Below are 55,059 nucleotides of genomic sequence, written 5' to 3' on the forward strand. Positions count from 1 at the left end.
ACCGGATGGCGGCCGATGCACGCTGGCGGAAGCCAACTAGCTGCAAATGGCTCGCAGTCGGACCGGACAGGCGGCCGGGGCGCCTCCTCGTGCGAGGACGCATCTGACCAGACCGGAAGATGAAGATCGCCAGGGCCGTGAATGCCATCATCGGCCTACCTGCCTGTGACGTCTGTGGCGCCGTCGTCCGGATCCGATCTCCGCTCTGCTCGGTTGCTTGCCGGACCGCCGCTGGTTCTTGGCCGACTTGTCTCGGTGCTGTGCGTGATCGGAATCGGGTTGGTCCAGGTTGATGAATGTGGTGTCGCGTCTGCCGTAGATGTCGCTGACCGCGCTCGATCCGAGCGTGAAGGCGACTGGCTCAGCCTCCGGGTCGTTGACGGATCGGCGGAGCTGAGCCGGGCGCAGCCTGCTGCAATCCTTGCGCGGATTCAGTTCTGGATCGGTCCTGTCGGCGGCCACCTCATGTCGGCTCGGATCTGACGGGAGCCCGCGCATCGGCCTGTCCGGATCAGCATCGGCTACCGGATCCTCCGGTGATGGCTCGATGATATTGAGCACCGAATCCGTCACAAGCTCGGTGACCTTCTGCCGGGCTAACGACTTCCCACACGCGATGCTCAGTGCCGGATGTCCAGTAACGATCCCGCCAACCACGCCGACGACGCGGATTGACAGAGTCAACTTGCTGGTTTGCTTGTCCAGTGGAAGGGGCAGTTCTGACGCCAGGCTGCCGATGACAGGCTGGAGTCCGAGGACATTTGCCGCGGCATCGGCCGGTTCGCCTAATAACAGCTGATGAAGGAATGCGTTGAGATCGGCGATTCTGTCCGCGGTTGCGTCGAGGCGACCAGGATCGGTCACCTTCCACTGCTCGGTGATGCTTGGCCAGGTTGTATCGACGATGTTGCTGGCACCTTTCTCTAACAGGAACTCCGCAACGCTCCGATGTTGAGCGACGGCCTGGTCCAGCTCGGTGCCGGTGATCGTGCATGTGCGGCGCTCGAGCGCGCTGACGACGATCTTGCCGTCAGGGAGTTGCTCGCGGAGCACATCGACCTCCACCACTCTGACCTTCTTCTGGGTGCCCAACGGCTCAGTTCGGGATCCATCGAGGATCATCAGATCGAAGATGTTGTCGTTCGTCGACGAGTCGCCGTCCGGCGGGGCGCAGTCGGGCGTCAGCCGGGCAAGGTGATGACGGAGTACGGCGATGACTTCGGCGACAACGATGCCGGCTTCGTCTGGCACCTGTCCCACCTGCGCCTCCGATGACTCCGACGTTAGCTTTGGCGCGGCGAGACCTAGACCTTGCGCGTCCGAGGTTGTCGTGACCTGTCCATTGCCAGTTGCGCCGCGGCCGCGACGGGCGACCAGAAATCCCGTGGCGACGCCTATGACAACCAGCAGCAAGTCAAACCCGATCCGCATGGCGATCACCTCACTCTCGATGGTCCGGATCTCGCCCAGACTTCGCAAGGGCACCGCGCCGGGCCGCGCGTTCGGCGTGTTCAGTCGACCTGTGGCGCTGACGGATGAATCAGAACTTCCAGGCCATCCAGTTGCTGAGGAGCAGGCCGAGCCGGTCGGCGCCCAAAGGTGGAAGCACAAGGGACCCGATCAGAAGGCATACGGCCATCAGCGCGATGAGCGCAGTTGATGGACCGTGGTGGAAGGATCCGATGCCATCCCAAACAAGTAGGTCGATGCCGAAATAGATGAGCTGCGCTGCGATCAGCACGACGCCCACGCTGGCGAGAGTTGCCAGCGAATTGAGTAGTCCCGTAGTGGGTGTCGCCGGGTGCTGTGAGAGCCCGAGTCCGAGTAGCAGGGCGGCCACGGAGTACACAGTCCAGCGGACAAGGGTTGGCCCGGGCCACCAACCTGTTCTTGTCTGTCGAGCGCGCGACGTCTGCGCCCTGAGCAGCGGACGCCAGATGTCCGCGCCAAGTGATGTCCGTCTCAGAGCCGCCGTGAGTGTACGCCGATGCTCGGCATTGCGCGGATGCGGCGGGGTACCGCCCAGGATCGTCAAGATGTCCGAAGATTGATTCTGAGCATCTGAGGCAGCAATCAACTCCACCAAGACGGCCACCGGGCGGCCGCCGGCTCGTTCGAGGACAACGTCTGCATCGGCGCCGCGGCCTACGCGCCGCAGAGCTTCGACCAGGTCGATGATCTGGTCTGGCGTCCTCTGCCATCCCGCACATTGCAGCAGGTAATGCACATCGTCTCGATCCGCCCGGGACTCAATCAGTGCGGTAAGCAACTCGACGACCTCGTCAGCGGGACGCAGCGCGGCCGGAGCAAGCACGGCATGCGACAGCGGCTCCCATTCGGTGACGAAACGGTCGAAGTCCCCGTACCTCCGCAGGTGCTTGGTGCTCGTGTCGGGTCCGGCCGGATCCTGCTCCCCGGCAGTTGCCGAGGAACGCGACATTCTTAGGGGCCGCATCGCGATCGGCGTCGCTCGGAGCCGACGGACGAGGTCGGCGATCTCGGCACCTGTCCGCTGCGCGGCGAGCCGCAGTACGGTCCGGGCATCCGCGTCGCGGTCCGCATTTTTCAGGCCGATGGCCAGCGCTGCCAGTTCGGGCACCGGCCGCAGACCGCATGACAACAGGATTCGCTGCACGGCTCGATCCTCGGCGGCGGTGTCGGGCATGTCCACATCGCCCGGCTTGACGATCTGCGGTTCGGCGAGCTTCGTAATCCGCCCGAGGACCTCGGCGACCGGCAGCGTGCTAGCGGCCAGTTCGATGTCGTCCCACTCTCGACCGGTCCCGACCGATATCGTGCGTCGCTCGGGAGCAACCTCGACAAGCGCGTGCCGCACCCGCTCCCGGTCGTCGACGGCGCGTGCGGTCTCCGATGCGGTGTCGTTGAGAGATTGGGCGAGCAGATCGAGCCGGTCTTCGATGTCTTGTTTCGCTTCGATGGTCAGGTCGTCCTGACGAATGCGGAGCAACCGCTCGATCTGACGCTGGGATTCCAAATCTCGGTCAGCCAGCGCTTCCGCCCGCGCCTGCGCCGCCTCAAGCGCCGCAGTCAACCGTACGATCTCAGCCTGGTCGTCGACCGGACGTACGACAGGGCTAACGTTGCGGGCGAAGGCGAGCCGACCGGCCTCGTGCCGCACAGAGCTCGTCGGTCTCGGCTTGCCGTCGCGGACCAGTTGGTCGGCTGTGGTGGCAAAGATGAGATCCAGGGGCAGTATTGTCTGGGCGTGTGGGACGCCGGCCTCCACGACGTCGACGAAGTACTTCGTGAAGAACGTCTGCGGACGCGAGAGTGTCTCGTCGTTCTCGAACCAGGCCGGACTGTAGGCGCCACTCGCAGCCATCGTGTAGGCGCCGGTGCCGCGGACCATATCGAGAAAACCTTCGCCGGACAGCTTGTTCGCCGCAGCGAGTCCAGCGAAGCAGCAGTCGAGGATGACTACCTTCGTTTCAGCGTTCGATTGCCTTAGGGCATCTCGAACGTTGTCGAACAGCAGGCTTGTCGATGTCCGTCGGGCGGCCTCTGTCCGGGAGCCGGCCAGTCCGAGGCACAACCGGTCGTCGCTATCTGGCTGGCCGTGGCCGACGAAGTAGAAAAGTGCAACACCGTCGGAGTTCGTCTGCGCGTACATCTCGACGAGCTCATCGAAGAGGTCTCCGGGTCTGGTTCGGTTGGCCACGGTCGTGATGCGATCGGCTGGCCAGCCGCAGACCGGACTTGTCAGTAGCTCAGTCATTCGCGTCAGGCTGTTCTGGGCCGCCGGGACGGGCGGCAGGTGCTGGTAGTCCCAGGTACCGATTAGAACCGCGCGAGATCCCGAGTGGTCGCGTAGCGCATGCTCAGTCGGCATCGACGAGCCGCTCGAGTACTGGCATTACGTCGGTCACGTTCTCTGCGGTGATGGAGAAGTCCTGTCCCTTCATCTTCACCCTCAGCGTGATCGTGCTCCGCCGCGACCTGAGATACTCGGGCAGCACTCGGATTGCCGCGACCAGACCCGCACTGCCCGCAAGTACGGACAAGTAGTCCAGTGCTCCTTGCTGACCAGCCTCCGGCACGCTGGCCTGCTGCACGACCTGGACTCCCGGCCCAGCAGCCTGCAACCACTCCCGCAGCGCTCGCAACTCCGCCTGGTCGGAGACCTCTACATCAAATCTGCGACTCACCGTTCCCCCTCGCCGAACACCGCTAGGTCAACCACAATCGGCCACCACGATGCACCCGGCATGCTACTCACGGCAACATCCAGGACCTGCGCAGACAGTGCATCGCGTCGGAACTGATCGTGCGTGTGGACAAGCGGTTAGCCGCAGACGCACTACGCACGGTGACTGTAAAGCCAGGGGACGCCGACCGGTCAACTAGGCCGGCTCGGTCGAAAATACGCCGTTTCGCGCGCGAAGTGCCCCGTCGCGCGTTGTGTCTGCTGATAGCAGTCGGAGGTTCCCATTTCGCGCACCGTCTCCGCCGGCGGCAGTTAGCGAAGGGCGGTCATTTCGTCGAGGGCTCGATGGCCGCGCTTGATAACCCCTGGGACCAGTTCGTGGCGGCCGTGGCGGATGGGGAACTCGAGTCTCACGAGGATTTGTGTGGCTGCGAGTACCGCCGCGGCCTCCCAGCCGACCAGGTCGAGGACCCTCGTTGAGAGCCGCCGTCGGGCATCGTCCAGCGGATCTTGGAAGGTGTGCCACTTGAGGGTGGTGAGATCAGTTGCCCGCGTGCCGCTGCCTGCGTTTCCGATATCGACGACCGCCACTACCGCTCCGTCGCGGACCAGGACGTTGTCGGGTTTGAAGTCGGCGTGGACCATGTCGGGTGGCTCTGGTGGTGATGCGGCGTTGGCACACAGGAGCCGCAGGCGGTCAACCAAGGCTGATACCGCGGAGGAGTACCCGGAAAGCTCGGCGACGGCCCTCGACAGACTCGGTGCTAGGTCCTGCCCGAAGTCCTGACCGGTGGCGAGCCGCCAGGCGTACGACCAGTGGTCGTAGGGCTCGGAGGCTTGGCCGGCCTGGAGTTCGTTGATCTCCATCAGCTTCTCAACGAGGGAGGGGGTCAGCTCTGGCGCGGGAGCCGCGTCAACGAAGTCGATCAGGTGCCATACATGAGTGGCTGTGGCCCCCACTCCGAGCCAGGCCGGGGTGGGATAGCCGCGGCTACGCATGTGCTCGACGATTCTCTGGGTTCGCAACGACTCGTCCAGCTGGTTGGGGCGTGCCCTCGGCCACGCTTTGAGCACTCCATTTGCCCTTCCGGCCACCTCAACGCGGATGGCACCCACATCGAAGCCTCCGGGTAGGCGACCGAGAAGAGTGACCTCTGCCCCGACGACGCTGGCCACGTCGGCCAGGACCTCGGTCGGCAGCGCTTCGGGATGGGTTCCCTGGCTCATCGGCTCGAAGGGCCGATCAACCGTTCGTACGGCTCCGGCAGAACTTCAAACGCACGCGCAACCATGCCGGCATCCTGGCACCCTTCCACGCCCCACCGCATGCCATTTCCTTGCCGAAGAGCGAACCCCTGGAACCTCGAGTGCCTGGTGGTTGGGGTGACCGGGCCGCTCTCAGGACCAACTGATCCGCGGAAGGTTCAGTCGAGGAGGGTGCGGCCTAGCCAGTCGTTGGCATGTTGTACGCCGGGGAGGGCGAAGAAGTAGCCGCCGCCGAAGGGGGTGATGTAGTCGACAAGGGGTTCGTCGATGAGGAGGGTTTGGGTGGTGACGAACTGGCGGTCCAGGTCGGCGTTGAAGCAGATGAAGATCATGCCCATGTCGAGCTGGCCGTTGGGCTCGATTCCGGCGCTGTAGTTGAAGCCTCGGCGCAGCATCCGGCGGTCGTCGGCGGTGCCGTCGTGGGGGTTGGCGAGGCGGGTGTGGGCTGTCAGCGGGACGGTGTTGCCGTGCGCGTCCCGGTAGTAGCTGGGGAGCTGGAGCTCTTCCCGGCCGGCTACTCGTTCGCCCGGGCGGCCGGATAGTGGTGCACCGGTGTCGCGGTCGCGGCCGAAGATCCGTTGCTGCTCGTTGATCGAGATCCGGTCCCAGAACTCCACGAACATCCGGATCAGCCGGACCACGTGGTACGTACCGCCGGTCACCCAGTCCGGTTCGTCGCCGCCGGCCTTCGTCCACACCAGCTGATCGAGCAGCTCGGGACGGTCGAGGAACTCGTGGTTGGCCGTGCCGTCCTTGAAACCGAACAGATTGCGGGGCGTCCCGCTCGGTCGCGGCGGGCTGGTGAAGCCTTCCATCTGCCACAGCACCTGCAGGTCGGCCCGGGTCGCGCGCATCAGGATGCGCAGCGCATGCAGCACGGTGTCACGGTGATTGGCGCAGATCTGCAGCAGCAGGTCACCGTCGCAGCGTTCGGGGTCGAGCGTGTCGTTCGGGAACTCGTCCATCGCGCGCAGCCGGGCCGGTTTGACGTCGGCGAGGCCGAACCTGTCGTCGAACAGGCCGGCACCGACGCTGACCGTGACGGTGAGACCGTCGGGCACCGTGCCCGGGCCGAGTACGCCGTTCTCGTACGGGGTCGACACAAGACCGTCGTCGCTGCCGCGTCCGGGCGGTGCGTCGCCGCCGGAGACCAGGTAGCGGATGGTCGCCGTCAGCGTCTGGAACATCCGCCGCAGCGCCGGCCGGTCGGCCGCGGTCACGAGGAACGCGACGACGATCGCCGCCTGCTGCGCAGGGTCGAGGATGCCGGCCTGGTGGGCACCTTCGAACGGCCGCCCCGCTGGTACAGCGGCGTCCGGTGCGGCGGTGTCCGGTACGGCCACGTGCGGTACGGCGACGTCCGGTCGAGCGATGCGCGGTACGGCGGTGTGGTGGTCAGTCATGGGTGATGGGGCCTCGGTCGCGGGTGGCGTTGCGGGGGTCGATGATGGCCGCGGTGTGGGAGAGCAGTTCGACGCTGTGTTGCACGGCCGCGTTGACCGCGGCCCGCTGCCGGGCGGACAAAGCCGCCAATCCGACCCAGCCGTCGGCGTGGTGGTGGCTGCGGATGATCTGCTGGGTGAGCCGGAGCTGCTCGTCGGTCTCGTGCAGGTACGGGTTCTGCTTGCGCAGGATCGGCCGGAGCGGGTCGAGCGCCTGCCAGACCCCGGTGATGTTCGCGTCTACGGTCGCCAGTTCGGTCTGGCTGCCGGCGTCACCGATCCCGTTCAGGTCCCACTGCAAGGCGTCCTCGAGGATCTCGTGCGCCCGCCGGGCCATGTCGATCGGCATGATCGCGTTCGGCAGCGCCAGTTCGTCGGCGAGCCGCCCGATCGCCTCGAGCAGCGCGTCGACGTGCGGCACGATCGTCGCCGTCGGCCGGTCCGACCACAGCATCGCCTCGATCTTGCGGAAGCCCGCGAAGTCCGCGTCCGCGAGACGGTCGGGGGCGATGCCGCGCGGCGGGTCGGCGTTGATGTCGTCACCGGTTTCGTCGTACGCGCGGTAGGCGCCGCCCAGCGTCTCGTAGGTGAGGTGGGCGATCAGCCAGTCGCGTCGGGCGGCGGCTACGTCGCCAACCTCGACCGCGCGCCGCAGCTGTTCAACCTCTTCAGTCAGCCTGGGCAGCTGTCCGGTGATCCAGCCGACGTACGAGTTGATCGGGATCCGAAGGTCGAGCCCGGTCACGGGGATGATCCCGTGTACGTCGTACGGCAGCGGATCACCGGTGACGATGACCGGCCGGCTGTACTTGATCGTGTAGTCGGTGATGCAGACCCAGCGGTACGTCCCGGGCGGCACCGATGCCGTGACCGCACGGCTGACACCGCGGCCGAAGTGCTCGACCTCGAGGTAGATCCGCTCGGTCGCGGGATCTTCCAGGTAGACCTCCGCGCCGGCGCCCTCGTTGTTCACGAAGACGAAGTCGTAGCGGCCGGCCGGTCCGCCGAGCCAGTCGTCGATGGCGTAGGGCGAGCCAACGACCAGGACCAGGGGCTGCGGCCGGCTCGACGGCAGTGCTGGTGCGGCCGCCGAGGCCGTCGTACTGCTCACCGGGCCCACGCTGGGCGGCGGTTGTGAACGGATCCGATGCTGACCACAACGCGCCGGTGAACAGCGGGTGACCGGCCGGGCAGGTCGAGATCACGGAGTCCCTGAGTCTTCAGGGATTGTTCATGACGCGATGCTCGCGCGGTCCGGACCTTTGGCAGTTGACTCTTGGAGGAATCCCCGCCACGAGAGATTAGGTAGCAAACCTATGTCTGACAACGATTCGGCATCCGCGGACGTCACCAAGGCGTCCACGGAGCGCAACCGGATCAGCCGACGCCGGCTGATCCAGGCCGCGGGCGCCGCGGGCGCTGTTGCCGCCGCCGGAGGGCTGTCGACCGCCCCGGCCGACGCCGCACCGGACGCGACCGCGACGGTCGGAACGGCCGACAGCACGACCGGCTCGAAGCCGGCGCAGCACTCGCACCGCACCGGCACGATCAAGGACCTGAAGCACGTCGTGATCCTGATGCAGGAGAACCGGTCGTTCGACCACTACTTCGGCACTCTGGACCTGGCCGGCGCGCGCGGCTTCGCCGACAAGCAGGTGCTGACCTGGCAGAACGGCCAGACGATCTACTACGACCCCAACAGCCGCGCCGAGGGTTACCTGCTGCCGTACCACGCTGACAGCCTGAAGTACAACGCGCAGAACACCAGCGCGCGCAACAGGTACTTCATGGAAGCCGATGTGCCGTGGCACCACGCGATCGCCAAGGCCTACACCATCGGTGACCACTACTTCTGCTCGCTGGACACCAGCACCAGCCCGAACCGCATCATGATGTGGGCCGGCACCAACGACGCCGCCGGCACGCAGGGCGGCCCGGTCGTCAACAACAACGGCGACTACGGCTACGCCTACAAGTTCAAGACGTACCCGGAGACGCTGCAGGATGCCGGTGTCAGCTGGCAGATCTACGTCAACAACGACACCGACGACGACTTCCTCGGCGACTACACCGACAACACCGTCCGGTCGTTCGCGGCGTTCAACCCGGCGAACGCGAACCCGCAGAACACGCTGCCCCGCGAGGGCCTGCTTGCCCGCGGCAACGTTGTGTACGCCCACACCACGCAGCCCGCCGGGATCAAGAACGACACCTCGAACGTCGACTACGTACTGCGGGACTTCATCGCCGACTGCGCGTCGGGCGACATCCCCGAGGTGTCCTGGGTCGTCGCGCCCGCGGCGTGGACCGAGCACCCGACGTACGCCCCGAACAACGGCGCGGTCTACACCGACCGGGTGATCCAGGCGGTGCACGACAACCCCGAACTGTGGGAGTCGACGCTGATCATCCTGAACTACGACGAGCCCGACCACGCGAACCGCATCGGTGAAGGCGGCTTCTTCGACCACGTCGTACCGCCGATCCCGGAGGCCGGTACCGTCGGCGAGCGGGCGCCCGGAATCAAGCCCGGTATGGGCGGCCGGGTGCCGTTCGTGCTGGTCTCGCCGTGGACCCGTGGCGGCTTCGTCAACTCCGAGGTCTTCGACCACACCTCGACGATCCAGCTGATCGAGGAGTGGACCAAGAGCCTCGGCAGGCCTGCCATCTGCGCGAACATCAACGACTGGCGGCGCGGCGTCTCCGGCAATCTGCTCTCGGCGATCGACTTCGGCAACTTCGACACGTCGTTCCCGAACCTCCCGAAGCCGGCTGACCTGCTCAAGTCGGTCGTCACCGACGCCGGCCTGCCGCCCGTGCCCCAGCCGGCCGTCGGTGCGCAGGTCATGCCGACCCAGACGATCACCGGCAAGGCGAAGCGCAGCCCGCTGTCGTTCCAGCCCAACGGCGTACTCGTCGAGAACCCCGCGAACGGGACCGCGACCGCGACTTTCACGGTCGAAGGCGGCCCCAACGGCAAGGCGGTCAACCTGGTCGGGCTGGCCGACAAGTACGTGCCCGCCCTGACCGGCGCCGAGCCGCTCGGCATCGGCCAGGACGCGCTGCCCCTCACGGCCGGCAACCACCGGCCGAACTCGTACACCTGGGACACCAAGGCGACGGGCGGCAAGTACGCCTTCACCTTCTACGGCCCCGACCACTTCATCCGGTCCTTCGCCGGTACCGTCGTTCCGGCCAACGACAAGACCTCGGCCCAACCGCGGGTCGACGTCCGGCTGTCCAAGGCGCACGGGCGGTCGGCCGCGACTGTCGAGTTCACCCTGGCCGCCACCGGCCGGGCGGTGACCTACACGCTGACCGCGAACGACTTCGCCGGGAAGAAGACGACCATCGTGGTGCCGGCCGGCAAGCACAGCGTCATCACCTGGCCGACCGAGGACGGCTACTACGACGTGATCATCACCGCGACCGAGTCTGCGGACTTCAAGCAGCGGTACGCCGGACGCGCTGCGCAGAAATGATCCTTCGCGCAGTGTGTTGAGCTGATCGCGATGTGCCCGCGTTCCCACCGGATCGCGGGCGCATCTGCGTCGCGGGGTGTCAGTCCGCGGTGTCAGTCTCGGTGTCAGTCGTCGGTGTCGTCGGTGGGGAAGGCCGGCGGTGCTTGCAGGTCGTGGGCGCGGAAGAGGACGGCGTGCTCGACGCCCATGGTCTTGCCGTTCATCGTGGCGAACATCGGGATGAACTCGGCGGGGGCCGGGTGCCAGGGGAGCGCGGCCAGGTACGCCGCGTGTGCCTCGAGTGAGGCGACGCCCTTGCGGAGCGGTTCCCCGGTGACGTCGACGCCGTGGGTCGCGTTGCCGCCCAGGCCGGGGACGAGGTACCAGCGCGGCGAGTGCGGCTCGAGCTGCTCGTCGTCGATCTGTTCGGGGAAGACCCAGCGGTTGCCCGCGTCGCGGATCGCGTCGAGGGTCGCGAGCCCGGCGGCGCGGTGGTCGGCCTGGTCGAAGCCGAACGGCGTCTCGACGTCGTACCCGACACCGAGTACGACGTCAGGCTTGAACCGGCGGATCTCCCGGCAGATGTCGCGACGCAGGTCGAGGCCGTAGACGAGTACCCCGTCCGGATGCTCGAGGACAGTCAGGTGCGTGACTCCCACGACGTCGCACGCGGCCTGCTGCTCGGCAAGCCGCAGTTCAGCCGTCTCCGCGGGAGGATTCGGCATCCCGGCCTCGCCCCGGGTGAGCAGCAGGTACCCGACCTCGATACCCCGCGCGGTCCACCGGGCAACGGCCGCAGAGCTCCCGTATTCCATGTCGTCAGGGTGCGCCACAACACACAACACCCGCTGAAAAGTCTCCTCAGGCAGAGCCGGCAACGTCATACCGGCATCTTTGCATCCCACTGGGTGTCCGCGCTGCAGTTGCTGGTCTGCGCGGCTGATGGAATGGGTTCATGACGACGACAGACTCTCGTCCGGTACTGCGGTTCGACGATGCGGCGAGCCAGGCGCTGTACGGGGCGATCTACGGGACCGCGCTCGAGAACCTGCTGGGGACCAATACCGTTCCGTTCGGCGAGGTGTACGCCAGGAGTGGGCTGATGGACCCGGCGGTCGGCATGGTCCGGGCCGGTGGTGGCTACGAGCAGCCGTGGACGCGGGATGCGACGATCAACAGCTGGAACGCAACGAGCTTGCTGGCGCCGGCGCTCGCCGCCAACACGCTGTGGGCGGTGGTCGAAAAGGATGCCGCTGGCAAGCTCATGGTGCAGCAGGACAGCCAGCAGTGGGATCAGGTGATCTGGACTATCGGCGCCTGGCACCACTATCTGGTGACCGGCGACCGGGACTTCCTGCAGCGTGCGTACGACGTTGTCACGAACACCGTCGCCCTCCGCGAGCAGGCTGCTGTCTTCGGCCGCGACGCCAGGTACGGCCTCTTCACCGGTCCGTCGTTCTTCAACGACGGCGTCTCCGGATTCTCGGCGCCGACGGCGGACGGGGACGAGTCGCGCGGCAGCGAGAGTACGTCGTACCCGGATGTCGTCTCTTCCATGTACTTGAGCACCAACGCGCTGTACTACGCGGCCTACATGCGCGCGGCCGAGATGGCGGAGGCACTCGACCGGCCGGCTGATGGCCATCGAGCCGAGGCAGCAGCGATCAAGCAGGCGATCAATCAACACTTCTGGAACCCACGAACCGGAAGCTACAACTACGAGCTGACCGCCGACGGGAAGCAGGGCGCGTACCAGGAAGGTGCGGGGCTGGCGTTCACCCTGCTCTTCGGAATCGCCGACGACGCGCAGGCCAGTTCCGTCATCGCGAATGCGCAGCGGATGACCCGGGGAATGCCCGACACCTATCCGCACTGGGACAGGTACTCCGGCGCCGAACCCGGACGGCACAACGCGATCGTCTGGCCACTCGTGCAAGGGCTCTGGGCAAAGGGCCTGGCTGAGCACGGCGATGTGGAGGGGTTCGCGACCGAGACCAGACTGCTCGCGGAGCTGGTCAGGGACAGCGGCGGTTTCTGGGAGATCTACGACGGGAACACCGGTGCCGTCGAGGGCGGCTACCAGGGCGCAACCGGCGTACTGAAACGTCGCTGGGATTCGCAGCCCGACCAGACCTGGTCGGCCACGGCCTTCATCGACATGATGCACACCGGCCTGTTCGGAATGACCTTCGACGCCCGCGGCCTGACCTTCGCACCGACACTCCCGCACGGCTGGGGAGACGTCACACTCAGCGGCCTGCGCTACCGAGACGCCGTCCTGACAGTGACACTTCGCGGCACAGGCAACGTCATCCGCTCCTTCAACCTCGACGGCCGCCCGTCCAGGGAGTACGGCGTACCGGCCTCCCTGCACGGGCACCACACAATCGACATCACCCTGGACTCGTCACAGACGTAGCACTCGTGTTCAGTTGTGCGAGTGCCACGGCCGGTAGGTCGATGGTTGCTGCGTCGACGTTCTCTCGTAGGTGGGCCACCGACGAGGTGCCCGGGATCAGCAGGGTCGTGGGGGAGCGGTGCAGGAGCCAGGCAAGCGCCACCTGCCTGGCTGTGTGGCCAAGCTCGTCGGCGACGGTTCGGAGTACGTCGGACTGCAGCGGCTGGAACCCGCCCAACGGAAAGAACGGGACGAAGGCGATGCGTTCCCGCGCGCAGAGGTCGAGCAGGGCGTCGTCGTTGCGTACGGCAACGTTGTAGAAGTTCTGGACTGTCCGGACGGGCGCGATGCGCCGCGCCGCCTCGAGTTGCTCGGCGTTGACGTTGCTCACGCCGAGGTGCCGGATCAGGCCTTCCTGTTGCAGTTCGGCCAGCACAGTGAACGGCTCGGCGATGTCGGTCGCTGTGCCGGTCATGCGGAGGTTCACTACATCCAGGGCCGGCAGGTCGAGGTGGTCGAGGTTGTCGTGCACCGCCGAGATGAGCTCGGTGCGTGACAGTGCAGCGGGCCAGGACTTGTCGGGGGCGCGGCGGGCGCCGACTTTGGTGACGATGTGCAGGTCGTCCGGGTAGGGGTGAAGGGCTTCGCGGATGAGGTTGTTGACGGTGTGCGGGCCGTAGTAGTCGCTGGTGTCGATGTGGGTCAGGCCGAGCGCGACGACTTCGCGGAGTACGGCGATCGCGGCGTCGCGGTCCTTCGGCGGACCCCATGCCATCGGGCCGGCCAGTTGCATGGCGCCGAAGCCCATCCGGGTGAGGATGAGGTCGTCGGTGACGCGGAAGGTGCTGTGCTTCAAGGTAGTTCCGTTCAGCTCGTTCTGGATGACTGTGCCAGCGTCGCCTGTCCGGCGGACCGCCATCCACTCACGGATCTGATCTGGAGCAGAACCTCCAACCAAATCTGTGGACCCGAGGTAATCTGCCAGCGTGGAGCTGATTGATCGACGGATCGTGCAATGCCTCGTGCAGAACGGTCGCGCGCCGTTCCGGCGGATCGCTGATGTCCTGGGGGTGTCGGAGCAGACGGTCGCTCGGCGGTACCGCGCGTTGTACGGGCGCGGAGTACTGCGTGTCCGCGTGGCACCGGGCGCGCACGCCGCCGGGCAACAGCGATGGTTCGTGCGGGTGCAGTGCCGGCCCGATGCGGCCGACGCCCTGGCGGACGCGATCGCTGCTCGCGACGACGTCGCGTGGGTCAGTACGACGTCCGGCGGGTCGGAAATCGTGTGTATGACGTTCACCGATCGCGAGCCTTCGACGGGATCGGTCCTGGCCCGGTTGCCGCGGACCAGTCAGGTGCTGAGCTTCACGGCCTGTGCGGTCATGCACATGCACACCACCAGCGACACCAAGTGGCTGGCCTTCGTCGACCCGTTGCCCGAAGCCGAACTTGCCCTTCTCCGCGGAGACAAGCCCACCGGCATGCAGTCATCGGCGTCGATCGGCAGTGCGGATGCGGCGCTGCTGGCCGAGCTTGGTCGTGATGGCCGGCTCGGCGTGGTGGCGCTGGCCAAGGCGACCGGCTGGCCGCAGTCGAGGGCGTCCACCAGGCTCGACGAACTGCTGTCGTCGGGAGCGTTGCACGTCGCGGTCGATCTCTCGCCGGCCGAGTTCGGATTCCACACGACTGCCTACCTCTGGCTGACCGTGACCCCGGGCGAACTTGATGCCACCGGCAACGCTCTGTCCAAGCTCGTCGAGACCACGTTCACCGCGGCTGTCACCGGGGCGGCCAACCTCCTGGTCACAGTCACCTGCCGAGACATCGAAGCCCTCTACACCTTCGTCACCACCAAGGTCGGCGTCCTCCCCGCGGTACGTCAGGTCGAGGTCGTTCCGGTCGTACGCCGTCTCAAACAGTCAGGCACCAGAGTCCACAACAACCGCCTCGTCCTCGACTAGCGCTCAGGGTTTCCAGAGCCAAGGCGGGCGGCTGCCGGACATGGAGCTACCTGTCGGGGGTTGGGCGGTCGGCGAGCTTTAGCCAGATGACGCCGGTGATGATGACGGCCAGCCAGGCGGCTTTTGCGGCGGTGAGGGTTTCGTTGAAGAAGACCGGGCCGAGGACGGCGGCACCGACGGCGCCGAGGCCGGCCCAGACGGCGTACCCGGTGCTGACGTCGATTGTGCGGAGGGCGCGGCTGAGGGCCCACAGCGTGAGCAGGAAGAAGACGACGGCCACGGCGGACCAGGTCCGGATCGTGAAGCCCTGGCTGCCGCCGACGGAGAGGGCGTAGCCGATCTCGAAGACGCCGGCCATCAGCAACGTGAGCCAAGCGGTGCGCGTAGACATGGGGGTGCTCCTCGGGTTCAGGCGGTGAGTTGGAGGCCGACGACACCGCCGACGACCAGGGCGATGCCGATGGCCTTGCGCCAGGTGAGTCGTTGGCCGAAGAGCAGGGCGCCCAACAGCGTGATGCCGACGCCGGCCAGGGACGTCCAGAGGGCGTAGCCGACGCCGACGTCGAAGGTGAGGAGGGCTCGGCTGAGGAAGTAGGTGCCCAGGGCGCCGGTGATGAGGGTGGAGGCGGTCCAGCCGCGGTGGGTGAAGCCTTGGGCTTTGCCTGCGGAGAGGGCTACGGCGATTTCGAAGATGACGGCGATTACCAGGTAGAGCCAGTGCATGAGGTTCCTTTCAGGGGGTCACCTCATCAGGGTCAGACTTCACACTGGTGTGAAGTGCAAGACTGAGTTCATGCGCATCGGAGAACTCGCGGACGCCACCGGTGTCAGTACGCGCTCCCTGCGGTACTACGAAGAGCAGGGCCTGATCCGCTCAGATCGGACCGCGGGCGGCTGGCGCGAGTTCGACACGTCGATGGTCGAGCGCGTGGTGATGATCCAGCACCTGTTAGCAGCCGGGCTGGGCAGCGCGACCATCGGCGAGCTGCTGCCCTGCCTCGAGGCTCCACCGGCCGAGCGCACCGGCGTACTCGAAGTCCTCCTAGCAGAAGGCGTCGAACGCCTCGAAGCCAAGCGCCGCGAAATCAACCGAGAACTCGAAGTACTCCAAGCCCTCCGCCAAGACGTCAGCATCCCAGCGGCGAACTGAGTCAACGGCCGTCAGTTAGCCGAGGAGTAGTTTTCGGGTCGCGCGGTGGGATAGGACTTCGGCGCGGTTGGTGGTGGAGTGGTTGAGGGTGGTTGTTTGGGCGCGGGGGGATAGGTGGTCGACGTAGACGGTGCCGGATAGGTGTTGGGTTTCGTGGATCAGGCAGCGGGCGAGGTAGCCGGTTGAGGTGAGGGTGAAGGGGCGGCCTTCGACGTCTTGGGCGTGGAGGGTGGCTCGGGTTGGGCGGGGGAGTGGGGCGTTGGCGCCGGGGACGGACAGGCAGCCTTCGGTGCCGGGTTGGGTGCCGAAGAGGGCGGTCATGGTTTCGATGCGCGGGTTGAACGCGTGGCCGAGGTGGCGGTCGCCGTACTCGTCGGTGAGGTCGTAGACGAACAGCGCCGCGTCGACGTCGACCTGGTTCGCGGCGAGGCCGCAGCCCTCGGCGATCCACATCGTGGTGAACATGTCGTCGATCAGCGCACCCCAGCGCGCCGCGCCGAACTCGGTCACCGGCTGGCAGGGGCGATGCAGGATCTCCTCGCCGTACTCCGTGATCCGCCGGGGCGAGCCGCGTCGTACCTCGTCGGTCAGCTCGGGCAGGCGGTGGCTCAGTCGCCCCTGGATGTACGTCGGCATGCAAAGATCGTAATCTGCAAAGTCAGAGCTTTGCAAAGCAATCGGTTTAGGATGCTGACCATGGCCGACCACCGCAATACGCCGAACCGGCGCGACGTCGTCCGCGCGCATCCGCTGCGGGAGGCGCTCCTGGAGCTGATCGACCGCGACGGTACGACGACGTCGACCATCGCGGCGCGGGAGCTGGAGGAGAGCACGGGCTCGTGCTCGTTCCACCTGCGCCGGCTCGAGGCGCTCGGCGTGATCGAGGCGGTCCCTGGCGCGGTCGGGCGGGTGAAGCCGTGGCGGCGGATGCGGGTCGAGCAGGCGACGCTCAACCGCGAGCTCGAGGACACGGCGTACGCGAGCTGGCTGGCCGCGAAGACGTCCGACGACGAGGACTTCGCGTTCAGCGAGGTGGTGACACTGGCCGACGGCGAGCTAGCCGAACTGCGAGCCCGCCTGCATCGGGTACTCCGCGACTTCGTCGGCTCCGAGCCGAGAGCGGACGCCGCAACGCCGACCGCGGTGATCATCCGCGCCTTCCCGCTCCGCGAAGAGCAGTAGGTCGAGGGAACCGACCGGGAACGCACAGCGTCAGCGCTGGGGAAGGCATCCTGTCGACTACGGAGTTCTCATGACCTACGGCCAGCCGGATCGCGACGCCAGCCCGCAGCAAGGTGGGTATCCGCAGCACCTTTGGCCCGACTACTCGCAGGCGCCGAGCGATCCTGCCTGGCAGCCTCAGGCGCCGGTCGCGGGTCAGCCGAAGGGTACGGCGGTGCTGGGCGTGCTCGCCTTCGTCCTCGGGCTCGCGGCCCTGGTGGCGCCGTTCCTGCCCGTCGACATGACGGGATTCCGCCAGTACGCCGCGTTCCCGCTCGCGCTGCCGGGTGTCGGCCTCGCGATCGCGGGGCTGATCGGCGCCCGGCGCGGAAAGCCGCTCGCCGTGGTCGGCGCGGTCCTGTGCGTGTTGGCGCTCGGGGTCGGTTGGATCATGGTGCTCAACTACCGCTGACCGGACCCGAGATCGTCAGCCGGTGCCCCTCCGGCAACACCAGCGTGAACGTACGCCGATACCACGACATGTCCTCGGGCGCGGTCGACTCGACAAGGCCCGCCGCGAGTGCGGCGTCGTACAGAGGATCGACCAGCACGCCGACCTCGAACGTGATCGCCGCGGGCGAGATCGCGCCGGTTGCGCGTCGCACCTCAAGGCCGCTCTGACCGTTCCACTCGGTGAGGCCGAGGTGGACAACGTCCTCGAGCTCGAAGCGGATCTGGAGACCGAGCAGCTCGCACAGGAGCCGTGCGGTGCCGGCGACGTCGCGGGCCTCCAGCACCGGCATGATCGCGAACGTGGTCGGATCGGCCGGCTTCGCGGCGCGTCCCATCACGACGGACTGCGCGATCTCGCCGTCGAGCGTCCGCGGCAGGCGGCCGACCAGGTCGAGACCTGCGTGCCGTGCGACGGCGATCGAGCGGACGTTGCGTGAGTCGATCCATGCCTCGACGCCGGCGATCGAAGGCTGCACGAGCAGATGATCGACAACCGCACGCGCCGCCTCGCTCATCAGCCCGGCGCCCCAACGATCGCGTTGCAGGTACCAGCTCAGCCCGCGGATCGAGCTGCCTTGATCCGAGAAGACGGCGATGACGCCGACGGCGGTCTGCTCCGGCCGAACCCGCAGTACCCACGTCCAGCCGCCGTTGTCGCCGAACTCCCGCTCCAACCGCTCCCGCGACTCGCTCTCGGACGTCGCCGGCGTCATGTAGCCGCCGCGCGCCCACTCCGGATCCGAGAACATCGCATGCAGCGGCGGCAGATCGCGCTCCATCTCGAACTCCACCAGATCGAGCCGAGCGGTCTCGAGCATCTGCATCAATCCCTCACATGCGGTAAGGATGGGTAGACACCTCTCAGCCACGAAGGGTACGACGATGTCCGAGCGCACGCGGCAACCGACGAGCCATGAACGGATGTCAGGGCGTCCGTGGGATGCGTCGTACCAGGACGGTCCCGCGCCGTGGGAGTTCGGCGGGCCGCAGCCGGCGGTTGTGCAGCTCGTCTCCGAGGGTGCGTTCACGGGAGCAGTGCTCGACGCGGGCTGTGGGAGCGGCGACAACGCGCTGCTCATCGCCTCGAGCGGCGTGCCGGTGGTTGGGTTCGATGTCGCCGAGACCGCGTTGGCGCGTGCTCGGGAGAAGGCGGTTGAGCACGGTGTCGACGCGGAGTTTGTTGCCGCGGACGCGCTGCAGCTCGACGAGTTGGGGCGTAGCTTCGACACGATTCTGGACAGCGGTCTCTTGCACACCTTCGATGCGGGCGAGCGTTCGCAGTACGTCGTGAGTCTGGCTTCGGTCGCCAATTCCGGCGCGACTCTCTTTGTGGTGTGTTTCAGCGACGAAGAACCCGATGCCGTTCCGCATCCGATCTCGCAAAACGATCTGCACACGGCGTTCACTGCGGATTCCGGATGGACGGTCGTCAGTATCGAGCCGCGCAGGATCGAGACGCGGATGCACGAGAACGGAGCGCCGGGCTGGCTCGCGACGGTCCGTCGAAACTAAGCCAAGCGGTGGCGTCTTTTTCCCGTACGGTCCCAACCATGATCTCGCGGGAGCAGGCCGTCGCCTATCGGTTGCACGTCAACCACCTGGTCGATCGGCTGCCGGCGGGATCGCATGAGGAGGCGGCGTATGTCGGTCTGCAGGACACCGCGCCGCGGGACGCGTTGCTCGGGCTCCATGCTCGGATGGCGGGATGCGTGCCGTCGGACTGGGAGCATCCGACGTTGATCCAGACGTACAGCCCGCGCGCGGCGGTGTATGTGCTGCCGGCGCGCGACTTCGGCGTGTTCACGCTGGGGCGCTTGCCACTCGATGCGGACGCCGTACGGCGGATCGACGTACTCGCGGACCGGCTGTGCGCGGCGTTGGACGGGTGCGAGCGGCGTGGCGGGATGGGGAGTGACCTGCGCGAGGCGTGTGCGAGTGGGCGGCTCGCGCTGCGATGGGACACGACGTCGCTGTGGGTGCGGGAGGTGCCGCGGCCGTCGATCGACGGTGCCGAGGCGCGGGTGGAGTTGTGCCGGCGACACGTTCGTTGCTTCGGGCCCACAACCCCGAAGGCGTTCTCATGGTGGTCGGGGTTGTCGCCTGCGGACGCTCGGGCGGTGTGGGATTCGGTGGCGGACGAGTTGGTCGAGGTTGACTTCGACGGTGTTGCCGGATGGATTCTTCAGGCCGATGAGGAATGGTTGCGGTCGGCAACGCTGCCGCGTGGGGTTCGGTTGCTCGTCGCGTCGGATCTGCGGTTGTTCGGTCGGGATCACGGCGGCCGGTTCGTAGGGCCCGGTCTGCGGGCGTTGACGCCGGCCGCGGATTCCTTTCATCCGAACGGTTTGCTGGTCGACGGTCGCATCGTCGGCGCGTGGGGACGGAAGGGCGGGCGCGTCAGCGTGGTGCTGTCCGACAAGCTCGACGCGACGCAGTACGGCGCTTTGGAGGAAGAGGTCGCGACGATGCCGGTGCGCGATCCGCAGCTGTCAGTCTGCTGAGGGGAGTGCGTCGAGCGGCTTGCGGTTGCTGCGGAAGTTGGCGCGGAGGAGGTCGACGTTCACCTCGGGGAGCTGGACTTCGATCAGGTCGTAGGTTTCTTCGACGAGGTCGTGCAGTAGTTGGGCGCCTTCGGGAGCGGGACGGGTGAAGACGGCTCGGATGCGGGCGGCCAATGATGGTGGCGCCAACGATAGGTCGAGGTTGTCGAGGCGTTTGAATGCGGACGAATGACCGCAGTACTTGCCGTTGAGGGCGTGGAGGAGGGTCAGCAACTGGCTCGCGATGCGCATGAACTCGCGGGCGAGGAGGAGCGGGTTGTCACGGTCGACGAGCATCTGCCAGCGCCAGAACTGCTCGACGTTCCCGTTCTGTCGTACGACGGCGAGTGCGAGCTCGGGTGGGTACGTATGCACGCGTTCCTGCCAGCCGGCGACCAGCTCGGCACGCGGGCCGCGGACGTCCCGACCGTCCACGATGCCCTTGATCGCGTCCAGGCTCGGTCCATCGGGGCGGTGGGAGGTGAGTACGTCGTCCAGCATGGTCTCGACGCTGGACGTCAACGTGTGCACGACCTCGACCATCAGCCCGTCGGGTCGCGGGGCGCCGAGGTAGATGTGGTCGTACCAAGGCGGCGTACCCTCGTTCACCGTCCGAATCTCAGCCGCCCGCGCAACGTCAGCCACCGCTTTCCGTTCAGCGAGCGTCGGCTGCCGCTCCCAGAACACGCCGACCTCAACGTCCGACCACCGATCCGCGTCGCCGCGCGCGGTCGATCCGCTCACCATCACGGCGTCAACCCCGCTGGCTGCCGCATACGCGGCCAGCACCGGCTCCACAGCCTCACGCCGCCACCGAGCCGCCTCCGTCACCGCCATCACGGCAGTAGATCACGCAGGCAGCCGACCGATCGGCGACAATCACTCCATGCCAGCCCTCTGCCCCTGCGGTCAGGACCTGCCGTACGCCGCCTGCTGCGGCCCGCTCCACCGCGGCGCGGCGACCGCCTCGACCGCGGAGCAGCTGATGCGCTCCCGGTACACCGCGTTCGTGATGCACGACGCGCCGTACCTCCAGCAAACCTGGTCCCTGACAACCCGACCGGTAAGCATCGACTTCCCACCCGGCCGGGAGTGGACCGGCCTGGAGATCGTCGGCACAACCGGTGGCAGCCCCTTCCACTCCGAAGGCACAGTCGAGTTCCGTGCCCACTACACCGAATCCGGCAACCCCGGCGTCCAACAAGAAAACAGCACCTTCACCCGCGAAGCCGGCCACTGGGTCTACGTCACCGCCCTATGACCGAACCAGCCACCCGCCGGCGGGGCACGCAGACAGCCCGGCTTACCAAATCACCCGCTGGGCTAGGGGCTCTCATCCGGATGGGGTGAGGTGGTCGGGCGGGCGCCGGGACACCATCCAGGGGTGATCCGTCGCCGGCTCGGTGGCGGCCCGGCGCACGAGAGGAGACAGCAGGATGGCTGCGAAGAAGGCCGGGCGGCGATGACCGGCGTCGTCGTGTTCGCCGGCGCGCTGCTCATGATGACCGGTCTGGTGAACGTCTTCGAGGGGTTCATCGCGCTGTTCTCGGACGAGCGCCTGGTGATCACCCGGGAGAACCTGATCATCGTCGACGTGACCGTCTGGGGATGGATAATCCTGATCTTCGGCCTGCTCCTGATGGGAGTCGGCGCCTGTCTGCTGATGGCACAGACGTGGGCCAGGATCGCGGCGATCGTGCTCGTCTGCCTGCACGCTGTCACGCAGGTCGCCTGGCTCGGCGCCTATCCGGTCTGGGGGGTGCTGATGATCGCGCTGGACGTCCTCGTCCTCTTCGCGCTCACCGCCCGGTGGACCGGCGTACGCGACGATCTCGGCGTTGCGAGCGGAACGAAGTGGGACGGTCAGGAGTCGGCCGATCTCACAGCTGCCGAGCGACGCAGACCCCCGCTCAGCTGACCGTGGGAGCCGTCTCGAACGAGGCGGCTCCCGTCAGTTCACTCCGCGGTCTGGTACGTCGGGGTGATGATGGCGCGCGCCAGCGTGTGGAAGGCCAGGTTGAAGCCGACGACGGCCGGCGAGGCATCCGAGTCGACGTCGAGGGCTTCCACGTCGATGGCGTGGACGACGAAGTAGTAGCGGTGAACCTGGTCGCCCGCCGGCGGGGCCGCGCCGCCGAAGTTCTTGGCGCTGAAGTCGTTGCGGACGTGGAACGCGCCGTTGTCGAGGCGCTCGGCCGTGCCGGCGCCGGCCGGGAGGTCCGTGACCGTCGCCGGGAGGTTGACCAGCACCCAGTGCCAGAAGCCGGAGACGACCGGCGCGTCGGGGTCGTAGCAAGTGACGACGAAGGCCTTGGTCTCCGCGGGGAACCCGGACCAGCTGAGCTGCGGCGACGTGTTCCCGCCCGCGAACGCGTGGTCGTCCGACAGCGGCTCGCCGTCGGCGACATCGGTGCTGGTGACGGTGAACGAACCCGCCTTCGGGAGCAGTTCGTACGGGTCCGGGGCGACGGGACGATCGAGCGACATCTGTGATCCTCCGGGATCTGGAAGGCGTCTGCGACGTGTGGTGATTCCGACATTACTGTCCACATCGCGCCGACCCACCCCGGGGCACCCGATCGGAGATGCGAAGATCGAGCCGGTACGGCGGACAGCCTGGCCTGGACCGGGAACGGATGGAGGACTCGATGGACGGCGTGGTGGACGAGTACAGGGAGCGGATCGCTCCCGCGGACTCGGCGGCGATGCAGGCAGCCGAGGCGCGGCACGCGCAGCTGACGAAGCCGGCCGGGTCGCTCGGCGTACTCGAGGAGCTGTCCGTGCGGGTGGCCGGGATGACCGGGACGTGCCCGCCGCAGGTGCCGCAGCCCGCCGTCGTGACGGTGTTCGCGGCGGATCACGGCGTACACGCGCAGAACGTCTCCCCGTGGCCCCAGGAAGTGACCGCCGCGATGCTGGCGAACTTCGCGGCCGGCGGTGCCGCGGTGAACGCGTTCGCGGCCAACAACCGGGTCGACGTACGGGTCGTGGACGTCGGCGTCGCGACGCCGGTGGAGCAGTTGGACATCGTCCACGCGAAGGTCCGCCCGGGCACCCGCGACCTGTCGCAGACCGACGCCCTCACCGAGGACGAGGCGCGCGCGGCGATCGCGGTCGGGTTCGAGCTCGTGGACAAGCTGGTCGAGGACGGCTACCGCTGCCTGCTGACCGGCGACATGGGCATCGCCAACACAACCGCCTCGGCCGCGCTGATCGCGACCTTCACCGGCGCGACCGCAGACGCGGTCACCGGCCGCGGGACCGGCATCGACGACGCGGCGCTCGCGCACAAGACATCCGTCGTACGGGATGCTCTCGCGCTCCACGACGTACCGGCAACCGACCCGCTCAAGGCGCTCCAGGCGTACGGCGGTCTCGAGCACGCCGCGCTGGCCGGATACATCCTCGGCGCGGCGGCCAACCGCACGCCGGTGATCCTCGACGGCGTGATCGCCGGAGCGGCCGCGCTCGTGGCGCAGGCGTTCCACCCGGCCGTCGTCGACTACTGCGTCGCCGGGCACCGCTCGGCCGAGCCCGGTCACGCGGTCGCGTTGAAGAAGCTCGGCCTGCAGCCGCTCGTCGACCTCGACCTGCGGCTCGGTGAGGGGACGGGCGCGGTGCTTGCGTACCCGATCCTGACCTGCGCGGTGCGTGCGCTCGCCGAGATGGCCACGTTCGAGGACGCGGGGATCGGTCAGTGACGCATCAGTACCTGTCCGGTCTCGTCCTCGACGGGCGGCGCGTGGTCGTCGTCGGCGGTGGCGGGGTCGCCCAGCGCCGGCTCCCGCGGCTGCTCGAGTCGGGCGCACGGATCGACCTGATTTCGCCGTCGATCACGCCGACGATCGAGGGCCTGCTCGGCAACCCGTCGTTGAGCTGGATCGAGCGCGGGTTCCAGGACGGCGATCTCGACGGCGCTTGGTACGTCGTCGTGGCGACGGATGATGCCGCGGTCAACGATCGGGTCTCGGCGGAGGCGGAGGAGCGGCGGATCTTCTGTGTGCGCTCCGACGACCGTTCGCGGGCGACCGCGTGGACGCCGGCGTCCGGCCAGCACGACAACGTGACGATCGGCATACTCGGCGGGGGCGATCACCGGAAGTCGGCGGCCGTCCGGGATGCGATTCTGGAAGGGCTGCGGACCGGTGAGCTGGCTGCGCGGGACGTGGAGCGGCGACCGGGGGTGTACCTGGTCGGCGGGGGACCGGGCGATCCGGACCTGATCACGGTGCGCGGGCGGCGGTTGCTGGCCGAGGCAGATGTGGTGGTGGCGGACCGATTGGCGCCGCAGCCGTTGCTGGACGAGTTGCACCCGGACGTTGAACTGTTCGACGCGGCGAAGTTGCCGCGCGGGCGGGCGGCGCAGCAGGAGGAGATCAACCGGATCCTGGTGGAGCGCGGGCGGGCCGGGAAGGTCGTCGTACGGCTCAAGGGCGGGGATCCGTACGTGTTCGGCCGCGGGTTCGAGGAGGCGCTGGCGTGCGCTGAGGCCGGGGTGCCGTGGACGGTGGTGCCGGGGATCACGAGCTCGATCTCGGTGCCCGCGGTGTCGGGGATCCCGGTGACGCATCGCGGGGTGACGCATGAGTTCACGGTGGTATCGGGGCACATCCCGCCGTCGCACCCGGACTCGCTGGTCAACTGGGACGCGCTCGCCCAGCTGCACGGGACGTTGGTGCTGCTGATGGCGGTCGAGAACCTCCCGGCGATCGCCGAACGATTGGTTGCCGCGGGCAAGCCGGCCGACACGCCGGCGGCCGCGATCGCGGACGGGACACTGCCGGGCCAACGGATGGTGACGTCGGACCTGGCGGGTATCGCCCAGGCGATGAAGGACGAGGGCGTGGGTGCGCCCGCGATCGTTGTCATCGGCAACGTGGTGGACGTCGGCGGTCTGGCGCGCGCCGCGGTGGGGGAGCGCGGTGGTGGTGCGGGGGCGGGGTCGGCGTGACGCTGGTGCCGGTTGAGGATGCTGCGGACGTGCGGCTGGCTGACTACGTGCAGTTGCGGGAAGTCAGTCTTCGGCGGTTGCTCGAGGAAGAGCACGGGCTGTTTATTGCCGAGGGCGACAAAGTGATCCGGCGGGCCGCGGAGACCGGGTACGAGCCGCGGTCGTTCCTGCTCGCCCCGCGGTGGCTGGACTCGTTGCAGGACGTGCTCGACAAGTGGCCGGACAAGCCCGTGTACGTCGTGTCGGAGGAGCTGGCCGAGCAGGTCACCGGATTCCACGTGCACCGCGGGGCGCTCGCGTCGTACAAGCGCCGCGCCGCCGTACCGCTCAGCGACCTCTTGACCGACGACGTACGACGGATCGCGATCTTCGACGATATCGTTGACCACACCAACGTTGGAGCGGGATTTCGCGCAGCGGCCGCGCTGGGCGTCGGCCTCGTGCTGGTGACGCCGACCTGTGCCGACCCGCTGTACCGGCGTTCGATCAAGGTCTCGATGGGAACCGTCTTCCAGGTCCCGTGGACGCGCCTCGAGAACTGGCCCGGCGACCTCCGACTCCTCCAGGAGCGCGGGTACGTCGCCGCCGCGATGGCGCTCGCCGACGACTCGATCACGCTCGACGAACTCGCCGACCGCAAGGACGACAAGCTCGCCCTGATCTTCGGCACCGAAGGCCACGGCCTCAAGCCGCACGTGCTCGAACAGGCCGACCTGACCGTACGCATCCCGATGGCAGGCGGCGTCGACTCCCTCAACGTGGCATCCTCAGCAGCAGTAGCGTTCTACGCCACTCGATGCTGAGGGGGGAGCCATGCGTACGACGGAACGCCTCGTACTGCGCCCGTTCCGCGACAGCGACCTGGAACCCTGGGCGGCACTGAACGCGGACCCGCAGGTCACGCAGTTCCTCGGAGGGCCGTTGAGCCGGGAGGAGTGCGACCGGGACGCAGCCGGGATCAACGAGGTCTACGCCTCGCGCGGATACGGGTTCCTGGCCGTCGAGCGTCGTACGGACGGGGTCTTCCTCGGCGCTTGCGGTCTGTCGAAGGAGCAGTGGTACCCGGACGACCTCGAGATCGGCTGGCGACTGGCCCGCGAGCACTGGGGCCACGGCTACGCCTCCGAGGCCGCGGCCTCCTGGATCGAGCACGGGTTCACGACGCTCGGCCTGCCGCGCGTTATTGCGGTGACCGATACGACGAACGTCCGTAGCATCGCGGTCATGCGCCGGCTCGGGATGAGCTTCGACCACGAGGCGGTGCTGGAGGAGGACGGCGTACCGTTCGACGCCACCATCTACTCGCTGACGGCGGAGGCATGGAGAGCAATCCAAAAGTAGTCCTCGTCACCGGCATGCAGGCCGCGGGGAAATCCACGATCGCACCGTTGCTCGCGGCAAGGATGGGCCCGCCGGCGGCAACCCTCGACGGCGACGTGTTCTACCGCGGCGTCGTCGCCGGCGCGGAGATCATGACACCCGAGCCGACCCCGGAGGCACTCCGCCAGCTAGAACTGCGGTACGACGCGAGCGCGCTGGTGGCGCAGCACTACGCGGACGCCGGATTCGACTTCGTGTGCAGCGACATCGTGCTGGGCGAGCATGTCGAGCGATGGTTCTCGCGGCTGCGGGGCGTCGACCCGTACCTCGTCGTACTCGTACCTTCGGTCGAATCGATCGTCGAGCGGGAGATCGGGCGCGGCGGCAACAATGCGTACCGGGATTGGGGACCTTCCGTCGAGGAGGGTGTCCGTGCGCTGATGACGAGCCTGGACGAGACTCCACGCCGGGGCCTGTGGCTCGACACCACCGGCCAGACCCCGGCCCAGACGGTCGACGAGATCGACCTGGAGAAGGCCCGCTGGTAGCTCAGGTGGCGGGGGTGTCCTCGTGGTCGCCCTCGTGGTCGTCCTCGTGCTCGATCATCGGGGAGACCGGCCAGTCCGACGGGTAGTCGGGGGCGAACTCCTCGGCCTCGGCGAACAGGCGCTTCTTGTACTTGCGGGACAGCCGGTCGCCGAACACCATGCCCTGGGTGTGGTCGGTCTCGTGCTGCAGGCAGCGGGCCAGCAGGCCGTCGCCCTCGAAGCTGACCGGCTCCCCGTGCTGGTCGACGCCGGTGACCTTCGCGAAGTCGGGGCGGGCGCACTTGGTGAACGCGCCGGGCAGCGACAGGCAGCCCTCGTCGCCCTCGTCCAGGTTGCGGTCCTTGCCCTCCGGCACCTCGACCGTCGGGTTGCAGACCACGCCCTGCACCCGGTTGCCCTCCTTGTCGGGGCAGTCGAACACGAAGACCTGCAGGTCGACGCCGACCTGGTTCGCGGCCAGGCCGACGCCCTCGGCCGCGTTCATCGTCGCGACCATGTCGGCGATCAGCGTCTGCAGCTCGTCGCCGAAGTCGGTGACAGGCTTGTTGACTCGATGCATGACGTCCTCACCCCAGCGGGTGATCGCTCGCACCGAACCGTTCCCAGGCAACGTAGACATGCCGGAAATCCTAACGTGCCCCGACCTTGAGCACCCACCAACCGCTTTCGGCCGGTGCGGATGGTTGGTGGGTGCTCAAAGACGGCTACTTGGCGTTGACCTCGTCGCGCCAGGTGACCCACTCGCGGAGCAGGCCGAGGTCGTAGTCCGGACCGGACGACGAGACCGTGAACAGGCGGGTGCCGACGTCCAGCAGACCCTTGCCGATGTCTTCGGGCGCCTTGTCGCCGACGCCGGCCGAGCGCTCGATCTCACCCGGGTCGCGGCCGAGCGTCTTGCAGTGCTCGTCGAGTACGGCGTGCTTGTGCGCGAGCGTCTCCGCGTCGCCGAACCCGTGCCAGATGTTCGCGTGCTTGGCGACGAGCTTCAGCGTCTTCTTCTCACCGCCGCCGCCGATCAGCACCGGGATGTCGCGGGTCGGCAGCGGCTTCAGCTTGGTCCAGCGCTGCTCGATCCGCGGCAGGGCCTCGCCGAGGGCGTCCAGCCGGCCGCCCGCCGTACCGAAGTCGTAGCCGTACTCGTCGTAGTCCTTCTCGAACCAGCCGGAGCCGATGCCGAAGATCAGCCGGCCGTCGCTGATGTGGTCGACCGTGCGCGCCATGTCGGCGAGCAGATCGGGGTTGCGGTAGGAGTTGCAGGTGACCAGGGCGCCGATCTCGACACGCTCGGTCGCCTCGGCCCAGGCGGCAAGCATGGTCCAGCACTCGAAGTGCAGGCCCTCGGGCTCACCGCTGAGCGGGTAGAAGTGGTCCCAGTTGAACACCACGTCGACGCCGATCTCTTCGGCCGCGGCGACGGTACGCCGGATGTCGGCGTACTGGGCGTGCTGGGGCTGGACCTGCAGACCGATCCGTACCGGGAAGGCGCCGTACGGACGGTCGGTGGACTCGGAAGCTGTCATGGTGAAGATCCTATCCGCCGTTGCGGAGGACCCTCCGGATAGGTCCGGAACGAGGACGAGGAGAGACGGCCAGATGTCTGACGCTGTGTCTGATGACGGGGTAGAGGTCGACGAGTTCGCGCGGCTGTTCACGCGGTTCCTGGAGCGGATGCAGGTGAGCGGGCAGCGGAGCAGCCGGGAGAGCCTGCGGGACCGGCTCCGGGAGCATCTCGGTGTCGACCCCGAGCAGGTGCCGGTGGTGTCGTCCAGCTTCCCGCCGTACGACCTGCCGAACGTGCAGCGGGCGATCGAGGCGTGGTTCGACTCGTTCGAGGTGGTCGGGCTGGCCGGGTCGAACCGCGGGCATCACTCGCTCGGTGAGCTGCTGGAGCTGGCGGAGTACGACCGGTTCGGGATCGGGGCGGTCGACTACCAGCGTCTGCAGATCGATGTCGACGAGGAGATGGACTGCGTCGCGTTCGGGTTCTACCTCGGGGTGCGGGGCGAGGATCGGTACGTCGCGTTGCTGCGGGCGGCGAACCCGCAGTACGGGCGATCGAGCGTGGATCTCGAGATCCTGGCGGTGGAGAAGGCGGCCGGCGATCGGTTCCTCGGGGCGCTGCCTGAGCTGATCCGGGAGCACAACGTGTTCCGCGGGAAGGTGGTGTCGTTCGAGGGGCACGAGTTCGGGCAGGGCGTCGGGCCGTTCCGGTTGCATCCGCGGCCGGGGATCACGCGTGCGGACGTCGTCCTGCCGGACGGGGTGCTCGAGCGGATCGAGCGGGAGGTCGTCGGGATCGCGGCGCATCGGGAGACGCTGCTCGCGGCGGGGCAGCACCTGCGCCGGGGAGTCCTGCTGTACGGGCCGCCCGGCACCGGGAAGACCCATACCATACGGTATGTCCTGTCGCAGTTGCCGGAGTTCACGGTGGTGCTGCTGGCGGGGACGAGCATTCACTTCATCTCGCAGGCGTGCGCGTTGGCGCGGATGCTGCAGCCGGCGCTCGTCGTACTCGAGGACTGCGATCTCGTCGCCGAGGCGCGGGACTACTCACACGGTTCCGAGAATCCGCTGCTGTTCCAGGTGCTGAATGAGATGGACGGGTTGGCGCAGGACTCGGATGTGGCGTTCCTGCTGACCACGAACCGGGCGGACCTGCTGGAGCCCGCGCTGATGCAGCGGCCGGGGCGAGTGGACATGGCAGTCGAGGTGCCACTGCCGGACGCCGACGGGCGGGCTCGGCTGCTGCGGCTGTATGGGCCCGGGCTGGAGCTGCCGGGCGAGCTGGTCGACGAGATCGTCGAGCAGACGGCGGGTACGACGGCGTCGTTCGTCAAGGAGCTGGTACGACGGACCGTGCTGCTCGCCGCGGAGGCGGGGGAGCCACCGGGGGCCGATCACCTTCGGGCCGCGGTCGCCGAGCTGCTGTCGTCGCGCGACACGCTGACCCGACGACTGCTCGGCGCGACCGGCAGCGACTCGGGCGAGGGAACGGGCGAGGCGCAGGGACCGGAAGCAGGCCCCGGCGGGGGAGACGACGCCGGACCGGCTGGGCCGGGGCTGGCCGGGCCAGGAGCGGCTGGCGTGCTGCCGCGGCGGGGGCCGATGCCCGGGGTCTACAAGGGGTTCATCGGCTGAGCGAGCGGCCCGGGCGAGCCCGCTGGCGTCCGTTCCGGCCGGGGCTCGGCCTGGTCGCGACCGGCTCGGCCGCGTCCGGGAACCAGTATGCGGGGGCGAGGTTCGGCCGGCTCGTTGGTCAGGCCGCGGACGTGGAGCACTCACTAAGCAGGGCGCTCGACTTGCTCGCAGGCTCAGTCGCGCGTGCCGGCCGCCCGATAGCACTGGTTGATGAGTGGCACAGGTCCGCCCCGGCGTCAGCCGAAGTAGGCGGCGAGGTGGTTGAGCATGGTCGCGACGCCGGGCTTGATCGGGGTTTGCTGTTCGTCGGTGAGGCCGATGCTGCGGTAGTCGAGCTGGGTCTTGCCGTCAGGCAAGCCTGACAAGTCGACGGTGATCTCCTCGGCGGGGTCGTCGAAGTACAGGACCAGGTGGTGCGGGAGGTCGAGCTCGCCGTACCGGAGGGTGAACGGGACCTCGACGTCGCCCTCACCGACGAAGACGGCCGAGATCAGGCCGCCCGGCCGGACGTCGAGCGTGACGCGGTCGGAGGGCGTGATGAAACCTTCGGCGAGGAACCAGGCCGCGAACGGCTCGGCCTCGGTGAATGCGCGGACGACCTCGGCGGGCGGGGCGTCGACGACTTGCTGCAACGTGAACATGATCAGAACCTCCAGGTTGGATGACTCGGTCACTGTGCCTGGAGGCGTTTACGGTTTGCTTTCGGTCGGCAGCTGGTCGGCGTAAACCTCGGCCCAGTCGCCCAGCGCGCGGATCGGCACCAGCAGGTCCTTGCCCGCGGTCGTCAGCGAGTACTCGACCCGCGGCGGCGCTTCGGCGTACCGGCGGCGTTCGACCAGGCCGTTGTGCTCGAGGCGGCGCAGTGTCTCGGTGAGGACCTTCTGGCTGATGCCGCCGATCTGCCGGCGGAGGTCACCGGGACGGGCGGCGCCGTGCGACAGCGAGTACAGCACGACCATCGGCCAGCGTCCGCTGATCAGGTCGGCGGCGACCCGCGCCTGACAGTCGGAGAAGAATCTCGGCTCCACCCGTCCATTGTGCGTCGGCCGTTAGGCACCGACTGGTACCCATCGGTCAGTCGAGACAGAACTCGTTGCCCTCGATGTCCTGCATGTTCTGGCACGACTCGTTGACGCCGTCGTAACGCAGCAGCAGCCCCCGCGTCGCGCCGAGCGCTTCCAGTCGCACACATTCGGCCTCGAGCACCGCCAGCCGCTCCTCACGCACGAGCCCGGTGCCGACCCGTACGTCGAGATGCACGCGGTTCTTCACGACCTTGCCCTCGGGGACCCGCTGGAAGAACAACCGCGGGCCGACACCCGTGGGGTCGACGCACGCGAACGCTGCGCCCTGACTCTCCGCCGGCAACGACTGATCGAACTCGGTCCAGCTGTCGAAGCCGTTCGGCGGCGGCGGTACGACGTACCCCAGCACCTCGCACCAGAAGCGAGCGACGCGCTCCGGATCCGCGCAATCGAAGGTGACCTGGAACTGCTTCACGGACGACATCGGCCCAGCATAGACACCGGTAGGTGCGCATCGAACTGTCTACGGTCGGAGCATGCGTATAGGAACACTGGGCAACGGACTGATGGCCGAGGCGCTGGCCGGGCAATGGGTCAAGGCCGGGCACGACGTGATGGTCGGCGGCCGCGATCCGGTGCGGGCCGCCGAGGTGGCGAAGCGGATCGGCGCTGCGAGCGGATCGTTGTCGGAGGCAGCGGAGTACGGCGACGGGGTGCTGCTCGCCGTACCGGCTGACGTGGCGGTGGACGTGGCGGCGATGGTGCCGGCCGGGCGGACGGTGATCGACTGCACGAATGCCTTGGATCACAGGGATTTCACGCTGGCGCACCCCGGAACCGCTGAGGCGATCAGCCGGGCGGTCCCGGAGGTGCAGGTGGTGAAGGCGTTCAACCTCGCCGCGGAAACGGTCTGGCGCAACCCACCGGTCGGGTTGGGTGTGCCGATCTGTGGTGATGGCGGGATGGAACTGGTCCAGGAGCTCGTGCGGGATCTCGGGTGTGTGCCGGTCGAAGCCGGAGGCCTCCGGCGCGCGAAGTTGCTGGAGGCAACGGCCGCGCTGGCGATCGGGATTTGGGTCGGTGGGGGAGATGTGCGCGGGATGTTCCCGCGGCTAGCCGACGCCTTCGGGGCGGTCCTGCCGGGCCAGCCGTAGGCTCCAGGCGGGGAAGAGCAGATACGTGCCGGCCCAACTCGCGCCGGCCACGAAGGTCCACACCGGGGCGGTGTCCATGTCGTCGATACCCATGAAGATCCCTGGTACGCCGACGAGCCCGAGCAGCATCACCACACCGGCAACCAGCCCCGCCCGGCGCAGGCCCGGAGCGGTCTGACGGCTGATCCCCACCAACCAGACCCCGATCAGCCCGAACCCGAAGCTCGACCACAAACCGGCGAGGTAGAACCCGGTCGTGTCGGTCACCACAAGCACCGTCCCCACGACTGTGATCACCGCGCCGACCGCTGCAACACCGACGAGCACGCGGGCCAGCCGCGATGTCGCGTCGCGAGGACCGACGGATGCGGGGCGGAGGAGCCATGCCAGGGCGAGGCTGAGGAGGCCGAAGAGTGCGTTTCCCAGGTCGTTGATGGTGCCGAAGGGGTCGCCCACTGCGTGGAAGAGGAGCAGGCAGGCGCACGTCGCGAAGCCCACGAAGCTGTGGGCCATCGCGACTGCTCTAGTGCTCACCCTTGGATGATCGCGCAAAAAGCAGGTTCAGGTCAGCCTGCGGGATCTGGTCGGCGGCGAAGCTGATCGTGCCCTTCGTTGCCAGTTCCTCCGCGCTGCGGCGGACGAACCCGAGGGCTGCCCGCGCAATACTCCCGCCAAGGCTGATCCGCGTCACCCCGACCGACTGCAGATCGGCAACCGTGAGCGTCGACGTACCGAGGCCGATCACCACGTTGAGCGGACCGTCGATCTCCTGCACCAGCAGGCGAATCGCGTCCAGGTCGTTCACCCCGGGCACATACAGGCAGTCCGCACCCGCCGCACGGAACCGGTTGGCGCGATCGATCGAGTCCGCCAGCGACGTCGGCGTACGCAGCAATTGCCCGTCGGTCCGCGCGGTCAGCACGAACTCGGACCCCGCAGCCTCCCGCGCCGCCACGATCCGCTCGACCGCGAGCTCGACGTCGTACAGCTCCCGCCCGTCGAAGTCCTCGATGTTCCCGCCCGCCAGCCCGGCCTCGCGGGCCAGCGTGATCGTGTCCGCGACCCGCGCCGGCTCAGCGCCGTACCCGTCCTCGAGGTCCCCGTTCACCGGTACGGCGCTCGCCGCCGCGATCTCGCGCACCCGCTCGAACATCGCCTCCCGCGACACCGCCGGCGCCCCGTCGGGCAGCGTGTGATCGCCCTTCGCCATCGAGAACGCGATCCCCGCACTCGTCGTCGCGATCGCCGGGAACCCGGCCGCCGCGAGGATCACCGCACTCCCGGCGTCCCAGGCATTCGGCATCACGAACGGAGAGGCATGCAACTCGCGAAACGTCATGCGCCGAGTCTGTCACTCCGACGCTTCGGCGCCCGCCGAACTACGACAGCTTCGAGGCCGCAGCTTCGTCCAGGAGCCAGAGGGTGCGGTTCTGGCCCTTCGGGTGGGCGGCGGGGACGTCGCCTTCGGCCAGAGCCGTTGCGACCGCGTCGGCCTTGTCCTCGCCGGACACCACGAACCAGACCTCGCGCGCCCGGTCGAGCAGCGGCACAGTCAGCGAGATGCGGGTCGGAGGCGGCTTGGGGGAGTCGTGCACCGCGACCGCCGCCACGTCCACGACCGTGAGCTGCGGATACCCCGGGAACAACGACGCCACATGCCCGTCCGGTCCGACCCCGAGCATCAGTACGTCGAACGTCGGCGAACCGGCCGCCTCGAGCTCGGAGGCGTACGCCGCTGCCGCTACCTCGGCGCCTTGCCCGGCGTCGGCCGGCATCGGGTGTACCCGCGCCGGGTCGACGTCCAGCTCGGACAGCAGAGCGTCCCGCGCCTGGGTCTCGTTGCGCTCGGGGTCGCCGTCGGGCAGGAAGCGCTCGTCGCCCCACCAGAACTCGACCCGCTGCCAGTCGACCTCGACCCGCGCCGGCGAACCCGCGACAGCGCGGTAGACGACAGCGGCCACCCGGCCGCCGGTGAGGACGACCTGCGCGACCCCACCGGTGCTCTGCGCGTCGGCGATCGCCGTGATCAACCGCTCGGCCACCGAGAACGCCAGGTCCTCGGCATCGGAATGGATCAGCAGCTCAGGATCGATCGTCATCGCTTCGCCACCCGCTTGCTCCCGGCAACCTTCTTGGCCACAGTCTTCCTGGCACTCGTCTTCTTGGCTGCAGACTTCCGCGCAGCTGTCTTCTTGGCAACCGTCTTCTTGGCCGCGGCCTTCTTCGCGGAGTCCGGCTTCTTCTGTGCCGCGACCACCTTCTTGCCCGCCGCGCTCACGCTCGCCGCCGCCGACTTCCGCGCCGTCGCGTCGACCTTCTTCTCGGCCGCCGGCATCTGGTCCCGCTCGACCATGCACGCCAGCGTCTTCGCGTACACGTCGTCAGGGTCGAGTCGCCGCAGCTCCTCGCTCAGCAGCTCGGACGTCGTACGCCGCTTCAGCGCCACCGGGCGATCCGGCTGACCCGGCACGCTGAACGTCGCCACCGAGCCGTCAGGCCGCGTCAACGCGATCGGCCCGGACGGCGTGAACAGCCGCACGGCGGTCACGCCCGGCCCGCGCGAATTCCGCTGCTCCACCGGCACCTTGAGCCGCGACTGCAACCACGCAGCCATCAGGTCCGCGCTCGGGTTCCCCTTGGCGGCCGCAACCTCGGCCCCGGTCACCTTCGTCGGGTACTGATCCAGGGCCGCAGCCATCAGCGCACGCCACGGCGTCAACCGTGTCCACGCGAAGTCGGTGTCGCCGGGCTTGTAGCCCTCGGCCCGCGCACTGAAGTCGATCGAAGCCCGCCGCGTCGAAGCAGCGTCCGTCACGCGACGCCGACCGAGCCGGCCCAGCGGGTCGTCGGCCGGAACCTTCGGCCCGCCGCCCGGCCACCAGACGATGACAGGGGAGTCGGGCAGGAGCAGCGGCGTGATGACTGACTCCGGCACCTTCGCCAGCTCACCGTGCAGCCGCAGCAGCACGGCCTCGCCGGGGATGCCCTCGCCGACGCGCACTTCCGCGTCCAGCCCCGTCGCGCCGCGGCCGGGCCGCAGGATCGCGACCAGGACGCGGGACGGGTGTTCGCGACCGGCCTCGTTCGCGGCCTTCATCGCGTCGTGGTGGGACGCCTCGTCGACGACGACCACGATCGTGCCGACCATGCCCATGGCCGGCGATCCCGCGTGCCGGCGGGCCTTGAGCAGCGCCGAGGCGATCTCGCTCGACGTCGTGTCGGTCAGGTCGATGATCATGGCCGCCTCCAAGCACGCCCGTCGCGGGCGAGCATCTCGTGCGCCGAGTCCGGGCCCCAGTGGCCGGAGGGGTACTGCTCCGGCTTGCCGTGCCTGGCCCAGTAGTCGAGCACCGGGTCGAGGATCTTCCAGCCGAGCTCCACCTCGGTGTGCTGCGGGAACAGCGGCGGATCACCGAGCAGCACGTCGAGGATCAGTCGCTCGTATGCCTCGGGGGAGGACTCGGTGAACGAACCGCCGTACTGGAAGTCCATGTTGACGTCGCGGATCTCCATCGTCGTCCCGGGCACCTTGGCGCCGAAGCGGATGGTGATGCCCTCGTCCGGCTGGATCCGCAGTACCAGTGCGTTCTGGCCGAGCTCTTCGGTCTCGGTCTTGGTGAACGGCAGGTGCGGCGCGCGCTTGAACATCACGGCGACCTCGGTCACCCGGCGCCCGAGTCGCTTGCCGGTCCGCAGGTAGAACGGCACGCCTGCCCAGCGGCGCGTGTCGACGTCGACGCGCAGGGCGGCGAACGTCTCGGTCGCTGACGAAGCTGGGATGCCGTCCTCCTGGAGGTATCCCTTGACCTTCGTGCCACCGGCCCAGCCGGCCGCGTACTGACCGCGGGCGCTGTGCTGGTCCAGGCGCTCCGGCAGTTGCACCGCGGCCAGGACCTTCTTCTTCTCCTGGCGCAGCGACCAGGCGTCGAAGCTGACCGGCTCCTCCATCGCGACCAGCGCGAGCAGCTGGAGCAGGTGGTTCTGGATCACGTCACGGGCGGCGCCGATGCCGTCGTAGTACCCGGCGCGGCCGCCGATGCCGATGTCCTCGGCCATCGTGATCTGCACGTGGTCGACGTAGTTGCTGTTCCAGATCGGCTCGAACATCTCGTTGGCGAACCGCAGCGCCAGGATGTTCTGGACCGTCTCCTTGCCGAGGTAGTGGTCGATCCGGAAGACCGCCTCGGGCGGGAACACGGACTCGACCACACGGTTCAGCTCGCGGGCGCTCTTCAGGTCGTGGCCGAACGGCTTCTCGATCACGACCCGCCGCCACGAGCCGGGCTTCTCGTCGGTCAATCCGTGCTCGGACAGCTGCCGCACGACCTCCGGGAACAGCCCCGGCGGGATCGACAGGTAGAACGCGTGGTTACCGCCCGTACCGCGGGTGACGTCCAACTCGTCGACCGTCTCGCGCAGCCGCTCGAACGCCACGTCGTCGGTCAGGTCACCCGGCACGAACCGGAAACCCTCGGAGAGCTGCTGCCAGACCTCCTCGCGGAACGGCGTCCGGGCGTGCTCCTTCACCGAGTCGTGCACGATCTGGGCGAAGTCCTGGTTGGTGTAGTCACGGCGCGCGAACCCGACCAGGGCGAAACCGGGGGGCAGCAGCCCCCGGTTCGCCAGGTCGTAGACCGCCGGCATCAGCTTCTTGCGGGCCAGGTCGCCGGTGACCCCGAAGATCACCAGGCTGCACGGCCCCGCGATCCGCGGCAGCCGCCGGTCCTGCGGATCCCGCAGCGGGTTCCGGTGCGGCGTGATGTCGCCCGGCCCTTCGTCGAGCTCAGCGGTCATTGCCCGCTTCCTCCCCGTGCTTTAGTTGCCGAACAACGACAGGAGCTGCTGTACGCCGTTCGCCACGTCGGTCAGGTGCAGACGCAGGACCGGACGCCCGCGCTCCGCCAGTACTCCGGCGTCGCCGGCGGCCTGCGCCGTGATCAACGTACCGAAACTGAACGGCCGATCCGGGATCTCCACGTCCGTCGCGTGTGCCCCGGTGATCTGCAGGTACACGCCCTCCGGGTGTCCGCCCTTGTGGTACTGACCGGTCGAGTGCAGGAACCGCGGACCCCACCCGAAGGTCACCGGACGGCCGGTCTTGGTCGCCAGCGCCGGCCGTACGCCGAACAGGTCGGCGTCCCGCTCGGAGTCCAGGTACGCCATGACCGCGACGTACCCCTTCGCGTCGAGCTTGCCGAGCAGCGCGTCGACCGCGCCCTGCAGCGAGTCCACGCCGTCCAGCAGACCCTCGGAGCCACGAACCTCGACAGCGCCCTCGGTGAAGGCGGCCGCCTCCGGCTTCGGCTGAGCGTCGAGCAGACCGCGCGCCGCCTTCTTCGCGCTCTCCACATCGGGCTGGTCGAACGGGTTGATGCCGAGCAGGTAGCCCGCCACCGCCGTCGCCGTCTCCCAGAGCAACATCTGCCCGCCGAGTGAGCCCGAGGTCAGTGCCGTCGGCACGCCGCTCGTCGCCTTCTCGGCCAGCAACGCGTTCGTCAGGTCAGCCGCCTCGCTGCGCAGCTCCGGCGCGCCGACCTCGACCGCCACCGGAAGTACGCCGGTGCCGAGCTTGCCGGTGCTCTCAGCGATCAGCTGCTCGGCCCAGTCCGGGAATCCGACGATGTCGGACCCGTCGGCGGTGATGATCGCCTTGTCCCGGCCCTCGCTAGCCGCGAGCACAGCGCCCAGCCAGAGCGCCGGGTTGTCGGTCGAGTCCGCCTGCAGCTCCGGCGCCGCCTCGGCTGCCTGGTCGAGCAGCTCGGCGATGTCGGCGCCGGCCAGACCGGACGGCACCAGGCCGAAGGCCGTGAGCGCGCTGTACCGGCCGCCCACGTTCGGGTCGGCCAGGAACGTCTTGCGGTAGCCCTCGTCCGCCGAGAGCTTCTCGAACGGCGAACCCGGGTCCGTCACCACGACGACCCGCGACGCGGCGTCGATGCCCACGTCCTGGAACGCCTTGATGAACGTACGCCGGTGGCTGTCCGTCTCGACCGTCCCGCCGGACTTGCTGGACACGACGATCACGGTCTTCGAGAGGTCACCGGCCAGCGCCCGCGCGACCACGCTCGGGTCGGTCGAATCCAGTACGACGAGCTCGACGCCCGCCGTACGCGTAATGACCTCGGGCGCCAGCGACGAACCGCCCATGCCGGACAGGACGATCCGGTCCAGGCCCTCGGACCGCAGGTCGGCCTGCAGGGCCTCGATCTCGGCCAGCAGCGGCCGCGAAGTGTCGTGCAGGTCGACCCAGCCGAGCCGGATCGACGCTTCGTGCTCGGCGTCCGGGCCCCAGATCGTCGCGTCCTTCGCGGCGATCCGGGACGCGATCTTCTCGGCGACCAGCTTGTCGACGACCTCGGCCCAGTCGCCGTTCTGCGTGCTGACCTTCGGAGCACTCACTTGGCCGCGCCCTTCAGGGCCGCCGTGACAGTGTCCTGCAGCTCGGACCAGGAGGCGTCGAACTTGGCCACGCCCTCGTCCTCGAGCAGCTGCACGACCTCGTCGTACGAGATGCCCAGCTTCTCCAGGTCGTCGATCACCTTGCGGTCGCCGGCGTAGTCGCCGCGGACCGTGTCGCCGGAGAACGAGCTGTGCTCCTCGGCCGCCTTGATCGTTGCCTCAGGCATCGTGTTCACGACGCCGTTCGTGACCAGGTTGTCGACGTACAGCGTGGGGGAGTACGACGGGTCCTTGGTGCCGGTGGAGGCCCACAGCGGCCGCTGCGGCTTGGCGCCGGCGGTCTCGAGCTCACGCCAGCGGTCGGTGTCGAAGATCTCCTCGTACGCCTCGAAGGCGAGCCGGGCGTTGGCGATCCCGGCCTTGCCCTTCAGCGCCTTCGCCTCGTCGGAGCCGATCGCGTCCAGCCGCTTGTCCACCTCGGTGTCCACCCGGCTGACGAAGAACGACGCGACGCTGGCCATCTTGGTCACGTCGTGGCCGTTGTCGACGGCCTGCTCGAGGCCGGCGAGGAACGCGGCCGCGACCGCCTTGTAGCGGTCGAGGGAGAAGATCAGCGTCACGTTCACGCTGATCCCGGCGGCCAGCGTCTGGGTGATCGCCGGCAGACCCTCCTTGGTGGCGGGGATCTTCACGAAGACGTTCTCGCGGCCGACGATGTCCCACAGCAGCTTGGCCTGCTCGACGGTCTTCGCGGTGTCGTGCGCCAGCGTCGGCTCGACCTCGATCGACACCCGGCCGTCCTGGCCCTCGGAGTCGTCGTACGCCGGCTTGAAGACGTCGGCGGCGTCCCGGACGTCGTCGGTGGTGATGACCCGGATCGCCTCGTCGGTCGAGACGCCCTGGGAGGCCAGGTGGGCGACCTTCTCGGCGTACGCGTCGGCGTCCGAGATGGCCTTGGCGAAGATGGTCGGGTTCGTGGTCACACCGACCACGTGCTTGTCCTCGATCAGCGCCTGCAGGCTGCCGCTGGTCAGCCGCTCGCGGGACAGGTCGTCGAGCCAGATGGAGACACCCGCGTCGGCGAGTGCTTTCAAGCGATCGTTCATGTGTCCGATGCCTTCTTCCGAAGTGTTCTGGTGTGGGTGTCTTCAGTTGGCGTCGGCCGGTCCGACCGGTCCGGCGGCGGCGCGGCCGGGCGGCACGCCCGGTCCGCTGATCTGGGCAGCCGCGGCGATGCTGTCCTTGGCGGCCTGGACGACCGCGTCGGCGGTGATGCCGAACTCGTCGTACAGCGTCTGGTACGCCGCCGAGGCGCCGTAGTGCTCCAGGCTCACGCTGCGGCCGGAGTCGCCGACGATGTCGTGCCAGCTCTGCGCGATCCCGGCCTCGACCGAGACCCGGGCGCGGACGTCGGCCGGGATGACCGACTCGCGGTACGCGTCGTCCTGCTCGTCGAACCACTCGCGCGAGACCATCGAGACCACGCGGGCGTTGACGCCTTCCTCGGCCAGCTTGGCCCGCGCCTCGACCGCGAGCTGGACCTCGGAGCCGGTGCCGATCAGCACGACATCCGGCGTGCCGTCCGTGTCGAGCAGCACGTACGCGCCCTTGTGGACGTTCTCCGTGGTGGCGTATCCGTCCGTCCCGCGGGGGAACGTCGGCACGTTCTGCCGGGTCAGCACGAGGCCGGCCGGGCGGTCGGTGTGCTCGAGGATCGTGGCCCACGCGGCCGCCGTCTCGTTCGCGTCACCGGGACGGACGACGTCCAGGCCCGGGATCGCCCGCAGTGCCGACAGGTGCTCGATCGGCTGGTGCGTCGGACCGTCCTCGCCGAGGCCGATCGAGTCGTGCGTCCAGACGTAGGTGACCGGCAGCTTCATCAGCGCGGCCAGCCGGACCGCCGGGCGCATGTAGTCGGAGAAGACCAGGAACGTACCGCCGTACGGGCGGGTCAGGCCGTGCAGGGCGATGCCGTTCATCACCGAGCCCATGGCGTGCTCGCGGATGCCGAAGTGCAGCACCCGGCCGTACTCGTTGCCCTGGAACTCCTTGGTGGCGAACTCCGCCGGGATGAAGGACGGCTGGCCCTTCGGGGTGGTGTTGTTCGAGCCGGCCAGGTCGGCCGAACCGCCCCACAGCTCGGGCAGCTCCGGCGCCAGGTTCGTCAGCACGTCACCGGAGGCGGCGCGGGTCGCGACACCCTTGGCGTCGGCGTCCCAGCTCGGCAGCGCGTCCTTCCAGCCGGCCGGAAGCTCGCGCTTCGACAGCCGGTCGAGGAGCGCGGCGCCGTCGGGGTTCGCGGCCTTCCACTCGTCGAACCTGCCGCTCCACTCGGCCTCGAGGGCCTTACCGCGGTCCAGCGCCTCGCGCGTGTGCGCAAGTACGTCGTCGGCGACCTGGAACGACTGCTCCGGGTCCCAGCCGAGGACCTTCTTGGTCGCGGCCACCTCGTCGGCGCCGAGCGCCGAGCCGTGGATCTTGCCGGTGTTCTGCTTGTTCGGCGCCGGCCAGCCGATGATCGTGTGCAGCCGGATGAAGCTCGGCTTGTCGGTGACCGCCCGGGCCGCCTCGAGCGCGTCGTACAGCGCCTGGACGTCCTCGTGGTAGCCCGTACCGCCCTGGGTCCAGTCGACGTCCTGGACGTGCCAGCCGTACGCCGCGTAGCGGGCCGCGACGTCCTCCGAGAACGCGATGTCGGTGTTGTCCTCGATCGAGATCTTGTTCGCGTCGTAGATGACCGTCAGGTTGCCGAGCTGCTGGTGACCGGCCAGCGACGACGCCTCGGACGAGACGCCCTCCTCCAGGTCACCGTCGGACGCGATCACGTAGATGTTGTGATCGAACAGACCCTCGCCCTTCGGCGCGTCCGGGTCGAGCAGGCCGCGCTCGCGGCGGGCCGCCATCGCCATACCGACCGCGTTGCCGACGCCCTGACCGAGCGGGCCGGTGGTGGTCTCGACGCCGGGGGTGTGCCGGTACTCCGGGTGGCCCGGGGTCCTGCTGCCCCAGGTCCGGAGCGCCTTCAGGTCGTCCAGCTCGAGGCCGAACCCGGCCAGGTAGAGCTGGATGTACAGCGTCAGGCTGGAGTGCCCCGCGGACAGCACGAACCGGTCGCGAGCCGCCCAGTGCGGGTCGGCCGGGTTGTGCCGCATCACCTTCTGGAACAGCAGGTACGCCGCCGGCGCGAGGCTCATCGCCGTACCGGGGTGGCCGTTGCCGACCTTCTCCACCGCGTCCATCGCGAGCACCCTGACGGTGTCGACCGCGCGCTGGTCGAGGTCGGTCCATTCAAGCTTGGGGCTGGTCTTCTCCGTCACGCCGACGGCGCTCCTCTCGATGGTCATCTTCTAGGTATCTCACGCAGAGCCTACTGTGATGAAGGCTGTCCGCTGCACAGTGCTCAACTGCTTGTCAACCAGCTGGCGACGTCTCCTGTTCCCGGACCGGCGCACCGGATCGGAGGGGGGTGCGAGAACCCTCCTACGGGGCGTCGTAGACTGCTGAATCGTCAGCGCCGGAAGTCCGGCGTCAACCCACTTTGTTCGAGGTGTTCGTGACGGCCGTCGACCCGCGTCCCGCCGCGACGACGTCGTACCCGACGCCGCTGCCGGACGCTCCTGCTGTGTCAGCTGCAACAGCGAGTCCGACGGTGCGCGACGTGGTGAAGGCGTACGTCGGTCTGACCAAGCCGCGCATCATCGAGTTGCTGCTGATCACCACCGTGCCGGTGATGTTCCTGGCCGCCGGGGGAGTGCCCGGGCTCGAGATCGTGGTGGCCACCCTGATCGGCGGCATCCTCGCTTCCGGCAGCGCGAACACGATCAACTGCGTGCTCGACCGCGACATCGACGAGCAGATGCGCCGGACCCGGCGCCGCCCGTTGCCGCGGCACGCTGTCAGCCCGCGCTCGGCGACGGTCTTCGGCGTCGTGCTCGGCGTGCTCGCCACGCTGGAGCTCGGCTTCTTCGTGAACTGGCTGTCGTCCGGCCTCGCGCTCGCGGCGAACCTGTTCTACGTCTTCGGCTACACGATGGTGCTGAAGCGCCGGACCGTGCAGAACATCGTCTGGGGCGGTATCGCCGGTTGCTTCCCGACCCTGATCGGCTGGACCGCGGTCACCGGCAAACTGGCCTGGACCCCGGTCGTGCTGTTCCTGGTGGTGTTCTTCTGGACGCCGCCGCACACCTGGTCGCTCGCGATGCGCTACCGCGAGGACTACGCATCCGTGGACGTGCCGATGCTGCCGGTAGTCGCCACCCCGGTCGCGACCGCGCGGCAGATCATGGCGTACTCCGTTGTCATGGTGATCACGTCGATCGCGCTCTGGCCGGTCGCGGACACCGGGTACGTGTATCCGCTGGCCTCGATCGTGCTCGGCTTCGTCTTCCTCCGCGAGGCCCGCCGATTGTTGCTCCGGGCCCACACCGGTGCGGAAGGCGCGGCCCTGCGGCCGATGCGGCTCTTCCACTTCTCGAATATCTACCTGGCGTTGCTGTTCATCGCAGCGGCCGTCGACCCGCTGCTGCACTAGGGCAGCGCCTTGACCAGATCGTGACCACGTGTTGCGATGGTCCGGTCTGTGGAGGCGTTTCCACGCCTGGGGAGACACAGTGGCAGGGGGATTCGTATGGGGGTACGAACACGTGTTGCGGCACTCGCCGCACTAGCACTGGCCGGCTCGTTGCTGGTTGCCGGGCAGGCCGACGCCGGTGGTCACAGCAGCAGTTTGAAGCCGGTGGCAACGGGTTTGAACGGTCCGCGCGGCGTCTCGACGTACAAGAACCTCGTCATCTACAGCGTTACCGACGGTTCGGTGTATGTGACCGACGGACACAAGAGCGTGAAGCTCGGCAAGGTGCCGGGCACGGGCGGGTTCCCGCCGGCGATCGACACGAACAAGTGGGGTACGACGTACGCACTGACCGGTGCGGGCGGCGAACCGGGACAACCGCCGGTGCCGGGCAGTTCGACGCTGTACCGGATGCGGTACGGGAAGGCGCCGATCAAGGTCGCGGACATCGCGGCGTACCAGGCGCACGACCCGGACCCGTACAACCAGGCCGACTCACCGACGGAGTCCAACCCGTTCGGCGTCGCGGCCCTGAGCGACGGCACGGTGCTGGTGTCCGATGCCGCGAACAACGATCTGCTGAGGGTGTGGCCGAACGGTCACGTCAAGACGGTCGCGCGGCTGAAGCCACGCACGGTCAAGGTGCCCGCCGGTCTCGGTGACGAGGCTCCGCCGGCCGGTACGCCGTTCGTCGCCGAAGCAGTGGCCACGTCGGTCACGGTGGGCTCGGACGGTTACTGGTACGTCGGTGAGCTCCGTGGCTTCCCGGCAACGCCGGGGACGTCGGAGATCTGGCGGATCAGGCCGGGCTCGGTGGGCGCGGTGTGTGACCCGGTCAAGCCGAACAAGGGCAACTGCCAGCGGTACGCCGACGGCTTCACGTCGATCGTCGACCTGGCCGGCGGTCCGCACGGCACGCTCGCGGTCGTCGAACTCGACAAGGCCAGTTGGTTGCGGTTCGAGCTGACCGGCCCGACGCACGGCGGGCTGTTCCTGCTGTACCCGGGCAAGAACCACCGCGGCGGGTACGTCCGGGAACTGGTGAAGGATCAGCTGACGCTCCCGGGCGGAGCGGGCTTCAACCGGTGGGGCGAGCTGTTCGTCTCCGCACCGGTCTTCGGCCCGGGCGCCGTCTACAAGGTGCGTTACTGAGATCGATCGAGGTACGGCGGGACGCCCGTTTCAGGTCGCGGGCGTCCCGCGCTCGCCGTACACGGCCGTGACGAGCGCGATCAGCAACCCGGCCAGGAACATATGCACGAGCACGACACCCCACGGCAGCCCTGTGAAGTACTGCGTGAAGCCGACGGCGCCCTGCAGCACCTCGACGGCCAGCAGCCAGGCGGCCAGCTTGCGCAACGTACGCGAGGTCGCGGTGACCCGGGTCGCGATCACCAACGCGATCGTGATGCCGAGCAGCCCGAACACGACGTCCGCGTGCAGCTGACTGACCAGCTCGGGGTCGAAGCCGTTGCGCCCGGTCTCCGGATCACCCGAGTGCGGACCGGCGCCGGTGACAATGGTGCCGAGGGCAACGGTCAGCCAGACCGCCACCACACTGGCGGTCGCGAGCGCGCGAACCACCGGGGGAGTGTGCGGGTACGGGCTGGTGCGCGACCGGCGCATCATCGACACCGTCAGCGTGATGATGATCGGCGAGACCAGGAAGTGCGCCGACACGATCCACGGGTTGAGGCCGGTGAGCACGCTGATACCGCCGATGACCGCCTGTAGCGGTACGCCGAGGGCGGCCGCCGTCGCGAGCCGGCGCAGGTCGTGGCGGACCGGGCGGTAGCGCATCACGACCAGCCAGGTGCAGATCGCGACCACTCCGACCACGAACCCGAGCATCCGGTTCGTGAACTCGATCGCACCGTGATAGCCGAGCGCGGCGTGCGGCACGTACGAATCGTCCGTACATGACGGCCAGGTCGGGCAGCCGAGGCCCGATCCGGTCAGACGGACCAGTCCGCCGGTCACCACGATGCCGATGTTCACCACGATCGAGGCCCAGCCCCAGCGGCGGACCACGTCCAGGCTCGGCTCGGGCACGAGTCGCCAGAAACGGCTGACTTGTTCGGCTTCTCGAGGCGGGGGCTCCGTCGTCATCACCGGGACACTCTAAAGCTCAGTCCCAGCGGAACGTTCGGGACACCAGGTAGCCGAGCACCCCGGCCCACAGGGCGAGCGACAGCGCGGCAGCCCACGGGATCACTCCTTCGACGGTCGAGTTCGCCAGCCCGTTGGCCAGGGCGGCACTGGGTAGCAGGCGTACGACGCTCTGCATCCCGGACGGGTATTCGTCGACGGGCGTCATGATCGCCCCGCCGACCAACAGCAACAGATACAGCAGGTTCGCGGCGGCGAGCGTGGCCTCTGCACGCAGTACGCCGGCCATCAGCAGACCGAGTGATGCGAAGGCCGCGGTGCCGCACAGGACAGTGAGGATGACGCCGATCACAGCCTGGGCTCCGCCGACCGGCTTCCAGCCCAGCGCGAGTCCGGTGCCCATCAGAACTGCGAGCTGGATCACCTGGACGATCAGGACGGCGCCGATCTTGCCGGCCAGCAGGCCGGTGCGGGACAGCGGCGAGGCGCCGAGTCGTTTGATCACGCCGTAACGCCGCTCGAAACCGGTCGCGATGGCGAGCGAGGTGAACGACGAGGACAGGATGGCCAGGGCGAGAACGCGAGGGACGGCCTGGTCGATCGCCCGGCCGTCGCCGAGCGGCAGACGGTCGCCCAGGCCGGTGGCGCCGAGGAGTAGCAGGATGCCGAGCGGGATCACGAGCGCCAGCAGCAACTGCTCGCCGTTGCGGACGAGCAGCTTGAACTCCATCCGCGAGTGCGCCAGAACCTTCCGCGGCCACGGGGCGCTCCCTGGCTGCGGTGCGTACGTGCTCATGAGCGCTCCGGCTTGGCGGTGAGTTCGAGGAAGACGTCCTCGAGGGACTTCTTGTGGTGCTCGGTGAGGTCGTCGGGGGTGCCGGAGGCGATCACCTTGCCGGCCGACACGACGTGGACCTGGTCGGACAGCTGTTCGGCCTCGTCCATCGCGTGGGTGGTGAGTACGACGGTCACGCCGTCGTCGCGCAGGTCGCGGATCACCTGCCAGATCTCCCGCCGCCCGTGCGGGTCCAGCCCGGTCGTCGGCTCGTCGAGGAACGCGATCTCCGGCCGCCCCACGATCGCCAGCGCGAACGACAGCCGCTGCTTCTGACCACCTGACAGCCGGCGGTACGGCGTACGGCCGCAGCTGCCCAGGTCGAGGCGCTCCACCAGCATCGCGATGTCGAGCGGGTGGGTGTGCAGCGTCGCGACGTACTTGAGCATCTCGACGGCGCGGACGCCGGACCAGGCGCCGCCCTCCTGGAGCATCACGCCGATCCGCGGCATCAACGCGTCGTGGTCCGCGATCGGGTCCAGCCCGAGCACCCGGACCCGGCCGGAGTCGGGCCGGCGGAACCCCTCACAGCTCTCCACGGTCGTGGTCTTGCCGGCGCCGTTCGGGCCGAGCACGGCCGTCACCGTGCCGGCGGCTACGGTGAGACTGAGACCGTCGACCGCGGTCTTCTCGCCGTACCGCACGACGAGGTCTTCGATCTCAACCGCAACTGGCACAAACCGCAGCATAGAGAACGCCCCGGAGTGACCTCGCTCACGGTCCGGTCTCGTGCCCCGCGTGACCGCCCGAACCGGTTAGGGGAGCCTTATTTGAAGGCCCCCGGTATTTACGCCACACTGATGTTGTGAAAAATCCTGCGAACAGCGGAGCCGTGCCTCACGGCGCCGGTAGCGCGCGGGACGAGTCCACCCGGGACCGGGTAGCACGTTCGATCCTGACCAATGGTCCGTCCAGCGCCGCGGTGCTGGCGGAGCGGCTCGAGCTGACCCCGGCGGCGGTCCGGCGGCACCTCGACCACCTCCTCGACGAGGGCCTGGTCGAATCCCGCGAGGAGCGCGTCTACGGCCCGCGCGGCCGCGGCCGCCCCGCGAAGGTCTTCGTGCTGACCGACACCGGCCGGCACGCCTTCCACCAGGCGTACGACGACCTGGCGGCGACCGCGATGCGGTTCATCGCCGAGGCCGGCGGTGAGGACGCCGTGGCGGAGTTCGCCCGGCGCCGCGTCGCCGAGGTGGAGCAGCGGTACCGGGAGGCGGTCGACGCCGCTCCCGACAGCAGCAAGGCGGAGGCGCTCGCCCTGGCCCTCACCGGGGACGGCTATGCCGCGTCCACGGCGAAGGCCGCGCACGGAGAGCAGCTCTGCCAGCACCATTGCCCGGTCGCGCACGTGGCCGAGCAGTTCCCCCAGCTGTGCGAGGCCGAGACCGAGGTGTTCTCGAGACTCCTCGGCAAGCACGTGCAGCGACTGGCCACCATCGCCCACGGCGACGGTGTCTGTACGACGCATATCCCGGGGCCCAGCCCCGTGCCCCCTGTATCCGACGGCGAAGCTGCGAGGACCGCACGATGACGCAAACCGCTCACCCCGAACTGGAAGGCCTCGGCAACTACCAGTACGGCTGGGCCGACTCCGACGCCGCCGGCGCGGTCGCCCAGCGGGGCATCAGTGCCGACGTGGTGCGGGGCATCTCCACCCTCAAGAACGAGCCGGAGTGGATGCTCGACCTGCGGCTGAAGGGCCTGAAGCTCTTCGACCGCAAGCCGATGCCGTCGTGGGGTGCGGACCTGTCCGGGATCGACTTCGACAACATCAAGTACTTCGTCCGCTCGACCGAGAAGCAGGCGTCGAGCTGGGAAGAGCTGCCCGAGGACATCAAGAACACCTACGACAAGCTCGGTATCCCCGAGGCGGAGAAGCAGCGCCTGGTCGCCGGCGTCGCCGCGCAGTACGAGTCGGAGGTCGTCTACCACCAGATCCGTGAGGACCTGGAGGCCCAGGGCGTCATCTTCCTCGACACCGACACCGGCCTGAAGGAGCACCCGGAGATCTTCAAGGAGTACTTCGGCTCCGTGATCCCGGTCGGCGACAACAAGTTCGCCTCGCTGAACACCGCGGTCTGGTCCGGCGGCTCGTTCATCTACGTGCCCAAGGGCGTCAAGGTGGACATCCCGCTGCAGGCCTACTTCCGGATCAACACCGAGAACATGGGCCAGTTCGAGCGGACCCTGATCATCGTCGACGAGGATGCCTACGTGCACTACGTCGAGGGCTGCACGGCGCCGATCTACAAGTCGGACTCGCTGCACTCCGCGGTGGTCGAGATCATCGTGAAGAAGGGCGCCCGCTGCCGCTACACGACGATCCAGAACTGGTCGAACAACGTCTACAACCTGGTCACCAAGCGCGCCACCTGCGAAGAGGGCGCGACGATGGAGTGGATCGACGGCAACATCGGCTCCAAGGTGACGATGAAGTACCCGGCCGTCTACCTGATGGGCGAGCACGCCAAGGGCGAGACCCTGTCGGTCGCGTTCGCGGGCGAGGGCCAGCACCAGGACGCCGGTTCGAAGATGGTGCACAACGCGCCGTACACGTCGAGCTCGATCGTGTCGAAGTCGGTGGCCCGCGGCGGCGGCCGGACGTCGTACCGCGGTCTGGTCGAGGTGGCGCCGGGTTCGCACCACAGCAAGTCCACGGTGCGCTGTGACGCGCTGCTGGTCGACACCATCAGCCGTTCGGACACCTACCCGTACGTCGACGTCCGCGAGGACGACGTGGCGATGGGGCACGAGGCGACCGTGTCCAAGGTCAGCGACGACCAGCTCTTCTACCTGATGAGCCGGGGTATGGCCGAGGACGAGGCGATGGCGATGATCGTCCGCGGCTTCATCGAGCCGATCGCCCGCGAGCTCCCGATGGAGTACGCGCTGGAACTGAACCGTTTGATCGAGCTGCAGATGGAAGGGGCCGTCGGCTGATGTCGTCGTCTGACACCCTTGTTGCTACCGGCAACAAGGCGCACTCCCACGGGCCGGGTTCGCCCGTCCCGCTCCAGGCCCGCAGCGAGCGGCCGACGTCGTACGACGTGGCCGACTTCGCGGTGCCGAACGGACGCGAGGAGGAGTGGCGCTTCACCCCGGTCAAGCAGCTCAAGGCCCTGTTCGAGGACGCGGCCGGCACCGAGACCCCGAAGGTCGACGCGTCCGGTCCGGAGGGCGTGGTCTTCGAGACCGTCGCCGCGGACTCGCTCAAGGTCGGTAAGCCCCAGGACCGCTCCGCGGCCGTCGCCTGGAACCACGCCGGCGACGCGTTCGCGGTCCGGATCCCGGTCGAGGCCGAGCTGACCGAGCCGGTGCACGTGAACGTCGCGAGCCTCGGCGCCCGCGGCTTCAGCCACCTGATCGTCGAGTCCGGCCGGCACAGCAAGGCGATCGTGATCATCGATCACTCCGGCGCCGGTGAGTTGAGCAGCACCGTCGAGATCGTCGTCGGCGACGGCGCCGACCTGCGGGTCGTCTCGATCCAGCAGGGCGACCACGAGTCGATCCACCTCGGCCAGCACGACGCGCTGGTCGGCCGGGACGCCAAGCTCCACCACGTCGTCGTGACGCTCGGCGGCAAGATCGTCCGGATCGCGACCAACGTCCGGTACTCCGGTCCCGGCGGCGACGCCGAGCTGCTCGGGGTGTACTTCGCGGAGTCGGGTCAGCACCACGAGAACCGGCTCTTCGTCGACCACGAGGCGATCAACTGCAAGAGCAACGTGATCTACAAGGGCGCTCTGGCCGGCGACCACGCCCGCTCGGTCTGGATCGGCGACGTGCTGATCAGGGCTGCGGCCGAGGGCACCAGCACGTTCGAGCTGAACCGCAACCTGGTCCTGACCGACGGGGCCCGCGCCGACTCGGTTCCGAACCTGGAGATCGAGACCGGCGAGATCGAGGGCGCGGGGCACGCCTCGGCGACCGGCCGGTTCGACGACGAGCAGCTGTTCTACCTGCAGGCACGCGGCATCCCCGAGGATGCGGCTCGCCGGCTGGTCGTGTCCGGCTTCTTCAACGACATCATCGGCAAGATCGGTGTCCCCGAGGTGACCGAGCACCTGCACGACGTGATCGAGGAGAAGCTGGCCCGCACCGCCGAGCTGAGCGAAGCTGCCAAGGTGGTCACCGGCCAGTGAGCGACACCTTCGAGCGCGCGTGCGCCGCCGCCGACGTACCCGACGAGGGAGTGATCCCGGTCGAGGTCGGTGGCGTGGAGGTCGCGGTCGTGAAGAGCGAAGGACAGTTCTTCGCGGTGCGGGACGAGTGCTCGCACGCGCAGATCCAGCTGTCCGAGGGTGACGTCGGCGAGTGCGAGATCGAGTGCTGGCTGCACGGGTCCCGCTTCGACCTGCGCACCGGCGAGCCGACCAGCCTGCCGGCCTACGACCCGGTGCCGATCTACCCCGTGCGCCTCGACGGCGACGACGTACTCGTCGACGTGAAGAACCCCCTGAACCAGCCATCCCTTTAACTACATGGCCCTGTAAACAGACGGAGATAGACAAACTCATGGCGACACTCGAGATCCGCGACCTGCACGTGTCGGTCGACACCGAGAGCGGCCCGAAGCAGATCCTGCGCGGCGTCAACCTGACCATCGCCGGCGGTCAGACGCACGCGATCATGGGCCCGAACGGCTCCGGCAAGTCCACGCTGGCGTACTCGATCGCCGGGCACCCGAAGTACAACATCACCAGCGGCACGGTCACGCTGGACGGCGAAGACGTGCTCGACATGAAGGTGGACGAGCGTGCCCGGGCCGGCCTGTTCCTCGCGATGCAGTACCCGGTCGAGGTGCCCGGTGTCTCGGTGGCGAACTTCCTCCGGACCGCGAAGACCGCGATCGACGGCGAAGCCCCGAAGCTGCGGACGTGGGTCAAGGACGTCAACAAGGCGCTCGCCGACCTGGACATGGACGCCGACTTCGGCACCCGCAACGTCAACGAGGGCTTCTCCGGCGGTGAGAAGAAGCGGCACGAGATCGTCCAGCTGGAGCTGCTGAACCCGAAGATCGCGATCCTCGACGAGACCGACTCCGGCCTCGACATCGACGCGCTGAAGATCGTCTCCACCGGCGTGAACCGGTTCGCCGAGCAGGGCGACAAGGGCGTCCTGCTGATCACCCACTACACGCGGATCCTGCGCTACATCAAGCCGGACTTCGTGCACGTGTTCGTCGACGGTCGCGTCGCCGAAGAGGGTGGCCCGGAGCTGGCCGAAGAGCTCGAGGCCAACGGCTACGAGCGGTTCCTCAAGGCAGGCGCGAAGTGACCGACGCCCGGACGTTCAGCAGTCCCCTGGACCTGCAATCGGTCCGGGCGGACTTCCCTATCCTGTCGCGCGAGTTGGCCGGCGGGTTCCCGCTGGTCTACCTGGACTCGGCGAACTCGTCGCAGAAGCCGCGCCAGGTGGTGCAGGCGATCGAGGACCACTACCTCAAGCACAACGCGAACGTGGCCCGCGCCATGCACCAGCTCGGCGCCGAGGCCACCGCGGCGTACGAAGGCGGCCGGGACAAGGTCGCGGCCTTCATCGGCGCGCCGTCGCGCGACGAGATCGTCTTCACCAAGAACGCCTCCGAGGCGCTCAACCTCGCCGCGCACACGCTCGGCGCGTCGCTGAAGCCGGGCGACGTCGTGGTGATCTCCGAGATGGAGCACCACAGCAACATCGTCCCGTGGCAGCTCGCCTGCGAGCGGACCGGCGCGACGCTGAAGTGGTTCGGCGTGACCGAGGACGGCCGGCTCGACCTGTCGAACATCGACGAGCTGCTCACCGAGCAGACCAAGGTCGTCGCGCTGACCTGGGTCTCGAACGCGCTCGGCACGATCAACCCGATCAGCGACATCGCCGCAAAGGCGCACGCCGTCGGCGCGACGGTCGTCGTCGACGCGTCGCAGGCCGTCCCGCAGTTCCCGGTCGATGTCTCGACGCTCGGTGCCGACCTGCTGGCCTTCACCGGTCACAAGGTGGTCGGCCCGACCGGCATCGGCGTGCTCTGGGGCCGGTACGACCTGCTTGCCTCGCTCCCGCCGTTCCTCGGCGGCGGCGAGATGATCGAGATCGTCCGGATGACCGGTTCGACGTACGCCGCTCCGCCGGCACGCTTCGAGGCCGGCACGCCGCCGATCGCGCAGGCGGTCGGACTCGGTGCGGCTGTCGACTACCTGTCCGGGATCGGCATGGACAAGATCGCGGCGCACGAGCACGCGATCGTCGAGTACGCGCTCGAGGGGCTGAAGACCGTTCCCGGTCTGAAGGTCCTCGGCCCGACGGACGCGGCCGACCACGGCGGTGCGATCAGCTTCGCGCTGGACGGCGTACACCCGCACGACGTGTCGACCGTGCTGGACACCCGTGGCATCGCCGTACGGGCCGGGCATCACTGCGCGCGTCCGGTGCACGAGCGGTTCGGAATGCAATCGTCGACCAGAGCGTCTTTCTATCTGTACACGACGCCCGAGGAGATCGAGGCGCTCGTGGACGGCCTGGGATTCGTGCGCAAGTACTTCAAGGTGGATTGATATGCAGCTCGACAACCTCTACCAGGAGATCATCCTGGATCACTACCGCAGCCCGCACCACTCGGGCCTCGCGGACCCGTACGACGTGGAGGTGCACCACGTGAACCCGTCCTGCGGGGACGAGGTCACGCTCCGGGTCGAGCTCGACGGCGATACCGTGAAGGGCGTCACGCACAACAGCGTCGGCTGCTCGATCAGCCAGGCGGCGACATCGGTGATGTCGGACCTGGTGATCGGCAAGCCGGTGTCCGAGGGCATGGCGACGTACGAGAAGTTCCTCGAGCTGATGCAGGGCCGGGGGAATGTCGAGCCGGACGAAGAGGTACTGGAGGACGGTGTGGCGTTCGCGGGCGTCGCGCAGTTCCCGGCCCGCGTCAAATGCGCGTTGCTGGGCTGGTCGGCGTGGCGCGATGCCACGGCGCAGGCCCTCGCAGCAGGAGAAGGAGTGAAGAATGTCTGACCAGACCGACGAGAAGATCGAGCTGCCCGAGGTCGACCTCGAGGCAGCCGCCGCGCCGGTCGGCAGCACGCCGGCCAAGGTCGAGGACGTGACCGAGGCGCTCAAGGATGTCGTCGATCCCGAGCTCGGCATCAACGTGGTCGACCTGGGCCTGATCTACGGCATCACGGTCGACGACGCCAGTACGGCGATCATCGACATGACGCTGACGTCCGCGGCCTGTCCGCTGACCGACGTGATCGAGGACCAGACCCGGATGGCGCTGGACGGTCTCGTCAACGACTTCCGGATCAACTGGGTCTGGATGCCGCCGTGGGGCCCGGAGAAGATCACCGACGACGGCCGCGACCAGCTGCGGGCGCTCGGCTTCAACGTGTGACCCGCATTGTTTCGGTGGCGCCGAGCCGACTGGACAGGTGGCTGGACGGCTTCGGTGAACGCCATGGCACGGTGCGGTACGACGTGACGCCGACGAGCGTCACGTTGTCCGCGGACGACGGCTCCACCGCCGTCGTCACCGTGCCCTTCGAGCCCCTCGACGTGTTGACACGCGAGGGGCTCGTCGCACATGTGCTGACCGAGCGGCGGCTCGGCGTACTGCTCGTCCGTCGCGGCGGGTACGGCGCCGGAGTGTTTGCCGGGGGCAAGCTTCTCGACTCGAAGGTCGGGTCCCGGCACGTGCAGGGTACGACGAAGGCGGGCGGCTGGTCGCAGCAGCGGTACGCGCGCCGGCGGGACAACCAGGCCCGTGAGGCGTTCGCGGCCGCGACGGAGGTCGCCGTACGGATCCTTGCGCCGGCGAGGCTCGACGTACTGGTGTGCGGGGGAGACCGGCGGGCCGTCGACACCGTGCTCGAGGATCCTCGCTTGAAGGATCTGCCCGGGATCGTGCGGCCGCCGTTCCTCGGCGTACCGGATCCGAAGCAGAAGGTGCTCGAGCAGGCCGGTGTCGACGCATGCGCGATCCGGATCGACGTGGACCAGCCGGACTAGGCGTTCACTCGATCGTCATTCCGGTCCCGGGGTTGGATGCGTGCATCCGGCGTGCGGGTGGGCCGTCGGTGTCGTGAGCAGTCGGCGTACGGCGCATCCGCGAGTCCGTCTCGACCAGCGCTGATGCGGGGATGCCGTTCTGTTGCAGGGCGTCGACGACCGCTCCGGTGAACCGGCCCGACGTCGACGCGTGGAGTTCACGGAGATCGACGCGGCCCTCCGCGAGCAATGCGAGTCGCGGGTGCAGCGTGGCGAACGCCTCCGCGAACTCGCCGTCGGTCCGGCTCGTCAGCGTGCCGTCCGGCCCAGCGACGTACACCTGACGCGTGCCGCTCGACTCGCGGATCGTCAGCCGCACGTTCACGCCGTCGCGGCGGGCCTGGCCGAGTGCGTCGACCAACGGCTGGTATGGGTGCTGCTCGTCGGCGTTCACCCGCAGCGCGACGGTTCGGACCCCGGCGGCCTTGGTCTGCTGTGCCGGGTCCCAGCCGCTGAGCGCGGGCTCGCCGGCCTCCATCCGGGCGCGCATCGCGTCGTACTCGTGGCGGAACATCGTCAGGTACGCCTCGCCGGACGCGGCCCGGTGCACCGAGTCGGCCTTCTCCACCTTCGGCCGGTGGTTGCGGTCGATCCGGCGGCGCTCGAAGTCGAGGTGGTAGTCGACGCTGACCTTGACCGTGACGACCTGCCCGGACTCGTACACGCCGGTCTCGTGACGCGCGCCGACCGTACCGGTGTCCTGCTCGCCGACGCGACGGCCGGAGTTCAGGCCGACCGTGATCGCGCCGCCGGGCAGCGTGCCGCCGAGCGAGCGGGAGCCGGGGAGCAGGCGGTTGCTGCGCGCGGTCAGCTGACTGACGCGCAGCTCGCGGGAGTTCTCGCCGAGTTGGGTGGTCGATTCCTCGTCGGGATCAGAGATCAGCTCCAGACCGGATACCTCTGCGCGGACCCGGACGACCACGACCCGCGA

Annotated in this window: 59 protein-coding genes (1 of these 59 only partly in view); 28 read left to right on the plus strand and 31 right to left on the minus strand. The window is 68.3% G+C overall.

What is annotated here, in order from left to right:
- Window positions 1-147: 147 nt before the first annotated feature.
- The 6 genes from ACQPYH_RS18965 to ACQPYH_RS18990 form a co-directional block, all read right to left on the minus strand.
- Window positions 148-1,431: a hypothetical protein gene (locus tag ACQPYH_RS18965; protein ID WP_432893030.1), complete on the minus strand. Its 1,284-nt coding sequence runs from the start codon at window positions 1,429-1,431 to the stop codon at window positions 148-150.
- A 109-nt stretch (window positions 1,432-1,540) separates the two neighbouring features.
- Window positions 1,541-3,850 carry a caspase family protein gene (locus ACQPYH_RS18970; RefSeq protein ID WP_432893032.1) on the minus strand — a complete coding sequence of 770 codons (2,310 nt, stop codon included), beginning with the start codon at window positions 3,848-3,850 and terminating at the stop codon, window positions 1,541-1,543.
- A complete protein-coding gene (locus ACQPYH_RS18975; protein WP_432893034.1) occupies window positions 3,840-4,166 on the minus strand; it encodes an effector-associated constant component EACC1 in 327 nt (108 codons plus the stop codon). Before ACQPYH_RS18975 ends, ACQPYH_RS18970 begins: the two co-directional genes overlap by 11 nt.
- Before the next feature lie 311 nt (window positions 4,167-4,477).
- Entirely contained in the window at window positions 4,478-5,392 is a 915-nt protein-coding gene (locus ACQPYH_RS18980; RefSeq protein WP_432893036.1) for a phosphotransferase, read from the minus strand.
- Window positions 5,393-5,589: 197 nt separating this feature from the next.
- The gene (locus ACQPYH_RS18985; protein ID WP_432893038.1) at window positions 5,590-6,834 is read right to left on the minus strand and encodes a Dyp-type peroxidase; all 1,245 of its coding nucleotides are present in this window, start codon (window positions 6,832-6,834) and stop codon (window positions 5,590-5,592) included.
- On the minus strand, window positions 6,827-7,984 hold the full coding sequence (locus ACQPYH_RS18990) for an imelysin family protein (RefSeq protein WP_432893040.1): 1,158 nt from the start codon (window positions 7,982-7,984) through the stop codon (window positions 6,827-6,829). Before ACQPYH_RS18990 ends, ACQPYH_RS18985 begins: the two co-directional genes overlap by 8 nt.
- Before the next feature lie 205 nt (window positions 7,985-8,189).
- Here ACQPYH_RS18990 and ACQPYH_RS18995 point away from each other — a divergent pair, with 205 nt between their 5' ends.
- Window positions 8,190-10,355 carry an alkaline phosphatase family protein gene (locus ACQPYH_RS18995; RefSeq protein WP_432893042.1) on the plus strand — a complete coding sequence of 722 codons (2,166 nt, stop codon included), beginning with the start codon at window positions 8,190-8,192 and terminating at the stop codon, window positions 10,353-10,355.
- A 104-nt stretch (window positions 10,356-10,459) separates the two neighbouring features.
- Here ACQPYH_RS18995 and ACQPYH_RS19000 read toward each other — a convergent pair whose 3' ends face one another.
- Window positions 10,460-11,149, minus strand: coding sequence for a PIG-L deacetylase family protein (locus ACQPYH_RS19000; RefSeq protein ID WP_432893044.1), 690 nt, complete (start codon window positions 11,147-11,149; stop codon window positions 10,460-10,462).
- A 140-nt stretch (window positions 11,150-11,289) separates the two neighbouring features.
- Between ACQPYH_RS19000 and ACQPYH_RS19005 the strand changes: the two genes are divergently transcribed.
- The gene (locus tag ACQPYH_RS19005; protein WP_432893046.1) at window positions 11,290-12,753 is read left to right on the plus strand and encodes an MGH1-like glycoside hydrolase domain-containing protein; all 1,464 of its coding nucleotides are present in this window, start codon (window positions 11,290-11,292) and stop codon (window positions 12,751-12,753) included.
- Here ACQPYH_RS19005 and ACQPYH_RS19010 read toward each other — a convergent pair.
- Window positions 12,728-13,588, minus strand: a complete 861-nt coding sequence (locus tag ACQPYH_RS19010) for an oxidoreductase (RefSeq protein ID WP_432893048.1) — start codon at window positions 13,586-13,588, stop codon at window positions 12,728-12,730. The two genes, ACQPYH_RS19005 and ACQPYH_RS19010, sit on opposite strands and share 26 nt — an antisense overlap.
- A gap of 130 nt (window positions 13,589-13,718) precedes the next feature.
- Here ACQPYH_RS19010 and ACQPYH_RS19015 point away from each other — a divergent pair, with 130 nt between their 5' ends.
- Entirely contained in the window at window positions 13,719-14,693 is a 975-nt protein-coding gene (locus ACQPYH_RS19015) for an Lrp/AsnC family transcriptional regulator (protein ID WP_432893050.1), read from the plus strand.
- 46 nt (window positions 14,694-14,739) lie between these two features.
- Here ACQPYH_RS19015 and ACQPYH_RS19020 read toward each other — a convergent pair whose 3' ends face one another.
- Together ACQPYH_RS19020 and ACQPYH_RS19025 are read right to left on the minus strand one after the other, a co-directional pair.
- A complete protein-coding gene (locus ACQPYH_RS19020) occupies window positions 14,740-15,084 on the minus strand; it encodes a DMT family transporter (protein WP_432893052.1) in 345 nt (114 codons plus the stop codon).
- 17 nt (window positions 15,085-15,101) lie between these two features.
- On the minus strand, window positions 15,102-15,416 hold the full coding sequence (locus ACQPYH_RS19025) for a DMT family transporter (protein WP_432893054.1): 315 nt from the start codon (window positions 15,414-15,416) through the stop codon (window positions 15,102-15,104).
- Between the two features lie 70 nt (window positions 15,417-15,486).
- On the opposite strand from ACQPYH_RS19025, the gene ACQPYH_RS19030 reads away from it, so the two are divergent.
- Window positions 15,487-15,843, plus strand: coding sequence for a MerR family transcriptional regulator (locus ACQPYH_RS19030; protein WP_432893056.1), 357 nt, complete (start codon window positions 15,487-15,489; stop codon window positions 15,841-15,843).
- Window positions 15,844-15,858: 15 nt separating this feature from the next.
- On the opposite strand, the gene def (ACQPYH_RS19035) is transcribed toward ACQPYH_RS19030, so the two are convergent.
- Window positions 15,859-16,479: a peptide deformylase gene (def, locus tag ACQPYH_RS19035; protein WP_432893058.1), complete on the minus strand. Its 621-nt coding sequence runs from the start codon at window positions 16,477-16,479 to the stop codon at window positions 15,859-15,861.
- 60 nt (window positions 16,480-16,539) lie between these two features.
- Here def (ACQPYH_RS19035) and ACQPYH_RS19040 point away from each other — a divergent pair, with 60 nt between their 5' ends.
- Window positions 16,540-17,025 carry a winged helix-turn-helix transcriptional regulator gene (locus tag ACQPYH_RS19040; RefSeq protein ID WP_432893060.1) on the plus strand — a complete coding sequence of 162 codons (486 nt, stop codon included), beginning with the start codon at window positions 16,540-16,542 and terminating at the stop codon, window positions 17,023-17,025.
- 70 nt (window positions 17,026-17,095) lie between these two features.
- Window positions 17,096-17,476 carry a hypothetical protein gene (locus tag ACQPYH_RS19045; protein ID WP_432893062.1) on the plus strand — a complete coding sequence of 127 codons (381 nt, stop codon included), beginning with the start codon at window positions 17,096-17,098 and terminating at the stop codon, window positions 17,474-17,476.
- Here the strand turns inward: ACQPYH_RS19045 and ACQPYH_RS19050 are convergent.
- On the minus strand, window positions 17,463-18,335 hold the full coding sequence (locus tag ACQPYH_RS19050; protein ID WP_432893064.1) for a GNAT family N-acetyltransferase: 873 nt from the start codon (window positions 18,333-18,335) through the stop codon (window positions 17,463-17,465). The two genes, ACQPYH_RS19045 and ACQPYH_RS19050, sit on opposite strands and share 14 nt — an antisense overlap.
- 64 nt (window positions 18,336-18,399) lie before the next feature.
- Between ACQPYH_RS19050 and ACQPYH_RS19055 the strand changes: the two genes are divergently transcribed.
- Together ACQPYH_RS19055 and ACQPYH_RS19060 are read left to right on the plus strand one after the other, a co-directional pair.
- Entirely contained in the window at window positions 18,400-19,029 is a 630-nt protein-coding gene (locus tag ACQPYH_RS19055; protein ID WP_432893065.1) for a class I SAM-dependent methyltransferase, read from the plus strand.
- 38 nt (window positions 19,030-19,067) lie between these two features.
- Complete coding sequence (locus ACQPYH_RS19060) at window positions 19,068-20,018, plus strand: DNA glycosylase AlkZ-like family protein (RefSeq protein WP_432893067.1); 951 nt, start codon at window positions 19,068-19,070, stop codon at window positions 20,016-20,018.
- Here ACQPYH_RS19060 and ACQPYH_RS19065 read toward each other — a convergent pair.
- Complete coding sequence (locus ACQPYH_RS19065) at window positions 20,007-20,894, minus strand: hypothetical protein (RefSeq protein WP_432893068.1); 888 nt, start codon at window positions 20,892-20,894, stop codon at window positions 20,007-20,009. The genes ACQPYH_RS19060 and ACQPYH_RS19065 overlap by 12 nt on opposite strands.
- Before the next feature lie 49 nt (window positions 20,895-20,943).
- On the opposite strand from ACQPYH_RS19065, the gene ACQPYH_RS19070 reads away from it, so the two are divergent.
- The gene (locus tag ACQPYH_RS19070; RefSeq protein WP_432893069.1) at window positions 20,944-21,318 is read left to right on the plus strand and encodes a YchJ family protein; all 375 of its coding nucleotides are present in this window, start codon (window positions 20,944-20,946) and stop codon (window positions 21,316-21,318) included.
- A 123-nt stretch (window positions 21,319-21,441) separates the two neighbouring features.
- A complete protein-coding gene (locus ACQPYH_RS19075; RefSeq protein ID WP_432893070.1) occupies window positions 21,442-21,975 on the plus strand; it encodes a DUF7144 family membrane protein in 534 nt (177 codons plus the stop codon).
- Between the two features lie 38 nt (window positions 21,976-22,013).
- On the opposite strand, the gene ACQPYH_RS19080 is transcribed toward ACQPYH_RS19075, so the two are convergent.
- Window positions 22,014-22,544, minus strand: coding sequence for a YbhB/YbcL family Raf kinase inhibitor-like protein (locus tag ACQPYH_RS19080; RefSeq protein WP_432893072.1), 531 nt, complete (start codon window positions 22,542-22,544; stop codon window positions 22,014-22,016).
- A gap of 98 nt (window positions 22,545-22,642) precedes the next feature.
- Here ACQPYH_RS19080 and cobT point away from each other — a divergent pair, with 98 nt between their 5' ends.
- The 5 genes from cobT to ACQPYH_RS19105 are packed head-to-tail and all read left to right on the plus strand — an operon-like array spanning window position 22,643 to window position 26,876.
- On the plus strand, window positions 22,643-23,758 hold the full coding sequence (gene cobT / locus ACQPYH_RS19085; RefSeq protein ID WP_432893073.1) for a nicotinate-nucleotide--dimethylbenzimidazole phosphoribosyltransferase: 1,116 nt from the start codon (window positions 22,643-22,645) through the stop codon (window positions 23,756-23,758).
- Window positions 23,755-25,008 (plus strand): uroporphyrinogen-III C-methyltransferase, encoded by a 1,254-nt coding sequence (gene cobA, locus ACQPYH_RS19090; protein ID WP_432893074.1) that lies wholly within the window; start codon window positions 23,755-23,757, stop codon window positions 25,006-25,008. The genes cobT and cobA overlap by 4 nt, the downstream gene beginning before the upstream one ends.
- Window positions 25,005-25,811, plus strand: a complete 807-nt coding sequence (locus tag ACQPYH_RS19095) for a TrmH family RNA methyltransferase (protein ID WP_432893076.1) — start codon at window positions 25,005-25,007, stop codon at window positions 25,809-25,811. The genes cobA and ACQPYH_RS19095 overlap by 4 nt, the downstream gene beginning before the upstream one ends.
- 10 nt (window positions 25,812-25,821) lie before the next feature.
- Window positions 25,822-26,349, plus strand: coding sequence for a GNAT family N-acetyltransferase (locus tag ACQPYH_RS19100; protein WP_432893077.1), 528 nt, complete (start codon window positions 25,822-25,824; stop codon window positions 26,347-26,349).
- The gene (locus tag ACQPYH_RS19105; RefSeq protein ID WP_432893079.1) at window positions 26,328-26,876 is read left to right on the plus strand and encodes an AAA family ATPase; all 549 of its coding nucleotides are present in this window, start codon (window positions 26,328-26,330) and stop codon (window positions 26,874-26,876) included. Before ACQPYH_RS19100 ends, ACQPYH_RS19105 begins: the two co-directional genes overlap by 22 nt.
- A 1-nt stretch (window position 26,877) precedes the next feature.
- Here ACQPYH_RS19105 and def (ACQPYH_RS19110) read toward each other — a convergent pair whose 3' ends face one another.
- Both def (ACQPYH_RS19110) and ACQPYH_RS19115 read right to left on the minus strand, forming a co-directional pair.
- Entirely contained in the window at window positions 26,878-27,495 is a 618-nt protein-coding gene (def, locus tag ACQPYH_RS19110; RefSeq protein ID WP_432893081.1) for a peptide deformylase, read from the minus strand.
- A gap of 85 nt (window positions 27,496-27,580) precedes the next feature.
- Window positions 27,581-28,396 carry an LLM class F420-dependent oxidoreductase gene (locus ACQPYH_RS19115; protein WP_432893082.1) on the minus strand — a complete coding sequence of 272 codons (816 nt, stop codon included), beginning with the start codon at window positions 28,394-28,396 and terminating at the stop codon, window positions 27,581-27,583.
- Window positions 28,397-28,469: 73 nt separating this feature from the next.
- Here ACQPYH_RS19115 and ACQPYH_RS19120 point away from each other — a divergent pair, with 73 nt between their 5' ends.
- Entirely contained in the window at window positions 28,470-30,014 is a 1,545-nt protein-coding gene (locus ACQPYH_RS19120; protein WP_432893084.1) for an AAA family ATPase, read from the plus strand.
- Between the two features lie 236 nt (window positions 30,015-30,250).
- Here ACQPYH_RS19120 and ACQPYH_RS19125 read toward each other — a convergent pair whose 3' ends face one another.
- The 3 genes from ACQPYH_RS19125 to ACQPYH_RS19135 are packed head-to-tail and all read right to left on the minus strand — an operon-like array spanning window position 30,251 to window position 31,523.
- Entirely contained in the window at window positions 30,251-30,655 is a 405-nt protein-coding gene (locus ACQPYH_RS19125) for an SRPBCC family protein (RefSeq protein WP_432893086.1), read from the minus strand.
- A gap of 48 nt (window positions 30,656-30,703) precedes the next feature.
- A complete protein-coding gene (locus tag ACQPYH_RS19130; RefSeq protein ID WP_432893088.1) occupies window positions 30,704-31,042 on the minus strand; it encodes a winged helix-turn-helix transcriptional regulator in 339 nt (112 codons plus the stop codon).
- Between the two features lie 46 nt (window positions 31,043-31,088).
- Window positions 31,089-31,523, minus strand: a complete 435-nt coding sequence (locus ACQPYH_RS19135) for a VOC family protein (protein ID WP_432893090.1) — start codon at window positions 31,521-31,523, stop codon at window positions 31,089-31,091.
- 52 nt (window positions 31,524-31,575) lie between these two features.
- Between ACQPYH_RS19135 and ACQPYH_RS19140 the strand changes: the two genes are divergently transcribed.
- On the plus strand, window positions 31,576-32,193 hold the full coding sequence (locus ACQPYH_RS19140; protein WP_432893092.1) for an NADPH-dependent F420 reductase: 618 nt from the start codon (window positions 31,576-31,578) through the stop codon (window positions 32,191-32,193).
- On the opposite strand, the gene ACQPYH_RS19145 is transcribed toward ACQPYH_RS19140, so the two are convergent.
- The 8 genes from ACQPYH_RS19145 to tkt are packed head-to-tail and all read right to left on the minus strand — an operon-like array spanning window position 32,152 to window position 41,936.
- Window positions 32,152-32,727 carry a hypothetical protein gene (locus ACQPYH_RS19145; RefSeq protein WP_432893094.1) on the minus strand — a complete coding sequence of 192 codons (576 nt, stop codon included), beginning with the start codon at window positions 32,725-32,727 and terminating at the stop codon, window positions 32,152-32,154. The genes ACQPYH_RS19140 and ACQPYH_RS19145 overlap by 42 nt on opposite strands.
- Entirely contained in the window at window positions 32,717-33,532 is an 816-nt protein-coding gene (locus tag ACQPYH_RS19150; RefSeq protein ID WP_432893096.1) for an isocitrate lyase/PEP mutase family protein, read from the minus strand. The genes ACQPYH_RS19145 and ACQPYH_RS19150 overlap by 11 nt, the downstream gene beginning before the upstream one ends.
- 40 nt (window positions 33,533-33,572) lie before the next feature.
- A complete protein-coding gene (pgl, locus tag ACQPYH_RS19155; RefSeq protein ID WP_432893097.1) occupies window positions 33,573-34,292 on the minus strand; it encodes a 6-phosphogluconolactonase in 720 nt (239 codons plus the stop codon).
- Window positions 34,289-35,431 carry a glucose-6-phosphate dehydrogenase assembly protein OpcA gene (locus ACQPYH_RS19160; RefSeq protein WP_432893098.1) on the minus strand — a complete coding sequence of 381 codons (1,143 nt, stop codon included), beginning with the start codon at window positions 35,429-35,431 and terminating at the stop codon, window positions 34,289-34,291. The genes pgl and ACQPYH_RS19160 overlap by 4 nt, the downstream gene beginning before the upstream one ends.
- Complete coding sequence (gene zwf, locus ACQPYH_RS19165; RefSeq protein WP_432893100.1) at window positions 35,428-36,987, minus strand: glucose-6-phosphate dehydrogenase; 1,560 nt, start codon at window positions 36,985-36,987, stop codon at window positions 35,428-35,430. The genes ACQPYH_RS19160 and zwf overlap by 4 nt, the downstream gene beginning before the upstream one ends.
- A gap of 21 nt (window positions 36,988-37,008) precedes the next feature.
- Window positions 37,009-38,592, minus strand: coding sequence for a glucose-6-phosphate isomerase (locus ACQPYH_RS19170; RefSeq protein WP_432893101.1), 1,584 nt, complete (start codon window positions 38,590-38,592; stop codon window positions 37,009-37,011).
- Window positions 38,589-39,698, minus strand: coding sequence for a transaldolase (gene tal / locus ACQPYH_RS19175; protein WP_432893103.1), 1,110 nt, complete (start codon window positions 39,696-39,698; stop codon window positions 38,589-38,591). The genes ACQPYH_RS19170 and tal overlap by 4 nt, the downstream gene beginning before the upstream one ends.
- A gap of 42 nt (window positions 39,699-39,740) precedes the next feature.
- The gene (gene tkt, locus ACQPYH_RS19180; RefSeq protein ID WP_432893105.1) at window positions 39,741-41,936 is read right to left on the minus strand and encodes a transketolase; all 2,196 of its coding nucleotides are present in this window, start codon (window positions 41,934-41,936) and stop codon (window positions 39,741-39,743) included.
- Between the two features lie 209 nt (window positions 41,937-42,145).
- On the opposite strand from tkt, the gene ACQPYH_RS19185 reads away from it, so the two are divergent.
- Complete coding sequence (locus ACQPYH_RS19185; RefSeq protein ID WP_432894431.1) at window positions 42,146-43,123, plus strand: heme o synthase; 978 nt, start codon at window positions 42,146-42,148, stop codon at window positions 43,121-43,123.
- Window positions 43,124-43,219: 96 nt separating this feature from the next.
- Window positions 43,220-44,314, plus strand: a complete 1,095-nt coding sequence (locus ACQPYH_RS19190; RefSeq protein ID WP_432893106.1) for a ScyD/ScyE family protein — start codon at window positions 43,220-43,222, stop codon at window positions 44,312-44,314.
- A 30-nt stretch (window positions 44,315-44,344) separates the two neighbouring features.
- Here ACQPYH_RS19190 and ACQPYH_RS19195 read toward each other — a convergent pair whose 3' ends face one another.
- From ACQPYH_RS19195 to ACQPYH_RS19205, 3 genes are read right to left on the minus strand one after another with little or no spacing between them, the layout of a single operon-like run.
- Complete coding sequence (locus tag ACQPYH_RS19195) at window positions 44,345-45,271, minus strand: COX15/CtaA family protein (protein ID WP_432893108.1); 927 nt, start codon at window positions 45,269-45,271, stop codon at window positions 44,345-44,347.
- 19 nt (window positions 45,272-45,290) lie between these two features.
- Window positions 45,291-46,067 carry an ABC transporter permease gene (locus tag ACQPYH_RS19200; RefSeq protein ID WP_432893110.1) on the minus strand — a complete coding sequence of 259 codons (777 nt, stop codon included), beginning with the start codon at window positions 46,065-46,067 and terminating at the stop codon, window positions 45,291-45,293.
- Window positions 46,064-46,783, minus strand: coding sequence for an ABC transporter ATP-binding protein (locus tag ACQPYH_RS19205; protein ID WP_432893112.1), 720 nt, complete (start codon window positions 46,781-46,783; stop codon window positions 46,064-46,066). The genes ACQPYH_RS19200 and ACQPYH_RS19205 overlap by 4 nt, the downstream gene beginning before the upstream one ends.
- Before the next feature lie 128 nt (window positions 46,784-46,911).
- Between ACQPYH_RS19205 and ACQPYH_RS19210 the strand changes: the two genes are divergently transcribed.
- Genes ACQPYH_RS19210 through ACQPYH_RS19250 form a run of 9 tightly spaced genes read left to right on the plus strand, consistent with a single transcriptional unit; the run spans window position 46,912 to window position 54,089 of the window.
- Window positions 46,912-47,637 carry a helix-turn-helix transcriptional regulator gene (locus tag ACQPYH_RS19210; RefSeq protein WP_432893114.1) on the plus strand — a complete coding sequence of 242 codons (726 nt, stop codon included), beginning with the start codon at window positions 46,912-46,914 and terminating at the stop codon, window positions 47,635-47,637.
- Window positions 47,634-49,046, plus strand: a complete 1,413-nt coding sequence (sufB, locus tag ACQPYH_RS19215) for a Fe-S cluster assembly protein SufB (RefSeq protein WP_432893115.1) — start codon at window positions 47,634-47,636, stop codon at window positions 49,044-49,046. The genes ACQPYH_RS19210 and sufB overlap by 4 nt, the downstream gene beginning before the upstream one ends.
- Window positions 49,046-50,248, plus strand: coding sequence for a Fe-S cluster assembly protein SufD (gene sufD, locus ACQPYH_RS19220; RefSeq protein ID WP_432893116.1), 1,203 nt, complete (start codon window positions 49,046-49,048; stop codon window positions 50,246-50,248). Before sufB ends, sufD begins: the two co-directional genes overlap by 1 nt.
- Window positions 50,245-50,583, plus strand: a complete 339-nt coding sequence (locus ACQPYH_RS19225) for a non-heme iron oxygenase ferredoxin subunit (protein WP_432893118.1) — start codon at window positions 50,245-50,247, stop codon at window positions 50,581-50,583. The genes sufD and ACQPYH_RS19225 overlap by 4 nt, the downstream gene beginning before the upstream one ends.
- Before the next feature lie 38 nt (window positions 50,584-50,621).
- Window positions 50,622-51,383 (plus strand): Fe-S cluster assembly ATPase SufC, encoded by a 762-nt coding sequence (gene sufC, locus ACQPYH_RS19230; RefSeq protein WP_432893120.1) that lies wholly within the window; start codon window positions 50,622-50,624, stop codon window positions 51,381-51,383.
- Window positions 51,380-52,636: a cysteine desulfurase gene (locus ACQPYH_RS19235; RefSeq protein WP_432893122.1), complete on the plus strand. Its 1,257-nt coding sequence runs from the start codon at window positions 51,380-51,382 to the stop codon at window positions 52,634-52,636. The genes sufC and ACQPYH_RS19235 overlap by 4 nt, the downstream gene beginning before the upstream one ends.
- Before the next feature lies 1 nt (window position 52,637).
- On the plus strand, window positions 52,638-53,096 hold the full coding sequence (gene sufU / locus ACQPYH_RS19240) for a Fe-S cluster assembly sulfur transfer protein SufU (protein ID WP_432893124.1): 459 nt from the start codon (window positions 52,638-52,640) through the stop codon (window positions 53,094-53,096).
- Window positions 53,089-53,475, plus strand: coding sequence for a metal-sulfur cluster assembly factor (locus ACQPYH_RS19245; RefSeq protein WP_432893126.1), 387 nt, complete (start codon window positions 53,089-53,091; stop codon window positions 53,473-53,475). Before sufU ends, ACQPYH_RS19245 begins: the two co-directional genes overlap by 8 nt.
- Window positions 53,472-54,089: an acVLRF1 family peptidyl-tRNA hydrolase gene (locus tag ACQPYH_RS19250; protein ID WP_432893128.1), complete on the plus strand. Its 618-nt coding sequence runs from the start codon at window positions 53,472-53,474 to the stop codon at window positions 54,087-54,089. The genes ACQPYH_RS19245 and ACQPYH_RS19250 overlap by 4 nt, the downstream gene beginning before the upstream one ends.
- A 4-nt stretch (window positions 54,090-54,093) precedes the next feature.
- Here the strand turns inward: ACQPYH_RS19250 and ACQPYH_RS19255 are convergent, their stop codons facing one another.
- On the minus strand, window positions 54,094-55,059 hold the final stretch of the coding sequence (locus tag ACQPYH_RS19255; protein WP_432893129.1) for a hypothetical protein. It continues 5,451 nt past the right edge of the window; 966 of the gene's 6,417 nt are visible here — the last part of the coding sequence; its start codon lies off the right edge, out of view — the gene reads right to left on this strand; the stop codon is at window positions 54,094-54,096.

It is taken from the genome of Kribbella sp. CA-245084 (assembly GCF_050942355.1).
Classification (GTDB): Bacteria; Actinomycetota; Actinomycetes; order Propionibacteriales; family Kribbellaceae; genus Kribbella.

Coding starts and splice junctions, on each gene's coding strand:
- pgl (WP_432893097.1), bottom strand. CDS start 34,292: ATGACGATCGATCCTGAGCTGCTGATCCATTCCGATGCCGAGGACCTG.
- ACQPYH_RS19060 (WP_432893067.1), top strand. CDS start 19,068: ATGATCTCGCGGGAGCAGGCCGTCGCCTATCGGTTGCACGTCAACCAC.
- ACQPYH_RS19245 (WP_432893126.1), top strand. CDS start 53,089: ATGTCTGACCAGACCGACGAGAAGATCGAGCTGCCCGAGGTCGACCTC.
- sufC (WP_432893120.1), top strand. CDS start 50,622: ATGGCGACACTCGAGATCCGCGACCTGCACGTGTCGGTCGACACCGAG.
- ACQPYH_RS18980 (WP_432893036.1), bottom strand. CDS start 5,392: ATGAGCCAGGGAACCCATCCCGAAGCGCTGCCGACCGAGGTCCTGGCC.
- cobT (WP_432893073.1), top strand. CDS start 22,643: ATGCGAAGATCGAGCCGGTACGGCGGACAGCCTGGCCTGGACCGGGAA.
- ACQPYH_RS19160 (WP_432893098.1), bottom strand. CDS start 35,431: ATGATCATCGACCTGACCGACACGACGTCGAGCGAGATCGCCTCGGCG.
- ACQPYH_RS19125 (WP_432893086.1), bottom strand. CDS start 30,655: ATGTTCACGTTGCAGCAAGTCGTCGACGCCCCGCCCGCCGAGGTCGTC.
- ACQPYH_RS19065 (WP_432893068.1), bottom strand. CDS start 20,894: ATGGCGGTGACGGAGGCGGCTCGGTGGCGGCGTGAGGCTGTGGAGCCG.
- ACQPYH_RS19195 (WP_432893108.1), bottom strand. CDS start 45,271: ATGACGACGGAGCCCCCGCCTCGAGAAGCCGAACAAGTCAGCCGTTTC.
- def (WP_432893058.1), bottom strand. CDS start 16,479: ATGCCGACGTACATCCAGGGGCGACTGAGCCACCGCCTGCCCGAGCTG.
- ACQPYH_RS19080 (WP_432893072.1), bottom strand. CDS start 22,544: ATGTCGCTCGATCGTCCCGTCGCCCCGGACCCGTACGAACTGCTCCCG.
- tal (WP_432893103.1), bottom strand. CDS start 39,698: ATGAACGATCGCTTGAAAGCACTCGCCGACGCGGGTGTCTCCATCTGG.
- ACQPYH_RS19200 (WP_432893110.1), bottom strand. CDS start 46,067: ATGAGCACGTACGCACCGCAGCCAGGGAGCGCCCCGTGGCCGCGGAAG.
- ACQPYH_RS19135 (WP_432893090.1), bottom strand. CDS start 31,523: ATGTCGTCCGTGAAGCAGTTCCAGGTCACCTTCGATTGCGCGGATCCG.
- ACQPYH_RS19120 (WP_432893084.1), top strand. CDS start 28,470: ATGTCTGACGCTGTGTCTGATGACGGGGTAGAGGTCGACGAGTTCGCG.
- ACQPYH_RS19115 (WP_432893082.1), bottom strand. CDS start 28,396: ATGACAGCTTCCGAGTCCACCGACCGTCCGTACGGCGCCTTCCCGGTA.
- tkt (WP_432893105.1), bottom strand. CDS start 41,936: ATGACCATCGAGAGGAGCGCCGTCGGCGTGACGGAGAAGACCAGCCCC.
- ACQPYH_RS19100 (WP_432893077.1), top strand. CDS start 25,822: ATGCGTACGACGGAACGCCTCGTACTGCGCCCGTTCCGCGACAGCGAC.
- ACQPYH_RS19105 (WP_432893079.1), top strand. CDS start 26,328: ATGGAGAGCAATCCAAAAGTAGTCCTCGTCACCGGCATGCAGGCCGCG.
- ACQPYH_RS19045 (WP_432893062.1), top strand. CDS start 17,096: ATGACCTACGGCCAGCCGGATCGCGACGCCAGCCCGCAGCAAGGTGGG.
- ACQPYH_RS19000 (WP_432893044.1), bottom strand. CDS start 11,149: ATGGAATACGGGAGCTCTGCGGCCGTTGCCCGGTGGACCGCGCGGGGT.
- sufD (WP_432893116.1), top strand. CDS start 49,046: ATGTCGTCGTCTGACACCCTTGTTGCTACCGGCAACAAGGCGCACTCC.
- ACQPYH_RS18970 (WP_432893032.1), bottom strand. CDS start 3,850: ATGCCGACTGAGCATGCGCTACGCGACCACTCGGGATCTCGCGCGGTT.
- ACQPYH_RS18965 (WP_432893030.1), bottom strand. CDS start 1,431: ATGCGGATCGGGTTTGACTTGCTGCTGGTTGTCATAGGCGTCGCCACG.
- ACQPYH_RS18995 (WP_432893042.1), top strand. CDS start 8,190: ATGTCTGACAACGATTCGGCATCCGCGGACGTCACCAAGGCGTCCACG.
- ACQPYH_RS19005 (WP_432893046.1), top strand. CDS start 11,290: ATGACGACGACAGACTCTCGTCCGGTACTGCGGTTCGACGATGCGGCG.
- ACQPYH_RS19040 (WP_432893060.1), top strand. CDS start 16,540: ATGGCCGACCACCGCAATACGCCGAACCGGCGCGACGTCGTCCGCGCG.
- ACQPYH_RS19150 (WP_432893096.1), bottom strand. CDS start 33,532: ATGACGTTTCGCGAGTTGCATGCCTCTCCGTTCGTGATGCCGAATGCC.
- def (WP_432893081.1), bottom strand. CDS start 27,495: ATGTCTACGTTGCCTGGGAACGGTTCGGTGCGAGCGATCACCCGCTGG.
- ACQPYH_RS19020 (WP_432893052.1), bottom strand. CDS start 15,084: ATGTCTACGCGCACCGCTTGGCTCACGTTGCTGATGGCCGGCGTCTTC.
- ACQPYH_RS19030 (WP_432893056.1), top strand. CDS start 15,487: ATGCGCATCGGAGAACTCGCGGACGCCACCGGTGTCAGTACGCGCTCC.
- ACQPYH_RS19140 (WP_432893092.1), top strand. CDS start 31,576: ATGCGTATAGGAACACTGGGCAACGGACTGATGGCCGAGGCGCTGGCC.
- ACQPYH_RS18985 (WP_432893038.1), bottom strand. CDS start 6,834: ATGACTGACCACCACACCGCCGTACCGCGCATCGCTCGACCGGACGTC.
- ACQPYH_RS19025 (WP_432893054.1), bottom strand. CDS start 15,416: ATGCACTGGCTCTACCTGGTAATCGCCGTCATCTTCGAAATCGCCGTA.
- zwf (WP_432893100.1), bottom strand. CDS start 36,987: ATGACCGCTGAGCTCGACGAAGGGCCGGGCGACATCACGCCGCACCGG.
- ACQPYH_RS19055 (WP_432893065.1), top strand. CDS start 18,400: ATGTCCGAGCGCACGCGGCAACCGACGAGCCATGAACGGATGTCAGGG.
- sufB (WP_432893115.1), top strand. CDS start 47,634: ATGACGCAAACCGCTCACCCCGAACTGGAAGGCCTCGGCAACTACCAG.
- ACQPYH_RS19070 (WP_432893069.1), top strand. CDS start 20,944: ATGCCAGCCCTCTGCCCCTGCGGTCAGGACCTGCCGTACGCCGCCTGC.
- sufU (WP_432893124.1), top strand. CDS start 52,638: ATGCAGCTCGACAACCTCTACCAGGAGATCATCCTGGATCACTACCGC.
- ACQPYH_RS19050 (WP_432893064.1), bottom strand. CDS start 18,335: ATGCTCGAGACCGCTCGGCTCGATCTGGTGGAGTTCGAGATGGAGCGC.
- ACQPYH_RS19190 (WP_432893106.1), top strand. CDS start 43,220: ATGGGGGTACGAACACGTGTTGCGGCACTCGCCGCACTAGCACTGGCC.